This is a genomic window from Rhizobium sp. 01N447_2 (assembly GCF_056399245.1).
Genome location: NZ_JBFTQY010000024.1, coordinates 1 through 57,671, shown reverse-complemented (window position 1 = coordinate 57,671; position 57,671 = coordinate 1). Strand labels below are relative to the sequence as shown.

The 57,671-nt window shown below is 62.4% G+C and carries 49 protein-coding genes (1 of these 49 running past the window's edge); 19 read left to right on the top strand and 30 right to left on the bottom strand.

The features are described from left to right. The 5 genes in view from AC1ECN_RS18500 to AC1ECN_RS18480 are tightly spaced (at most 37 nt apart) and all read right to left on the bottom strand, a layout consistent with a single transcriptional unit that may run on beyond the window. On the bottom strand, positions 1-856 hold the 5' portion of the coding sequence (locus tag AC1ECN_RS18500) for an amidohydrolase family protein (RefSeq protein ID WP_027688859.1). Its footprint begins 377 nt before the window's first position; the window shows 856 of its 1,233 coding nt (coding positions 1-856); it begins with the start codon at positions 854-856; the stop codon falls past the left edge of the window. Between the two features lie 9 nt (positions 857-865). Beyond that, positions 866-2,215, bottom strand: coding sequence for an 8-oxoguanine deaminase (locus tag AC1ECN_RS18495; protein WP_130705816.1), 1,350 nt, complete (start codon positions 2,213-2,215; stop codon positions 866-868). Positions 2,216-2,252: 37 nt separating this feature from the next. Then, positions 2,253-3,449, bottom strand: a complete 1,197-nt coding sequence (locus AC1ECN_RS18490) for an amidohydrolase (RefSeq protein WP_130705817.1) — start codon at positions 3,447-3,449, stop codon at positions 2,253-2,255. 18 nt (positions 3,450-3,467) lie between these two features. Continuing rightward, the gene (locus AC1ECN_RS18485; protein ID WP_477953760.1) at positions 3,468-4,505 is read right to left on the bottom strand and encodes a questin oxidase family protein; all 1,038 of its coding nucleotides are present in this window, start codon (positions 4,503-4,505) and stop codon (positions 3,468-3,470) included. Continuing rightward, positions 4,502-5,950, bottom strand: a complete 1,449-nt coding sequence (locus tag AC1ECN_RS18480) for an NAD(P)-binding domain-containing protein (protein WP_477953759.1) — start codon at positions 5,948-5,950, stop codon at positions 4,502-4,504. Before AC1ECN_RS18480 ends, AC1ECN_RS18485 begins: the two co-directional genes overlap by 4 nt. Positions 5,951-6,169: 219 nt before the next feature. On the opposite strand from AC1ECN_RS18480, the gene AC1ECN_RS18475 reads away from it, so the two are divergent. The 3 genes from AC1ECN_RS18475 (at position 6,170) to AC1ECN_RS18465 (ending at position 9,365) form a co-directional block, all read left to right on the top strand. Then, positions 6,170-7,456, top strand: coding sequence for an ABC transporter substrate-binding protein (locus AC1ECN_RS18475; RefSeq protein ID WP_477953757.1), 1,287 nt, complete (start codon positions 6,170-6,172; stop codon positions 7,454-7,456). 152 nt (positions 7,457-7,608) lie between these two features. After that, complete coding sequence (locus tag AC1ECN_RS18470; RefSeq protein WP_024322519.1) at positions 7,609-8,550, top strand: carbohydrate ABC transporter permease; 942 nt, start codon at positions 7,609-7,611, stop codon at positions 8,548-8,550. Beyond that, on the top strand, positions 8,547-9,365 hold the full coding sequence (locus AC1ECN_RS18465; protein WP_024322520.1) for a carbohydrate ABC transporter permease: 819 nt from the start codon (positions 8,547-8,549) through the stop codon (positions 9,363-9,365). Before AC1ECN_RS18470 ends, AC1ECN_RS18465 begins: the two co-directional genes overlap by 4 nt. Before the next feature lie 12 nt (positions 9,366-9,377). On the opposite strand, the gene AC1ECN_RS18460 is transcribed toward AC1ECN_RS18465, so the two are convergent. Together AC1ECN_RS18460 and AC1ECN_RS18455 are read right to left on the bottom strand one after the other, a co-directional pair. Further along, a complete protein-coding gene (locus AC1ECN_RS18460; RefSeq protein ID WP_477953754.1) occupies positions 9,378-10,526 on the bottom strand; it encodes an ABC transporter ATP-binding protein in 1,149 nt (382 codons plus the stop codon). A gap of 46 nt (positions 10,527-10,572) precedes the next feature. Beyond that, positions 10,573-11,358, bottom strand: coding sequence for an SDR family NAD(P)-dependent oxidoreductase (locus AC1ECN_RS18455; protein WP_477953752.1), 786 nt, complete (start codon positions 11,356-11,358; stop codon positions 10,573-10,575). Between the two features lie 164 nt (positions 11,359-11,522). Between AC1ECN_RS18455 and AC1ECN_RS18450 the strand changes: the two genes are divergently transcribed. From AC1ECN_RS18450 to rsgA, 6 genes are all read left to right on the top strand, one after another. Further along, entirely contained in the window at positions 11,523-12,374 is an 852-nt protein-coding gene (locus AC1ECN_RS18450; protein ID WP_130674271.1) for a DeoR/GlpR family DNA-binding transcription regulator, read from the top strand. 70 nt (positions 12,375-12,444) lie between these two features. Next, positions 12,445-13,245 carry a BtpA/SgcQ family protein gene (locus AC1ECN_RS18445; protein WP_018071844.1) on the top strand — a complete coding sequence of 267 codons (801 nt, stop codon included), beginning with the start codon at positions 12,445-12,447 and terminating at the stop codon, positions 13,243-13,245. A gap of 15 nt (positions 13,246-13,260) precedes the next feature. After that, positions 13,261-14,742 carry an FGGY-family carbohydrate kinase gene (locus AC1ECN_RS18440; RefSeq protein ID WP_477953750.1) on the top strand — a complete coding sequence of 494 codons (1,482 nt, stop codon included), beginning with the start codon at positions 13,261-13,263 and terminating at the stop codon, positions 14,740-14,742. A 74-nt stretch (positions 14,743-14,816) separates the two neighbouring features. Continuing rightward, complete coding sequence (locus tag AC1ECN_RS18435) at positions 14,817-16,376, top strand: gamma-glutamyltransferase family protein (RefSeq protein ID WP_477953776.1); 1,560 nt, start codon at positions 14,817-14,819, stop codon at positions 16,374-16,376. A 404-nt stretch (positions 16,377-16,780) separates the two neighbouring features. Then, positions 16,781-16,957, top strand: coding sequence for a hypothetical protein (locus AC1ECN_RS18430; protein ID WP_018071841.1), 177 nt, complete (start codon positions 16,781-16,783; stop codon positions 16,955-16,957). Between the two features lie 35 nt (positions 16,958-16,992). After that, positions 16,993-18,045 (top strand): ribosome small subunit-dependent GTPase A, encoded by a 1,053-nt coding sequence (rsgA, locus tag AC1ECN_RS18425; RefSeq protein ID WP_477953748.1) that lies wholly within the window; start codon positions 16,993-16,995, stop codon positions 18,043-18,045. An 86-nt stretch (positions 18,046-18,131) separates the two neighbouring features. Here the strand turns inward: rsgA and AC1ECN_RS18420 are convergent, their stop codons facing one another. From AC1ECN_RS18420 to AC1ECN_RS18385, 8 genes are all read right to left on the bottom strand, one after another. Continuing rightward, positions 18,132-18,380, bottom strand: coding sequence for a hypothetical protein (locus AC1ECN_RS18420; RefSeq protein WP_075225136.1), 249 nt, complete (start codon positions 18,378-18,380; stop codon positions 18,132-18,134). 630 nt (positions 18,381-19,010) lie between these two features. Next, on the bottom strand, positions 19,011-20,408 hold the full coding sequence (lpdA, locus tag AC1ECN_RS18415; protein WP_027688869.1) for a dihydrolipoyl dehydrogenase: 1,398 nt from the start codon (positions 20,406-20,408) through the stop codon (positions 19,011-19,013). Between the two features lie 5 nt (positions 20,409-20,413). Beyond that, positions 20,414-21,664 (bottom strand): dihydrolipoamide acetyltransferase family protein, encoded by a 1,251-nt coding sequence (locus tag AC1ECN_RS18410; protein WP_027688870.1) that lies wholly within the window; start codon positions 21,662-21,664, stop codon positions 20,414-20,416. Positions 21,665-21,667: 3 nt separating this feature from the next. Further along, positions 21,668-22,681, bottom strand: a complete 1,014-nt coding sequence (locus tag AC1ECN_RS18405; RefSeq protein WP_018071836.1) for an alpha-ketoacid dehydrogenase subunit beta — start codon at positions 22,679-22,681, stop codon at positions 21,668-21,670. A gap of 1 nt (position 22,682) precedes the next feature. Beyond that, positions 22,683-23,915 carry a thiamine pyrophosphate-dependent enzyme gene (locus AC1ECN_RS18400; RefSeq protein ID WP_477953745.1) on the bottom strand — a complete coding sequence of 411 codons (1,233 nt, stop codon included), beginning with the start codon at positions 23,913-23,915 and terminating at the stop codon, positions 22,683-22,685. Positions 23,916-23,980: 65 nt separating this feature from the next. Then, positions 23,981-25,108, bottom strand: a complete 1,128-nt coding sequence (locus tag AC1ECN_RS18395) for an acyl-CoA dehydrogenase family protein (protein ID WP_130657596.1) — start codon at positions 25,106-25,108, stop codon at positions 23,981-23,983. 16 nt (positions 25,109-25,124) lie between these two features. Continuing rightward, complete coding sequence (locus tag AC1ECN_RS18390) at positions 25,125-26,312, bottom strand: acetyl-CoA C-acyltransferase (protein WP_477953743.1); 1,188 nt, start codon at positions 26,310-26,312, stop codon at positions 25,125-25,127. Positions 26,313-26,335: 23 nt separating this feature from the next. Next, positions 26,336-27,103, bottom strand: a complete 768-nt coding sequence (locus AC1ECN_RS18385; protein ID WP_130683556.1) for a 3-hydroxyacyl-CoA dehydrogenase — start codon at positions 27,101-27,103, stop codon at positions 26,336-26,338. Between the two features lie 82 nt (positions 27,104-27,185). Here AC1ECN_RS18385 and AC1ECN_RS18380 point away from each other — a divergent pair, with 82 nt between their 5' ends. Next, complete coding sequence (locus tag AC1ECN_RS18380) at positions 27,186-28,271, top strand: AraC family transcriptional regulator (protein ID WP_130683554.1); 1,086 nt, start codon at positions 27,186-27,188, stop codon at positions 28,269-28,271. On the opposite strand, the gene AC1ECN_RS18375 is transcribed toward AC1ECN_RS18380, so the two are convergent. After that, complete coding sequence (locus AC1ECN_RS18375; protein ID WP_130683552.1) at positions 28,245-28,664, bottom strand: hypothetical protein; 420 nt, start codon at positions 28,662-28,664, stop codon at positions 28,245-28,247. The genes AC1ECN_RS18380 and AC1ECN_RS18375 overlap by 27 nt on opposite strands. Continuing rightward, positions 28,654-28,914, bottom strand: a complete 261-nt coding sequence (locus tag AC1ECN_RS18370; protein WP_024322537.1) for a type II toxin-antitoxin system Phd/YefM family antitoxin — start codon at positions 28,912-28,914, stop codon at positions 28,654-28,656. Before AC1ECN_RS18370 ends, AC1ECN_RS18375 begins: the two co-directional genes overlap by 11 nt. A 168-nt stretch (positions 28,915-29,082) precedes the next feature. On the opposite strand from AC1ECN_RS18370, the gene AC1ECN_RS18365 reads away from it, so the two are divergent. From AC1ECN_RS18365 to AC1ECN_RS18345, 5 genes are read left to right on the top strand one after another with little or no spacing between them, the layout of a single operon-like run. Continuing rightward, positions 29,083-30,228 carry an isovaleryl-CoA dehydrogenase gene (locus AC1ECN_RS18365; RefSeq protein ID WP_075225131.1) on the top strand — a complete coding sequence of 382 codons (1,146 nt, stop codon included), beginning with the start codon at positions 29,083-29,085 and terminating at the stop codon, positions 30,226-30,228. Then, positions 30,225-31,835, top strand: a complete 1,611-nt coding sequence (locus tag AC1ECN_RS18360) for a carboxyl transferase domain-containing protein (protein ID WP_075225130.1) — start codon at positions 30,225-30,227, stop codon at positions 31,833-31,835. The genes AC1ECN_RS18365 and AC1ECN_RS18360 overlap by 4 nt, the downstream gene beginning before the upstream one ends. A gap of 8 nt (positions 31,836-31,843) precedes the next feature. Then, complete coding sequence (locus AC1ECN_RS18355; protein WP_477953740.1) at positions 31,844-33,709, top strand: acetyl/propionyl/methylcrotonyl-CoA carboxylase subunit alpha; 1,866 nt, start codon at positions 31,844-31,846, stop codon at positions 33,707-33,709. Beyond that, positions 33,709-34,161, top strand: a complete 453-nt coding sequence (locus AC1ECN_RS18350) for a MaoC family dehydratase (RefSeq protein WP_018071825.1) — start codon at positions 33,709-33,711, stop codon at positions 34,159-34,161. The genes AC1ECN_RS18355 and AC1ECN_RS18350 overlap by 1 nt, the downstream gene beginning before the upstream one ends. Beyond that, complete coding sequence (locus AC1ECN_RS18345) at positions 34,158-34,994, top strand: HpcH/HpaI aldolase/citrate lyase family protein (protein WP_130690418.1); 837 nt, start codon at positions 34,158-34,160, stop codon at positions 34,992-34,994. Before AC1ECN_RS18350 ends, AC1ECN_RS18345 begins: the two co-directional genes overlap by 4 nt. 34 nt (positions 34,995-35,028) lie before the next feature. On the opposite strand, the gene AC1ECN_RS18340 is transcribed toward AC1ECN_RS18345, so the two are convergent. From AC1ECN_RS18340 to AC1ECN_RS18330, 3 genes are all read right to left on the bottom strand, one after another. Beyond that, a complete protein-coding gene (locus AC1ECN_RS18340; RefSeq protein ID WP_075225127.1) occupies positions 35,029-36,480 on the bottom strand; it encodes an efflux transporter outer membrane subunit in 1,452 nt (483 codons plus the stop codon). Between the two features lie 102 nt (positions 36,481-36,582). After that, positions 36,583-37,872: a HAMP domain-containing sensor histidine kinase gene (locus AC1ECN_RS18335; protein ID WP_075225126.1), complete on the bottom strand. Its 1,290-nt coding sequence runs from the start codon at positions 37,870-37,872 to the stop codon at positions 36,583-36,585. Between the two features lie 2 nt (positions 37,873-37,874). After that, a complete protein-coding gene (locus tag AC1ECN_RS18330) occupies positions 37,875-38,561 on the bottom strand; it encodes a response regulator (RefSeq protein WP_018071821.1) in 687 nt (228 codons plus the stop codon). 208 nt (positions 38,562-38,769) lie between these two features. On the opposite strand from AC1ECN_RS18330, the gene AC1ECN_RS18325 reads away from it, so the two are divergent. The 4 genes from AC1ECN_RS18325 (at position 38,770) to AC1ECN_RS18310 (ending at position 45,084) form a co-directional block, all read left to right on the top strand. Then, positions 38,770-39,870: an efflux RND transporter periplasmic adaptor subunit gene (locus tag AC1ECN_RS18325; RefSeq protein ID WP_477953737.1), complete on the top strand. Its 1,101-nt coding sequence runs from the start codon at positions 38,770-38,772 to the stop codon at positions 39,868-39,870. Then, entirely contained in the window at positions 39,870-43,016 is a 3,147-nt protein-coding gene (locus tag AC1ECN_RS18320) for an efflux RND transporter permease subunit (RefSeq protein WP_477953735.1), read from the top strand. The genes AC1ECN_RS18325 and AC1ECN_RS18320 overlap by 1 nt, the downstream gene beginning before the upstream one ends. A 320-nt stretch (positions 43,017-43,336) precedes the next feature. Next, positions 43,337-44,473, top strand: a complete 1,137-nt coding sequence (locus AC1ECN_RS18315; RefSeq protein WP_027688883.1) for a patatin-like phospholipase family protein — start codon at positions 43,337-43,339, stop codon at positions 44,471-44,473. A gap of 104 nt (positions 44,474-44,577) precedes the next feature. Beyond that, positions 44,578-45,084, top strand: a complete 507-nt coding sequence (locus AC1ECN_RS18310; RefSeq protein WP_027688884.1) for an efflux RND transporter permease subunit — start codon at positions 44,578-44,580, stop codon at positions 45,082-45,084. 93 nt (positions 45,085-45,177) lie between these two features. Here AC1ECN_RS18310 and AC1ECN_RS18305 read toward each other — a convergent pair whose 3' ends face one another. From AC1ECN_RS18305 to AC1ECN_RS18260, 10 genes are all read right to left on the bottom strand, one after another. Further along, a complete protein-coding gene (locus tag AC1ECN_RS18305; RefSeq protein ID WP_075225123.1) occupies positions 45,178-46,599 on the bottom strand; it encodes an enolase-like domain-containing protein in 1,422 nt (473 codons plus the stop codon). After that, on the bottom strand, positions 46,596-47,612 hold the full coding sequence (locus AC1ECN_RS18300) for a hydroxyacid dehydrogenase (RefSeq protein WP_130657585.1): 1,017 nt from the start codon (positions 47,610-47,612) through the stop codon (positions 46,596-46,598). Before AC1ECN_RS18300 ends, AC1ECN_RS18305 begins: the two co-directional genes overlap by 4 nt. Positions 47,613-47,616: 4 nt before the next feature. Beyond that, a complete protein-coding gene (locus AC1ECN_RS18295; protein WP_130683540.1) occupies positions 47,617-48,435 on the bottom strand; it encodes a sugar phosphate isomerase/epimerase family protein in 819 nt (272 codons plus the stop codon). A gap of 29 nt (positions 48,436-48,464) precedes the next feature. Beyond that, positions 48,465-50,330, bottom strand: coding sequence for a GH39 family glycosyl hydrolase (locus AC1ECN_RS18290; protein WP_477953731.1), 1,866 nt, complete (start codon positions 50,328-50,330; stop codon positions 48,465-48,467). Positions 50,331-50,399: 69 nt separating this feature from the next. Beyond that, entirely contained in the window at positions 50,400-51,233 is an 834-nt protein-coding gene (locus AC1ECN_RS18285) for a 5-deoxy-glucuronate isomerase (RefSeq protein ID WP_130764380.1), read from the bottom strand. After that, positions 51,233-52,291, bottom strand: coding sequence for an ABC transporter ATP-binding protein (locus AC1ECN_RS18280; protein WP_024322554.1), 1,059 nt, complete (start codon positions 52,289-52,291; stop codon positions 51,233-51,235). The genes AC1ECN_RS18285 and AC1ECN_RS18280 overlap by 1 nt, the downstream gene beginning before the upstream one ends. Further along, positions 52,291-53,340: an ABC transporter ATP-binding protein gene (locus tag AC1ECN_RS18275; protein WP_477953729.1), complete on the bottom strand. Its 1,050-nt coding sequence runs from the start codon at positions 53,338-53,340 to the stop codon at positions 52,291-52,293. The genes AC1ECN_RS18280 and AC1ECN_RS18275 overlap by 1 nt, the downstream gene beginning before the upstream one ends. Beyond that, a complete protein-coding gene (locus AC1ECN_RS18270) occupies positions 53,330-54,463 on the bottom strand; it encodes an ABC transporter permease (RefSeq protein WP_024322556.1) in 1,134 nt (377 codons plus the stop codon). Before AC1ECN_RS18270 ends, AC1ECN_RS18275 begins: the two co-directional genes overlap by 11 nt. A gap of 12 nt (positions 54,464-54,475) precedes the next feature. Then, positions 54,476-55,462, bottom strand: coding sequence for an ABC transporter permease (locus AC1ECN_RS18265; RefSeq protein WP_011654306.1), 987 nt, complete (start codon positions 55,460-55,462; stop codon positions 54,476-54,478). 102 nt (positions 55,463-55,564) lie between these two features. Continuing rightward, positions 55,565-57,490 carry an ABC transporter substrate-binding protein gene (locus tag AC1ECN_RS18260; protein ID WP_477953726.1) on the bottom strand — a complete coding sequence of 642 codons (1,926 nt, stop codon included), beginning with the start codon at positions 57,488-57,490 and terminating at the stop codon, positions 55,565-55,567. Positions 57,491-57,671 lie beyond the last annotated feature (181 nt).

The following is a 57,671-nucleotide window of genomic DNA, read 5'->3' as shown; positions in this document are numbered from 1 at the left end:
GCGGGACGAGATGGGTCGAATCACGGCCGGTCAGGAAGAGATCGGTTGCCGGTAGGACGGTCAATGCGATGCCAGCCTCGGCAAGACGGCGGCCGATCGGCTCCAGTTCTTCCGGCGGCAAAGCAGAGAGCTTGGTGACATGGCCAACGGAGACGCGCCCCTGGTACCGGCGCGCGACGGTCTCGGCGATGACGACAGGGAGATTGGAGCCTGCGGGGTCGAGGTCGAAATCGAGGTGGAAATCGACAGCAACGTCGTGGCGCATGGCGAGGTCGAAGATGCGGCGGATGTGTTCGACGGGCTCCGGATCGGTGTAGGGGCAGCCGCCCACAAGATCGGCACCCATTTTCATCGCCTGTTCCAGCATCTCCTCAGTGCCGGGGTCGTTCGTCAGGCCCTCCTGGGCGAAGGCGCAGATTTCGATGTCGAGGAGGCTGGTATAGTCGGCCTTCAATTTTCTGATCGCCTCGAAGGAGCGGAAGCCGGCGCGCGGGTCGATCTCAACGAAGGTGCGCAGGCGGGTGGTGCCGTGGAGGATCGCCTTTTCAACGACTGCGCCAGCACGGGCATAGACGTCTTCTTCGGTGAAGGCCGCCTTGGCCCTCGAGGTCTCGCTGACGGCCTCCGTGAGTGTCCCGGTGCAGAGATTGCAGCGGCTGATGATGCCGGCCTTGTCGAGGTGGATATGGGTTTCGATCAGGCCGGCGCAGGCGAATTTCCCTCCGGCATCATGGTGGGGTGCGTCGCAGACGAAGCGAGGTGCGATTGCCGCGATGCGGCCTGCCTCGAAGGCGATGTCGGTCGGTTCGGTCAAGCCGGCTATACGGGCATTACGGATGACGAAATCGATCGCCATGGGGCCTCCTCAGACCGACAGAAGAAAATTGCGGGCGACGCGGTTGTGATCGGCAATCAGCGCCTCGATATCGGCACTCTCCGGCATGCCGTCGGTGACGCGCCATTCGCCTGCGATCATGACGCGATCAGCCGTGGTGGCGCCGCAAAGCACGAGGGCTGCCAGCGGATCACCGGCACCGGAGAAACGCAATTCGTCTAGCTTGTAGAAGGCCAGATCTGCCTGGCGGCCCGGCGCGATGATCCCGATGTCGTCGCGACCTAGCAGCCTTGCCGACCCAGCGGTCCCCCAGCGGAGCGCATCGAGATGGGTAACCGCTTCGGCGCCATAGGTCAGCCGGTTCAGCATCAAGGCATGGCGCACGCTTTCCATCAGGTTGGAATTGTCGTTGGAAGCTGAGCCGTCGACCCCAAGGCCGACAGGCACTCCTGCGGCTTCCAGCTCGCAGGTGCGGCACATGCCTGATGCAAGCACCATGTTCGAGGTCGGGCAATGGCAGATGCCGACGCCGTGCCGGCCGAGTTCGACGATCTCGGCATCGTCGAAATGAATGCCGTGGGCGAGCCAGGTGCGCGCACTCAGCCAGTTGCAGCGATCAAGATATTCCACCGGCGTGCAGGCGAATTTGCTGCGGCAGAATTCTGCTTCCGCTCTGGTCTCGACCAGATGGGTGTGGAGCCGGCAATCGTAGCGTTCCGCCAGCGCCGCGGTTTCGCGCATCAGTTCCAGCGTGACGTCGAAGGGCGCGCAGGGCGCGAGCGCCACCTGCGTCATCGCCCCTTCGGAGCGGTCATGATAACGCCGGAGCACACGCTCGCTGTCGGCAAGGATCACGTCGTCGTCCTGCACGACATTGGCCGGCGAAATCACGCCTTGCTGGTCCTTGATATTGAGACTGCCCCGCGTCAGCGTGATGCGCATGCCGAGGCGGGCCGCCTCCTCGGCCTCGACATCCATCGCGTCTTCGAGGCCGGCGGCATAGAGATAGTGGTGGTCGGAGGTGGTGGTGCAGCCGGATAAGAGGAGCTCGGTCAGCGCGAGACGGACGGCAAGACGGAAGGCTTCGGGCGTCATATGCTTTGCCCAGATCGGATAGAGCGCGCGGATCCATGGCCAGAGCGATTTGTTGATCGCAGCCGGATGGGCACGCGTCAGCGTCTGGAACATATGGTGATGGGTGTTGACGAGACCGGGGATGACGACATGCCGGCCAGCGTCGAAGCGTGCATCGACGGGGATCACAGGCTGCCGTCCGGCCGCAACCAGCTCGACGATGCGGCCATTCTCGATGACGATGCCTCCTTCGGCGCCTTCTGCCATGATGGCGAGCGGCGATTGGATCCAAAGTCGGCCCTTCATCTGCGGTGCTCCCATGCGCCATACATTGATGGAAAAATCAGACGACGAGCCGGCCCCCACGGGCGATAATAGTGCCGCCGCGAAATACGATGCGATCGAGGGGACGGGCAGCGACGGCTTCTGCCAGCGACGCGGCGGGCAAAATAACAAAATCAGCAGGTGAGCCTGCCTGGAGCGGGCCGACGGAGCGGCCGAGGATTTCGGCCGGCGCTTGCGTCGCCAGGCGGAAGGCCGCTGCCAGATCCTCATCCGAACGGAAATCCTGGCGATCGCAGAGGATGCCGACACGCTCCAGCATGTCGCCATTGCCGAAAGGCGACCAGGCGTCGCGGATATTGTCGTTGGCGCAGAAGAGCCGGACACCGGCGGCGGCAAGGCGCTTGACTGGTGGCATCGGCACGGCTCCCGGCGCGCTGGTCATGATCGCCACGCCCGATCCGGCGAGGGCCGCGGCAGTGCGGCCGAAATCGGCATCGTCCAACTCGCCGAGGCAGAAGGCGTGGCTGACGACCACCTTGCCTTCGAGGCCGAGTGCTGCCGTGCGATCGGCGATCTGGCGAAGTTCGAAGGCGCCGAGTGCACCGCCGTCATGCAGATGAATATCGAGCCCGACGCCGTATTTGCCGGCGACGGAAAAGATCGCATCCAGATGGCCGGTCACGTCGTTGTCGATGCCGGCGGGATCGAGGCCGCCGACGAGATCGGCGCCGGCGGCGATCGCCGCATCGAGCAGCCCGGCCGTGCCGGGATTGCGCAGCACGCCGGATTGCGGGAAGGCAACGGTCTGGATATCGACGAGATGACCGTGGGTCTGCTTCAGCGAGAGCACGGCCTCGAGGCCTTTCAGGCCGACTTCGGTATCGATGTCGACATGGCTGCGAACGGAAAGCGTGCCGTAGGCTGCGAGCTTCTCCAACAGGGCGCCGCCGCGGGCTTCGACCGGCAGCGCCACCGTGCGCCGCAGGGATTTTTCCGCCTCGATGCGCTTGGCGACCGTGTCGCCGGGAATATGCGGTATGAAGGGCAGGCCGATCAAAGTCTTGTCGAGATGAATATGGCCATCGACGAAGGGAAGGCAGAGCAGGCCGCCGGCAGCATCGAAACGCGGCACTGCGGGGTCGATGCCGGCGGCCGCATTCGGGCCGATCGCGGCGATCCGGTCATTGTTCAGAATAAGCGAGACGATCTCGCCGGCTTCGGTCCTGGCGTTTTCGACTACGAGGCTCAGCGTCATCAATTCTTCCATCATCCGCTATGCAATCAGCCCGACCCGGCGCGCCGCGACGACGCGATAGAGCGGATCCTTCCACACCTCTTCCTCCTGCAGGGCGGAAAAAACCAGGCTGACATCGTGTTCGTCGTCCGAAGCAATCGCGGCGCGCTTGATCTCCGTCCAGGCGGGCGCCTGTCGTCTGCGCACTTCTTCCAGCGCCTCGGCGGTGGGGAGTGCTGGAAAACCGATCTTCGGCACCAGCGAGGCGATCACCTGCCAGAAGGCGCGGTAGAAAGGCTCGGCATTTTCGAGGTGCGGAGAGACGAGGCGCAGCCAGTGCATACCGGTGAGGGAATGGAGTGCGGAAAAATCCATGGTTCCGGCAAAGAGAGCAAGCGAGGTCGCGGCCATACGGCGCGGTGTATCGGCATTGAAGGCAAGGCGGTCGATAACGGGGCGGAAGCCCGGAAGTGCGGCGACGGCGCGGATATTGTGCCAGAGCAGATCGGTTTCCGGCTCATAATCGCGGATGCCTTCGATAGTGCCGACATCGGCAAGGATCGTTCCTGGATCGTCCGTATCGGGCGCGGCACCAGTCGCGGATGGCAGCGGCAGATAGCACGCCGCCCAATAGCCGAGCGCAGTGCCGACCTCCTGGTCGTCCTTCTTGAGCACACCATAGGCAAGGCGCATCAGCGGATGCGTGGCGCTGCCGGCAAGGCCGTTCACCATGGCGGGCAGATAGGTGCGGATGACGGCATCGATGCCGAGCCGGCGGGTTTCGCCGATGAAGAAGGCACGGTAATCCGCCTCACGCGTGCGATCGCCGAGCGCCTCGGTCCAGGCTGCCCTGATGATCGGGGCAACCGGTGGCGGCATTGGGGGAAGTGCATGGCTCTCGCGATACTGCTCGTACCATTGTTCCAGCCGTTCCGGCGAGGCGCCGAGGCGATCGAGCGCGATCAGCACCATCGGAACGTGGTTGGCTAGCAGATAGGGAAACTCGACGCTATCCTCGCGAGCCCGCAAAAGGATGGTCTCCAATCCCGAAAATTGAACGGCGGCAGCCTGTCTCATGCCAAAACCTCCCTTGGTGTCATGACGTCCTCGTCTATGCCGGGATCGAAATGCGGTTCGTCATAGGCGGCCAATGCTGCAAGATACCGGTTGGAATCGTCGATGAACAGCGCTTTCACCAGCGCGCCGACAATGCGCGGCACGCCGTATTTGAGCCCGGTGACGCCATTGCTGATCGGGCCAAGGCTCGCCAGCGCGCCGGCATTGAACATATGGATGCGTGAAACCCAGCCGGCTTCGGCATATCTGGGCGTGAGTTCGAAACCGGGGCCGAGATAGGGATAGCCGGCAAGCAAGGCATTCTCCTCTCCCTGTGGCGGCTGGAAACAATCCTTCCAAAGCGCTGCGGCCTCGACGAGGCCGGCAAGCTCGGGCCTGAGTGCGAAATTAATCTCGTAACCGGTGCCGAGCAGGAGATGATCGGCATGATAAGTGCCGTTTGCGGTTGTCAGCTTGGCCTTGCCGCCGTCCATTACGAGCTCACGGACACCACAACCGAGCTGCATGGTGAAACCAGGGTGGCTACGGGCCCGGTCATATTGCTCCTGGGTCGGCGGCACCTTGAAATTGAAGTAGAGATGGGCGAAGCGCCAGCGCTCCAGATCCGGCAGGTCGGCGAAATGGCCGAGGAAGCCGGGAAAGTTTGTCCAGGCGAGAACCTCGGTGCGCGGCAGATCGCTTCGCGCAAACATCGTCACCTCTCGGGCGCCGGTTTCGAGCGCCGCCACCGCCCAGTCGAAGCTCGACGTGCCGCCGCCAAGGATCGCGACATCCCTGCCCTTTAGGAAATCAATCGCTATCGGTTCGTTGCTATGTGTCCAGGTGGATTTCGGCAGCGCCTTGACCATTGTGGGTATACGCGGGCCGCCGCAGCCGTCGATGCCGGTCGCCATCACCAGCTGGCGGCAGGTGATCCCGCGGCTGGTGCCGTCAGCCTTTGACAGCGTGAGAGCAAGTCCGCCTTCCGCCTGACTGATCGAGGAAAGCGTCGTGCTGTTTTCGACGTCGATCCCGACGGTCCTTCGAAACCAGACGAGATAGGCCATCCAGTCCTGGCGGCTGATCTTGTCGAGCGCTTCCCAGGCGTCGGCGCCATTCAGCGCCTCGTACCAGGAACGCAGCGTCAGGCTCGGGATGCCGAGATCCGGGCCTGAGAGATATTTCGGCGAACGCAGGGTCTGCATGCGGGCACAGGTGATCCAGGGGCCCTCGCGGCCCTCGTCGCTCTGATCGATCACATGAACGGACCTGATGCCGCGCCGCTTCAGGGCAAAGGCGATCGACAGGCCGGAGAGGCCAGCACCGCAGATCACGACGGAATGCAGGTCGTCGCGGTCCTCATTGCCGAGGTTCGGCCAGTCGGCGCAGAGGGCTTCTATGCGCACCATTTCATCATGGGCGCGACGTTCCAGCTCTCTCAGGCGCTCGTCCGGCGTGGTCTTCATGAATGTGCAGCTCGTGCGCGGTGGACAGGACAGTATAGACGCGCAGGGAAGGATCAACTCCCTGCTATTTTTTATGCAACGCGCACAAAATATGGACATTTCTGCGCGAATATGTTCTAATTTGTGATTTTTAATGTTTGTGCTTTTTTGTCAAGTGCGCTTGAGTGCGATTTTGTTTGATGTATAGTGCCTCAAGCCAATCAAAAAAGGGGAGCAAATATGAAATCGCTCAACAGTCTCACACGGAAATTGGCGATCGCGGGCCTCGTCTCGGTCGCATTTGTGGGCTCCGCCATCGGCGCCGACAAGAAATATGAGGGCATCACGCTCACGCTTGCCTCGCAGAACGACCAGTTCGCCGCCGTTCTGGCTGCCATCGCCCCTAAGTTCACCGAGGAGACGGGCGCCAACGTCAAGGTCGACATTCTCGACTATGGCTCGCTGCTGACCAAGACCACGACCGATTTCGTCGGCGGCACCGGCGGCTATGACCTGGTGACGATGGATATCGTCTGGGCGGGCCAATATGCCGAAAACAAATACACCGTCGATCTCACCGAGTGGATGAAGCGCGACGCCGCCGAACTGAAGCTCGACGACATCTATCCGACGCTTCTCAACGCGCTTGGCCACTGGGGAGACAAGCAGGTCGCCTTTCCCTTTGCCGGTTATGCCAACGTGCTTGCCTATCGCAAGGATCYCTTCGACGCCGCCGGCCTGAAGGCGCCGACGACGATGGAGGAAATGGTCGATGCCGCCTACAAGCTGACCGACCCCAGCAAGAAGATCTACGGCTTCGTCGCCAACGGCCAGAAAGGCCCGGCGGTCGCCCAGGACTGGATGCAGTACAATACCGAGATGGGCGGTTCGATCCTCGGCTCCGACGGCAAGCCGGCGCTGAATTCCGAAGCCAATATCAAGAGCCTGACCGTCTATAAGGACCTCTTCATGAAAGCGGCACCTCCCGGCGCCGTTAATTATGACTGGGGCGGACGCGAGGAAAGCTTCCGCCAGGGCATTGCCGCGACCATGCAGACATGGTCGGTCGGCGCGCCCGGCTATTATGATCCGTCGATTTCCAAGATCGTCGACAAGGTGGCGATCACGACGGCGCCCCGCGGCGCTGGCCTTCCGAAGGTCTATGGGATCGGCGGCTGGGGCATGGCGATCAACGCCGGCATCAAGGACACGCAGAAGGAAGCCGCCTGGGCCTTCATCAAGTGGCTGGTCAGTCCGCCGGTGCACAAGGAATTCAACATGATGGGCGCCGGCAGCTTCCTGCGCAAGAGCGAGATGACCGATCCCGATCTGCTGAAGAAGTTCCCCTTCCTGCCTGTCATCGCCGAAACCTTCGAGCATGGTGACGGCGAATATCGTCCGCGCATCCCGCAATATCCAGAGATTCAGGACCTGCTCGGCACCGCCGTCAACGACGTGCTCGTTGGCAATGCCGATCCCAAGAAGGCGCTCGACGCAGCTCAGGAAGCCGCTGCAAAGCTCTTCTGAGAACAAAACGGTTCCTCCCAGGGGCCGCGGCCTATGTCGCGGCCCTGCCATTTCGAGACCATTGATCCGATGCGCCTCGGGCTTCATGATCGGGTGAGCCCCGGGCTCGATCCCCGGGACGCGCATCGAACCAGGAACCCGATGGACATGACGTGACCCTATCCCTCACTTCCGCGCTGAAGCCCTCCCCGGCCTTGAGCGTTTCCTATCTCGAGCGCAGGCGGTTGTTCTTCATCCTGATGACACTGCCGGCCGTCATCTACGTGCTCGTCATCGGCGTCTGGCCGCTGGCGCAGGGCATCTGGTTCAGCCTCTACGAATATAATCTGCTGAAGCCGGCGCGGACGCATTTCGTCGGCCTCGGCAACTATATCGACCTTCTCTCCGACCCGGTGACACGTGGGGCCTTCGTCAATACCGTCATCTTCACCGTCGGCGCTGTGACCGTCGAACTGCTGCTCGGCTTTGCCATTGCGCTGGCGCTCTGGCGCGATGACCGCTTCAACCGGATCTGTCTCGCGCTGATCCTGATACCGGTGACGATCACGCCGCTGGTGGTCGGACTGATCTTCCGGGCGCTGCTGCTCTCCGATTACGGGCTTGTCGGCTATTATCTCGCCGAGTTCGGGCTTTCCGATCCGCGTGGGCTTTTTGCCAATCCGAGTTCGGCGCTGGCGACCCTTATCTTCGTGGACATATGGGAATGGACGCCGCTGGTGGCGCTGATCCTGCTGGCTGGCCTGAAAGCGCTGCCGGGCGATATTCTCGAGGCATCGGAAGTGGACGGGGCAACGGCGCTGCAGCGGCTGAGGATCATCGTCATTCCGCTGATGCTGCCTTCGATCCTGCTGGCGCTGACGCTGCGCACCATCGATGCCTTCCGTATTTTCGACAGCGTTTACGTGACGACGGGCGGCGGGCCGGGCAACGCGACCAACACGCTGATGCTGCATGCGGTGAAGCAGGGTCTGGAATTCTTCAATATCGGCCGCGCCTCGGCGATCTCCAACCTGACACTGATCTGCATCGCCGTAATCGCGGCAGGCTTCATCCTGTTGATCCGCAAGGCGGACAGAAAGGCGAACGGGCGATGAGCACACGCACCTTGAGCCGCATCGGCGAGCGCGCCTTCATCCTTGTCATGCTCGCCTTTTTCCTGCTGCCCTTCCTGTGGCTGGCATCGACCGCCTACAAGCCGTCGCGCGACATCTTCTCGATCCCGCCAAAACTGACTTTTACACCAACCCTCGAGCAGTTCGCGACGGTCTTCCGCCTGTTCGACGTCTGGAGCCTCGTATCGTCAAGCCTGCTGATCGCGGGCGGTTCGGTGATCCTGTCGCTGCTTCTCGGCGTGCCGGCAGGCTATGCGCTGGCACGCTCGACCAGCCGCTATGCCATTGCCGTTGCCTACTTCTTCATGGCGATCCGCATGGTGCCGGCGGTGGCGGCGCTGATCCCCTTCTATCTGATGATGCGCGATATCGGGCTGCTCGGCAGCTGGGTCTCCGTCGTGCTCATCAACGCGATGCTGAATTCGGCCTTCGTCACCTGGATGATGTTTTCCTATTTCCGCAGCCTGCCGAAGGAGCTGGAAGAGGCAGCGCTGACAGACGGCTGCACGCTGTTCGGCTCCTTCTGGCGCGTGGCGCTGCCGGCGGTGCGCTCAGGGGTCGTCGCCTCCACGCTGTTCTGCCTGATGTTTTCCTGGAACGACTTCCTCTATCCGATGTTCCTCACCCGGCTCGATTCCAAGCCGATCTCGGTGGCGCTGCTTTCAGCCTATGGAACGAAGGACATCACCTGGGGCACACTCGGCGCACTGGCGCATTTTTCGACGATCCCGATCGTACTGATCGTGCTTTTCCTCAACCGTTATTTCGTCCAGGGCCTGACGAAGGGCATTCACTAAAGAGACACCACGTCAGGCGCGAATGGCCGCCTCGGTGGCGGCATCGAACACGTGGATGCGGGCGGGATCGGCGGCAAGTGACAAGCGCTCGCCGATCTTGACGCGGCGGGCAGCGTCGATGATGACACGCAGGCGCGGGGCGGACAGCGTCACATCGTCCTCTTCGGCCGAAAGCGACTTCAACCGGTCGGCAGCCTCGACATCGACGTGAACGAGCAGGTTGGCGCCAAGATCCTCGACGAAGGCAACGGTTCCAGTGAGACCGCCTGCGTCGACCGGCTGGAATGCTTCCGGTCGGATGCCGAGCACAACGGCACGCCCGGCGGCGGCGGCGATGCGCGGCCGCTCGGCGAGCACCTCGCCCGAGAAAAGGATGGAGGCCTGGCCGAAGCGAGCCTCGGGGCCGTTCTCCGTCGCGAAGAGATCGGTCGCCAGCAGGTTCATCGCCGGCGAGCCCATGAAGYCKGCGACGAAGAGATTGGCCGGCTGATCATAGAGGTTGCGCGGCGTGCCGAGCTGCTGCAGGACRCCGCTTTTCATGACGGCGACGCGATCACCCATGGTCATGGCTTCGACCTGGTCGTGGGTGACATAGACCGTGGTGATGCCCGACATCTTCTGCATGCGGGCGATTTCGGCACGCATCTGGCCACGCAGGCGAGCATCGAGGTTGGAGAGCGGCTCGTCCATCAGGAAGGCCTGAGGGCTGCGGGCGAGTGCCCGGCCCATGGCAACGCGCTGGCGCTGGCCGCCGGAGAGTTGGGCGGGCTTGCGGGCGAGATAGTCCTCGAGCTCCAGGAGCTTTGCCGTCTCCTGCACCTTGCGGGCGATGTCGGCCTTGTCGAGGCCGCGGACGCGAAGGCCGAAGCCGATATTCTCGGCCACCGTCAGATGCGGGTAAAGCGCGTAGGACTGGAAGACCATGGCAATATCGCGATCGCGCGGGGCAAGGTCGTTGACGATGGCGCCGTTGATCGTCAGGCGGCCATCGGTGATCTCCTCCAGGCCGGCGATCATACGCAGCGCCGTCGACTTGCCGCAGCCGGAGGGGCCGACGAGGACCAGGAATTCGCTGTCGCGGATGGTCATGTCCAGATTGCGGATTGCCGCATAGCCATCACCGTAGCTCTTGCTGATCTGGTCGAAGACGATTTCAGCCATGCTCTTTCCTTGCTGAACGGGAGGCCTGTTGCAAGTCCTGGACGGGTCAGGTCGTGTAGACGCCGCCGGTGACGTTGACGCCCTGCCCGGTCATGAAGCGGGCCGAATTCGAGCAGAGGAAAACGACGACGTCGGCCACGTCTTCAGGCGTTTCCAGCCGGCCGAGCGGCGTCTGGGCGATATAATCCGCAACGACGCGTTCGGGCGTGACGCCGCGCAGGCTCGCTTCCCAGGCGATCTCGCGTTCCTGCATGCCGGTCTTGACGAAACCGGGGCAGACGGCGTTGACGCGAACGCCTGAAGCTGCGAGCTCGCGGGCGAGCGCCTGCGTCCAGCCGAGCACGGCAAACTTGCTGGCGGAATAATGAGCCAGCAACGGTGCGCCGATCTTTGCGGCGAGCGAGGCGGTGTTGACGATGACGCCGGTGCCGGTGCTCGTGAAACGGCGAGCGGCAATCTGGTTGGTCAGGAAGATGCCGCGAATGTTGACGTCGAAATTATAGTCCCACTCCTCATCGGTCAGTTCCAGCGCATGCTGCATCGTGGAGACGCCGGCATTGGCGCAGAGGATCTCGTAACCGCCCGTCTTCTCGACCACCTCGGAAAAGGTCGCCTCGACGGAGGCGCGCTTGCGAACGTCGATCGCATAGGCAGTGGCGCCGCTGCCGATCTCGGCCGCCGTCTGTTCGGCGGCCGCCAGGTTGATGTCGCAGATCGCCACCTGGATCGACTGGCGGGAGAGCGCGGTCGCGATCGCGCGCCCTATCCCAGTCGCCCCGCCGGTTACGATCGCACGCTTGCCGGATAGTTCTGGAAAGCTCGGAGACTGCATGTTCGCCCTCATCGACTGGAAACATCACCGATCRTATAACAACAAAATCATACACAACAAGAAAAATTTATGTTTGAATTTGTTCGAGTCATTCGATACATAGGGAGCAACAATCAGACAATCGTAGCCACGAGTTGCGACGGCGGGAGGATGAGAACGGTATCATGGACGCGGAACAGCAGATGGTCGCCGCAGCGGAAAAACCGAAGGTTCTGGCCCAGGTGCGGCATGCGCGCATCCTGGAGACACTGGCCCGCAAAGGTGCGGTCTCCGTCAGCGATGTCGCCTCCCAGCTTGCCGTTTCCGAAATGACCGTCCGCCGCGACCTGATCGAACTCGAAAAGGATGGCAGGCTGGTGCGCACCCATGGCGGCGCGGTGCGCAGCGGCAAGGCCTTCGAGCCGATCGCCAACGAGTCTGTCGACCGCGAGGAGCCGACTTTCGAATCCCGGCTGACGCGCAATGCCGCCGCGAAGCGGACCATCGCGATGGCGGCGGCAGGCGTTGCCGCCGGAGCACGCACCCTGGCACTCGACGTCGGCACCACGACCTATCTGCTGTCCGGCCTGCTGCTCAACCAGCCGCATACGAAGATCTTCACCAATGGCGTGCGCAACGCCATGCAGCTCGGCACCGGCTTTGGCGAGGTCTACCTGCCTGGCGGGCGCATGCGTGGCGAGGAAATGGCGATCAGCAGCCAATCGGCCGTTTCGCAATTCGAGGAACTCTGGTTCGACATCGCCTTCGTTGGCGTGTCCGGGATTACGGCGCAGGGAATTTACGACTATTCCTTCGAGGACACCGACATGAAGCGGGTCTATCTGCGCCGCGCCACGCAGAAGGTGGTGCTTTGCGATTCCACCAAGTTCAAGCGTATGTCGCTGGTGCATATCGCGCCGCTGCAGCAATTCGACATGCTGATCACCGATGCCATGCCGCCGGCCGATCTTGCCGATGCGCTCGCCGCCGCTGGCGTCGATGTGCGCATCGCGCCCGAGGAGCAGCCGCTGCTTTGATTTGCCCTTTCCCGCATCCGTCCCCCGGCGGATGACTGTTCCACTCGATTTCGCTTCAGGGAGTTCCCGCATGGTCTTCGACTTTTTTGGCGTCAAGAAGAAGGCGGTCATCGCCATGGCGCATATCGGAGCCCTGCCCGGCTCGCCCGCCTATGACGCCGCCGCCGGTGTGAACAAGCTCGTCGACGACGTGCTTTCCGACATCGAGAAGCTGCAGGCGGGCGGCGTCGACGCCATCATGTTCGGCAATGAGAACGACCGGCCCTACGTCTTCCAGGCGCCGCCGGAAGGGCTGGCGGCGATGACGTCGATCGTCGAGCGGGTGAAGCCGCATCTGACCGTGCCGTTCGGCGTCAACTATCTCTGGGATCCCTCGGCAAGCGTTGCGATCGGCGCGGTGACGGGCGCGAGCTTCGTTCGCGAGATCTTCACCGGCGTCTTCGCCTCCGACATGGGCATCTGGCAGCCGGATTGCGCCAAGGCGGCACGGCTGCGACATAGCCTCGGCCGCGACGAGATGAAGATGCTCTTCAACATCAACGCGGAATTTGCCCATTCGCTGGACCAGCGACCGATCGAACTCAGGGCGAAGAGCGCCGTGTTCTCGTCGCTCGCCGACGCCATCCTGGTGTCGGGACCGCTGACCGGACAGGCGGTCGATCAATCGGACCTCAGGCGCGTTTGCGAGACGGTCAAGGATGTCCCTGTCTTTGCCAATACCGGCGTCAACAAGGACAATGTGCGCGACATATTGAGCGTTGCCAGCGGCGTCATCATCGGCACGCATTTCAAGGTGGACGGCAATACCTGGAACCCGGTCGACGGCGACCGGGTAAAGCGCTTCATGGAGATCGTCGAGGCGCTGCGCTGAACGAGAGGAACCGCCATGTCCATCACGCTCGGCCTCGATATCGGCACCACCTCCACCATCGGCATCTTGATCGAACTGCCGAACCGCGTGCTCGGCCTCACCTCACGGCCGTCGACGCTTCATTCACCGCAGCACGGCTGGGCCGAGGAAGACCCGGCGCAATGGTGGTCGAATGTCTGTGAGATCACCAGCGAACTGATTGCAACGAGCGGGATCGAGGCTAGGCAAATCTCGGCCGTCGGCGTGACCGGCATGCTGCCGGCCGTCGTGCTGCTTGATGACGCCGGCGACGTGCTGAGGCCCAGCATCCAGCAGAGCGACGGGCGCTGCGGCAAGGAGGTCGAGGAACTTAGGGCCGAATGGAATGAAGCGGATTTTCTCGCCAGGGCAGGAAACGGCATCAACCAGCAGCTGGTGACGGCGAAGCTGCGCTGGATCGCCCGGCATGAGCCCGCGGTCTTCGAGCGCCTCGCCACGGTCATGGGCTCCTATGATTTCATCAACTGGAAGCTGACCGGCGAAAAGGCCATCGAGCAGAACTGGGCGCTGGAAGCGGGCTTCGTCGATATCAATACCGACAGGCTCGATGACGAACTGATCGGGCTTGCCAGAGTGCGGCGGGACGCCATTCCGAGGAAGGCCGCTTCGCATGAGGTGCTTGGCCACGTGACCGATGAGGCGGCCAAGGCGACGGGGCTCGCACCCGGAACGCCTGTTATCGGCGGGGCAGCCGACATGATCGCCTCGGCCTTCGGCGCAGGGATCACCAAGGCGGGCGACGTGCTGCTGAAATTCGGGGGTGCCGTCGATATCCTGACGGCAACGGATGTCGCGCGGCCCGATCCTCGCATGTTTCTCGATTATCATCTGGTTCCGGGGCTTTACATGCCGAACGGCTGCATGTCGACCGGCGGCTCGGGGCTCAACTGGTTCATCAGCACCTTCGCCGGACGCGAGGAGATCGCGGCAAAGGCGGAGGGAATATCCGCGCACCACTATCTCGATCGGCTGGCGGCGGCATGCGCGCCCGGCGCGGACGGGCTGACGATCCTGCCTTACTTCCTCGGCGAGAAGACGCCGATCCATGATGCCGGTGCGCGCGGCGTGATCGACGGGCTGACGCTGTCGCATCATATCGGCCATCTCTGGCGGGCGATGCTGGAAGCCTACGCCTATGCACTGCGCCATCATATCGACGTGCTGAACGACATAGGCCATCCGACAACGCGTTTCATCGTTTCCGACGGAGGATCGCAGAGCCGTATCTGGATGCAGATCGTTTCCGACGTGCTGCAGCAGCCACTGCAGGGTCTCACCGGCCATCCCGGCTCCTGCCTCGGTGTCGCCTGGGCCGCGGCGATCGGTGCGGGATTGACCGAGGATTGGTCCGGCGTGACGGCCTTTGTCGGCCAAGGTGACAGAATCCTCCCCAATCCCGACAATGTAGCGGTTTATGATCGGGGTTATCGGACCTATCGTGCGCTTTACAGGCCATAGACCGAGCGGGATTTGATAGCGTGACGACACCGGCAGAACGGGATTCCACGAGACAGGCAGCCGGGCGCGGCGGCATGATAACAAGCCCGCATGCGCTGGCGAGCGAGGCAGGTGCGGCGATCCTGCGAGCCGGCGGCAATGCGCTTGAGGCTGCGATCGCCATCGGCAGCACGATTGCCGTCGTCTACCCGCATTTCTGCGGTCTTGGCGGCGATTCCGTCTGGATCGTTGCCGATCGCAGCGGGCGGAAAACATGTTTTCTCGGCATCGGGCAAGCGGCGCGCAAATTGCCGGATTTCAATGGCAGCATTCCGCTGCGCGGACCGCTTTCGGCGCTCACCTCGGCCTGCGCCGTCGATGCCTGGCGGCACGCCCATGACTATTCCGCACGGCACTGGCGCGGAAAGATCGATTTCCCAGTCTTGCTAGCCGATGCGATCCGTCATGCCGAAGAGGGATTTCCTGTTACGCGCTCGCAGAGCTTCTGGCTTGCCTTCAGGCAGGCGGAGGCAGCCGGCTGGCCGGGTTTTGCCGCACTTTTCATGCCGGATGGCGCGGCGCCGAAAACGGGCAGCCTGTTCCGGCAGGAGAATTTGGCGTTATCGCTTTTACTGATTGCCCGTGATGGGCCGCGTTCATTCTACGAAGGCGAACTCGGCACGAGGATTGCGGCGGGCCTGCAGGCCGTGGGCTCTCCGCTGACCAGCGACGATCTCAAGGCAACCCGAACGCGCGAAGTGCCACCCGTCAGCCTCTCGTATCGCGGCTTCGAGCTGCTTGCGCCGCCGCCGCCGACACAGGGTCTGTCGACACTGGCGATCATGGGCATTCTCGCCCATTTCGATCTTGCCAGCCAAAAGGCCGGCAGCGCCGATCATCTCCATCTCTGCGTCGAAGCCGTCAAACGCGCGTTCCTCGAGCGCGCCGGCATTGCCGATCCCGATGTCGTGCCGCAGCCGGTGGAGGAATGGCTGAGCACGCAGCATCTTGCGCAGGCGGCAGCCACCATTGATCCGGCACGAGCGCTCGAATGGCCGGCGCCCTTTCGCAGTGGCGACACCGTGTTCTTCGCCGCAACCGACGCAGAGGGCGGCAGCGTCAGCGTCTTGCAGAGCACCTATTTCGACTGGGGCAGCGGCGTGGTGGTCGGCGATACCGGTATTCTCTGGCAGAACCGCGGGGCGGCCTTTTCGTCCGATCCCAAGCATGTCAATGCCATCGCACCCGGCAAGCGGCCTTTCTATACATTGAATCCCGGCCTCGGCCTGCGCAACGGCAGGCCCGCCCTGCTCTACGGCACGCAAGGCGCCGACGGCCAGCCGCAGACGCTGGCAATGCTGCTGACCCGGCTGATCGACTTCGACGAGGAACCAGCAGCAGCGCTGGCCGGTCCACGCTTTCTTCTCGGCAAGACCTTTTCCGACAGCCGTGACAGCCTCAAGCTGGAAAGCGATGCCGGCGAAGCTGTACTTGCCGAACTGGCCGCACGAGGCCACGCACTGTCACCGATCGAGGCGCAGAGCCCGCTTGCAGGGCAGGCAGGTGTGATCGTTATCGACGAGGACGGCATGGCGACCGGCGCACATGATCCACGTGGCGACGGACTGGCGATCGGGATCTCTTCCGGGGCATGAGTTATAGGGTTGCGCGCCGGCGAGACGCCTTCAAACGCACAGAAGCGGGAAAAAGCTAATAATTGATGAGACGGGCCGCTGAAGACCCTTCCGAAGCCTGGACTCCTCGCAGGTCGGCGACGTTCTCCGCATTGGGTATCATTCCGCTACGGATTCGAAAGTTGCCGAGCGGCGATGGCCGTGACCTCTGCCTGGCGTCGAATTACATTTGAAAATCAGTATGAAGAGCTTTGCCTATAATGGGTTAACCTTCGGCTCAGAATTACAGCTATGTGCCTGTCGGTCTTGAGCGGGATCGAACCGGCGTTGGCTAATCGTGAAGCACCTGATAGGTCATAGACCGCTGGGTATGAGGTCTTTGCACCCTTCAGAGACAACCCTCGGACCGGACTGGAGAGCTTTTGATGGGCTGGAAAACACCGAAGATCGAATACGTGAATGGCTATAAGATCGTTGAAGTTGAAGGGCCTAGCTTCAAAGTCTACGATGGCGACCGTCAGCTCGGGGACGATTTCCCATACCCCGGCGAAGCTGCTGCTTACGCAACCTCGTTGCCAAAACGGGATCATCCACGCAGCTAGGCGAGAAGCCGCGGAAGATCATTCAAAAACCCTTTATGGCAGCCTTACTGAAAGTGGAACAAGATTTGACCAGCTCCCAACTTTCTTCACCGCTGGAACTGCTTGGGTGGTCTGAATTCTTCGCTGACCAGGTCCAGCCCAGCGAAGCGGACTTGATCCCCCGACGCATCGCTTCAGTTCACCGGGCGCGCATCGAGGCAATCGATGTCACCGGGCCGGTCGGACTCGAATTTCCATCCAGTACCAGTACTGGTGACTACGCGGTCGGCGACTGGGTTCTTGCCGATGCACTGACTGACATGCTTATCAGACGTCTCGACCGAAAAAGCGTCTTTCAACGACGCCCGGAAGGCGGGCGTGGCCAGCAACTTGTTGCCGCCAACGTCGACACCCTGTTGATCGTGACCTCGTGCAATGCCGATTTTAATCTTGCTCGGCTGGAACGTTACCTGATCATGGCCAACCAGGCCGGGAGCAATCCGGTGATTGTGCTGACGAAGGCTGACACCGCGGAAGATGCCGGCATATTCCAGGCGCAAGCCGAAGCTTTACAGCGCGATCTGCCTGTCATTGCCTTGAATGGGCGCTCCGCGGACGCCGTTTCCCTGTTGAGGCCCTGGTGCGGCGTTGGCCAGACGGTTGCGTTGGTGGGATCTTCTGGTGTCGGAAAATCAACGCTGGTGAACACCATGACCGGGCCTGAATCTGACACAAAGCAAAAGACAGGCACCATCCGCGAATATGACGCGCAGGGCCGACACACGACCACGGCGCGATCCCTGCATGCAATTTCAGGCGGCGGCTGGGTCATCGATACGCCGGGAATAAGAACGCTTTACGTGAGCGATGTTGCCGACGGTATAGACACCCTCTTTGCTGAAATAACCGAATTGGCGCCGCTTTGCCGCTTTCGCGATTGCACCCATGCCCATGAACCTGGGTGCGCGGTCCAGGCAGCTGTCGCAAGCGGTACCCTGGTTGCCGATCGCCTAGAACGCTGGCGGAACCTGCTTGCCGAAAACCGCGACCGAACACCGGTCGTGAGCGGACCCCGCGGCAACAAGATCGTTCGCAAGAAGAAATACTGAACGTGTTGAACGTTTGCGACGGTGCTCATCGGCGTCAGCCATGATCCGCCACCTGAATTGGCTGGGCTGGGGGATAGCGTGAGCGCTCAATGATTGGGATTGCGATCACGAAGAAGACCCTGCAAGCGGCCGCTCCCGCTTGTGAGGGATATGTCTTTGAACAACCGCGATATGAGGCGCGGTCGCAATCCTTGCCTCTCATCGATGAGGAGGAATGACATCCTCTTTATCTCGATCGTGATCACGCCTGCATTGTCATGGCGACGATAACTCCCCGAATCGATCGCATGGAATCCATTTTCCACCGCCCAAGCGGCTATCATATCCGCGTTCATCAAGGTCCTGCTTTAGGAGATGCGGACGTGCTGTCTCTAGCAGTCCCGCTCGCGCAAATCGCTTCGCAGTCCTACGGATACCGCAACTGAATCGCTCTAATCCAGCCAAATCCGTCCAAGATTACAGTTCCCGCTTAGGTGTTGCGAGAAAGACTCGAAGCAATCGTTGTCAAGCGCTCGACTCAGCCGGGGTCCCGCCTGTTTGGTGCTCTTGATGGGATAAGAACTCTTGGCCCACCCAGTAAATTGAGAGGTGAAACGAGCCAATTTCTCATGACCGTTATCAAGACGCAGATTCCCAGAAGCCTGCTTCCTGAAACCGCTATGATCTGTCACGAAGCTCGTTCCCGTGCATTCCCCGCATCTGCGATTTCAGCGGCCATGCCGACATCCCGAGGTCGATGACGCGCCGCAGCACGCGGCCGCTCGCGCCTGCCTGTGGCAGGTTCATTGCCGCCTGCAAAACGCCGAGAAAATGCCACGCCAAGCCATCGATATCCGCCGCTGATGGCAACTCGCCATTGCCACACAGACTTCCTTGCTGCGACTGGCAAGGAAGCCGGAAAGAGAGGCGCTGCTATCATCCCGGAGCGCCTCACCGTTCGGATGGCCACGGTCCCAGGCTTCGGCTCAGATATGCAGAGCGCTTCCCAAAGCTTTCAGCGCCGCCTCCATGACCGCTTCGCTGCGGGTCGGATGCGCGTGGATGGTGCCGGCGATGTCTTCCAGACGTGCACCCATCTCGATGGCCAGCGCAAAAGCCGCCGAAAGCTCGGAGACCCCGGCTCCAACCGCCTGCAGGCCAAGCACGAGATTGGTGTCGGCACGGGCCACAACGCGCACGAAGCCTTCTTCGGACAGCATCGTCATTGCCCGTCCGTTGGCGCTGAACGGAAACTGGCCGATGCGGATTTCATAGCCTTGCGCCCTCGCGTCCACAGCCGACAGGCCGGCGCTGACGATCTCCGGGTCGGTGAAGCAGATGGCGGGGATGCATCGCTTGTCCCAGGCGCGCTTCTTCCCGGCGATGATTTCCGCCACCATCTCGCCTTGCGCCATGGCCCGATGGGCAAGCATCGGCTCGCCGGTCACATCGCCGATCGCATAGATGCCGCGCATCGAGGTGCGGCAACGGTCGTCGATCCTCAGATAAGGCCCGGCACGATCGAGATCGAGCTCTTCGAGACCGGATCCTGCGGTTCTTGGGCGGCGACCGACGGTGACGAGGATACGGTCGGCCGGCAGGGTCTCACGCCGGCCATCAGCCGTTTCGACGATCAGAGCCTCGCCATTGTCGGCAAGGCCGATCGCCTTCGCACCTGTCAACAGCCGGATACCGCCTTCAGTCAGCTTGCGCATGACAGGCCGCACCAGTTCGGCATCATATTGCGGCAGCACCTGCGGCGTCGCCTCGACAACCGTCACATCGGACCCCATCTTGGCAAAGGCGGTCCCGAGCTCCAGCCCGATATAACCGCCGCCGATCACGACGAGTTTTTTCGGCAGCTGCGTCAGCGACAGCGCCTCTGTCGAGGAAATCACGCGGCCGCCGAAAGGCAGGTTCGCAAGCTCCACCGGATCCGAACCGGTGGCGATCACCACGGTCTCGGCGCGGATGATCTGCTGGCCGGTTTCCGTCTCTACCTCCACCGTCTTGCCGTCGCGGAAGTGGGCCCGGCCGTGGACGATCTTGACGCGCGCCTTTTGCAGCAGCCCCGAAACACCGCTCGTCAAGCGGCCGACGATCCCGTCCTTCCAGGCAATCGTCCTGCCGAGATCGATCGACGCGCCTTCGACGCGGATGCCCATCGGGTTTTTGCCGGCAAGCATCTTTTGCGTCGCATCGAATTCCTCGGCCGCATGGATCAGCGCCTTGGAGGGAATGCAGCCGACCGTCAGGCAGGTGCCACCCGGCTTGCCGGCCTCGACGATGACGGTATCGATGCCGAGCTGCCCGGCGCGAATGGCGCAGACATAACCGCCCGGACCGGCGCCGATGACGAGGAGCTTGCAGACGATCTCTTTCATGGATCTCAGCCTTCGATAAAAATGAGCGCAGGCGTTTCGATGAGCGTGCGGATGCGTTGCACGAAGTTTGCCGCATCCCAGCCGTCGATGATGCGGTGATCGAAGCTGGAGGAGAGGTTCATCATCTTGCGCGGCACGAACTGCGCGCCGTCCCAGACCGGTCGTGTGGCGATCTTGTTGACGCCAATGATCGCCACCTCGGGATGATTGATGATGGGTGTCGAGACGATGCCGCCGAGCGCGCCGAGCGAACTGATGGTGATGGTGGAGCCGGACAGCTCATCACGTGTCGCAGTACCCGATCGCGCCGCTTCCGCCAGCCGGTTCATCTCGGCGGCGCAATCCCAGATGCCGCGGGCTTCGGCATGCCGCACGACCGGAACGGTCAGACCGGCCGGCGTCTGCGTGGCGATGCCGACATGCACGGCACTATAGCGCGTGATGATGCCGGCATCGTCGTCGAAAGTGGCGTTGACGTCAGGCTGCTCGGAGATGGCCTTGACCAACGCCCGCATCAGGAAGGGCAGAACCGTCAGCTTCGGATGATCAGGCCTGCGATCGCCGTTCATGGTGGCGCGCAACTCCTCGAGCGCGGACATATCCACTTCCTCCACATAGGTGATGTGGGGGATGCGCGAGGCGGAAAGCACCATCTTCTCGGCAATGCGGCGGCGCAGGCCAGTCAGCTTGATCTCCTCGGTCGCCGTCTTCCTGGCAAAGCCGTTCTTTGCCGTTGCAGGCGCGGTCCCCTGGCTTAGGAATTGCTCGATATCCTCGCGCAGGATACGCCCGGCCGGTCCGGTCGCCTGCACCTGCCTGAGATCGACACCGCTTTCCCTGGCGAAGAGTCGCACCGAGGGAGCGGCAAGCGGCTTTTCGGCCGGCGGCGGCGCCGCAGGCACTGGTATCGCCGCAGGAGTTGGTGCTGCCGGAGCAGGTTTTGCAATCTCGGCCCTGGTCGCCTCAGTAATCGGCGTCTGCGAAATCCCAACAGACTGCGCCTCGCCGACATCTCCCGCCGTCTCGATCCGCACCAGCGGAGCCTTGACCGCGATACGGTCTCCGACCTCGCCGGCAAGCCAGGTGACTGTGCCATTGACGGGAGACGGAATTTCCACCGTGGCCTTGTCGGTCATGACGGCGGCGATCACCATGTCCTCGCGGACGGGATCTCCGGTCTTCACATGCCATTCTACGATCTCGGCCTCGGCGACCCCCTCCCCGACATCGGGCATCTTGATGATGAATTCGCCCATGGCTCAGGCCTCCATGACTTCGGCAAGCGCCCGCCCGACACGGCCGGGACCGGGGAAATAGTCCCACTCCTGCGCATGCGGATAGGGCGTGTCCCAGCCGGCCACGCGCACCACCGGCGCTTCGAGATGATAGAAGCAATGCTCCTGCACCAGTGCTGCGACCTCGGCGCCGAAGCCGGATGTCAAGGTTGCCTCATGCACGACGACGCAGCGTCCCGTCTTCGAGACCGATTTGACGATCGTATCGAGATCGAGCGGCAGCAGGCTTCTCAAATCGATCACCTCGGCATCGATGCCGGCATCTTCGGCCGCGGCAAGCGCCACATGTACCATCGTGCCGTAGGCAACCACCGTCACCGCCGATCCCGCGCGCCGCACCTCGGCCTTGCCGATCGGGATGGTGTAGTGGCCATCGGGCACCTCTCCGAGTTCGTGTTTCGACCAGGGCGTCACCGGCCGCTCGTGATGGCCGTCGAAGGGGCCGTTATAGAGGCGCTTCGGCTCCAGGAACATGACCGGATCGGGATCCTCGATCGCCGCGATCAGCAAGCCTTTGGCGTCATAGGGATTGGAAGGCACGATCACCTTCAGCCCGCAGACATGGGTAAAAAGCGCCTCCGGGCTCTGGCTGTGCGTCTGGCCGCCGAAGATACCGCCGCCTGTCGGCATGCGCACGACGATCGGGCAGGTGAAATCGCCGTTGGAACGGTAGCGAATGCGCGCCGCCTCCTGGGTCAGCTGGTCATAGGCCGGATACATGTAATCGGCGAACTGGATTTCGACACAGGGTTTCAGCCCATAGGCCGCCATGCCGATCGCCGTGCCGACGATGCCGGATTCGCTGATCGGCGTATCGAAGCAGCGCGTTCTGCCGTATTTTGCCTGCAGGCCCTGTGTGCTGCGAAAGACGCCGCCGAAATAACCGACATCCTCGCCGAAAACGACGACATTGTCGTCACGTGCCATCGAGACGTCCATGGCGCTGCGCACGGCCTCGATCATCGTCATTCTGGCCATGTCAGTACCCCGCCTTCTGTCGCTGGCGGCGGATATGCGGCGGCATCTCGGCATAGACGCCCTCGAAAATGTCGCGCACCGAAGGCCTGCCGCCGGCATGCAGCGTGCCATGCGCCTCTGCCTGGCGCTGCGCCTCGATCACCTCGTCCATGATTTCGGCTTCGGCCTGCACATGCCGTTCCTCCGACCATGCGCCCTTGATGATCAGATGTTTCTTGAGCCGCAGCACGGGATCGCCGAGCGGCCAGGCCTCCGATTCCGTCTTGGGCCGATAGGCGCTCGGATCGTCGGAAGTCGAATGCGCGCCGACGCGATAGGTCACATATTCGATCAGCGTCGGGCCGAGATTGCGCCGCGCGCGCTCCGCCGCCCAATGGGCGACGGCATGGACGGCGAGATRGTCGTTTCCGTCGACACGCAGCGCCGGAATACCGAAGCCGAGGCCCCTCGCCGCGAAAGTGCCGGAACCGCCGCGGGCGATGCCCTGGAAGGTGGAGATCGCCCACTGATTGTTGACGATGTTGAGAATAACAGGCGCCTTGTAGGTCGAGGCGAAAACGAGCGCCGAGTGGAAATCCGATTCCGCCGTCGATCCGTCGCCGATCCAGGCGGCGGCAATGCGGCTGTCGTTCTTGATCGCCGAGGCCATCGCCCAGCCGACAGCCTGCACATATTGGGTGGCGAGATTGCCCGAGATGGTGAAGAAGCCGTGCTCCTTGGAGGAATACATGATCGGCAGTTGCCGGCCGCGCAGAGGATCGCTCTCGTTCGAGTAGATCTGGTTCATCATCTCGACCATCGGATAGTCGTCGGCAATCAGCAGGCCTGCCTGGCGATAGGTCGGGAAATTCATGTCTCCCGTCTCGAGCGCCTTGCGGAAGGCGCAGCTGACGGCTTCTTCGCCGAGATGCTGCATGTAGAAGGAGGTCTTGCCCTGCCGCTGCGCCATCAGCATGCGGGCGTCGAAGGCACGCAGCTTCATCATGTTGCGAAGCCCGGTCAGCAACGCCTCATCGGAGAGCGAACCGGCCCAGGGACCGACCGCCTCGCCCTCGCGGTTCAAAACGCGGATGATGGAATAGGCGAGGTCACGAATATCTTCGGATGCGACATCCACCTCCGGCCGCGGCACGGAACCGGCCTTGGCAATCTTGACATTGGAAAAATCGGGCTGACCGCCCGGGCGAACGGCGGGTTCGGGGACGTGCAGGCTCAAACGAGCGGAATCCACCATGTTTTTTCTTTCCTCCCTTTGCCGGCCTTGCTCCCCTCCTCCGGAAGCAGGGCCGGATGTGGTGCTTAGAGATTGCGGGCGATCACCATGCGCTGCACGTCGCTCGTTCCTTCATAGATCTGGCAGATGCGCACATCGCGGTAGATGCGCTCGACCGGATAATCGGCCATGTAGCCATATCCGCCATGGATCTGGATCGCATCGGAACAGACGCGCTCGGCCATCTCGGAGGCAAAGAGCTTCGCCATCGAGGCTTCCGACAGGCAGGGCAGTCCGGCCTCCCTGAGGGAGGCGGCGTGAAAGACGAGCTGTCGCGCCGCCTCGATCCGCACCGCCATATCGGCAAGGCGGAAGGCAACGGCCTGGTGCTCAAAGATCGGCTTGCCGAAGGCCGTGCGCTCGCGGGCGTAATCGCGCGCCGCCTCGAAAGCCGCCCGCGCCATGCCGACCGCCTGCGCCGCAATGCCGATCCGCCCGCCCTCGAGATTGGCGAGCGCGATGCGGTAACCTTCGCCTTCCGCACCGAGCCTGAGTTCTGCCGGAATGCGCATGCTGTTGAAGGCGATCTGGCAGGTATCGGAGGAATGCAACCCAAGTTTTTCCTCGACCCGGATCACCTCGTAGCCCGGCGTATCCGTCGGCACGATGAAGGCGGTGATGCCCTTCTTGCCGACGTCGGGATCGGTGACGGCAAAAACGATGATGACGTCGCCGTTCTTGCCAGAGGTGATGAATTGCTTGGAGCCGTCGAGCACATAATGATCGCCGTCACGCCGCGCTCGGGTCTTCAGGTTGGAGGCATCGGAACCAGCCTGCGGCTCGGTCAGCGCAAAGCCGCCGATCCATTCGCCACTGGCCAGTTTCGGCAGGAAGCGCTGCCGCTGCTCCTCGGTACCGAATTTCAGGATCGGCACACAGCCGACGGAGCTATGCACGCTCATGATCGTCGAACACGGTCCGTCGCCCGCGGCAATTTCCTCCAGCGCCGCCGCATAAGCAATCACACCGGTATCCGACCCGCCATAGGCTTCCGGCACCAGCATGCCGAGCAGCCCGAGTTCGCCCATTTCCTTCAGTTCCTCGCGCGGGAAGAGATGCTCCCGGTCGCGTTTGGCTGCCCCCGGGGCCAGCCGGTCGCGGGCAAAGTCGCGGGCGAGATCTGAGATCTGCTGTTGGAGGTCGGAAAGGATCATCTGTTCTCTCCCTCTCCTATTGCCGTTCGATGGCAACGGCGGTCGCCTCGCCGCCGCCGATGCAGAGCGTGGCCATGCCGCGCTTCAGGTCGTATCGCTCCAGTGCTGCAAGCAGCGTCACCAGGATGCGAGCCCCCGATGCGCCGATCGGATGGCCGAGCGCGCAGGCGCCGCCATGCACGTTCACCTTTTCATGCGGCAGGTTGAGATCGCGCATCGCCGCCATGGCGACGACGGCGAAAGCCTCGTTGATTTCGAACAGATCGACCTCCGACAGCGGCAAGCCGGTGCGATCGGACAGTTTCTGCAGCGCGCCGATCGGTGCGGTGGCGAAAAGATTGGGTGCCTGCGAATGCGTGGCATGGCCGAGGATGGTGGCGAGCGGCTTCAGGCCGCGATGCTCCGCCCCGGAACGGCGCATCAGCACTAGGGCTGCCGCGCCATCGGAGATCGAGCTGGAATTGGCGGCAGTCACCGTGCCGCCCTCGCGGAAGGCGGGCTTCAGCGTCGGGATCTTGTCGAGCTTCGCCTTGCCGGGTTGTTCATCGCGGCTCGCCACCTGCTCGGCCTTGCTCGATTTTACCGTGACCGGCACGATCTCGCTTTCGAAACAGCCTTCGGCGATCGCCTTCTGCGCCCGCGTCAGCGAGGTGATGGCGAAGTTGTCCTGCGCCTCGCGCGTGAACTGATAGGCCTCGGCGCAATCCTCCGCGAAGCTGCCCATCAAGCGCCCCTTGTCATAAGCATCCTCCAGCCCGTCGAGGAACATGTGATCCACGACACGCCCATGGCCGAGCCTGTAGCCGCCACGGGCCTTGTCAAGGAGATAGGGCGCATTGGTCATGCTTTCCATGCCACCTGCAACCGCTACAGAAGCGCTGCCGGCGGCGATCAGGTCATGCACCATCATCACGGCCTTCATGCCTGAGCCGCACATTTTGTTAACGGTGCTCGCCGCCGTGGCGAAGGGCAGACCGGCATGGATCGCCGCCTGGCGCGCCGGCGCCTGCCCCTGCCCCGCCGGCAGTACACAGCCGAAGACGACCTCCTCGATCGCCTCGGCCTCGAGGCGGCTCCGCTCAAGCGCCGCGCGGATCGCCGTCGCTCCGAGCTCCGGCGCTGTCGCCTCCTTCAGCTCTCCCTGAAAGCTACCGATCGGGGTGCGCGCTGCACCGACGATGACGATGGGATCCTGCAATGTCATGTTTCCTCCTCTGGGCAACGCGCTCAGCGCGCGCCCATCCGCAATGCGCCGTCGAGGCGGATGACCTCGCCGTTCAGCATGTTGTTTTCAAAGATATGACGCACCAGCCCGGCGAATTCCGCCGGACGGCCGAGCCGCGGCGGAAAGGGCACGCTCTTGCCGAGCGCCGCCTGAACCTCTGCTGGCATGTCAGCCATCATCGGTGTCTCGAAAATGCCGGGTGCGATCGCCACGACGCGAATGCCGTGACGGGCAAGCTCGCGGGCGATCGGCAAGGTCATCGCCGCCACCCCGCCCTTGGAGGCGGCATAGGCTGCCTGGCCGATCTGGCCGTCGAAGGCGGCAACCGAGGCCGTATTGACGATGACGCCGCGTTCGCCTTCCGCATCCGGCTCGGTCGTCTGGATCGCTGCGGCGGCCAGGCGGATCATGTTGAACGTGCCGATGAGATTGATGCCGACCGTGCGCGCAAAACTCTCCAGCCGGTGCGGTCCGTCGCGGCCGATCACCTTTTCGGCCGGCGCCACGCCCGCGCAATTCACCAAACCGCGCAGGCTGCCGAAGGCTTCGACGGCAGCGGCAACCACCGCAGCCCCCTCCTCGCCATCGGTTACATCGGCCTTGACGAAGCGGGCATCGCTTCCGAATCCCCGGGCAATCTCTTCGCCCGCTTGCATATTGAGATCGGCAATCGTCACGCGCCCGCCGGCCTCCACAAGCGCGCGCACTGTTGCCGCACCCAAGCCGGAGCCGCCGCCGGTCACGATGAAACTTGATCCACGGATCAGCATGAATGTCTTCCTCCCTGCCGACCGCGCCCCCTCCAAGCGCAACCGACGGATACGATTCTATTCGCTCCACCTATTGCAAGCGATGACAGAACTGCTCCATTATTTCGGCCAGTTTTGCCATAGCGAGGATAGAATGGCCGAGATCGAGCGACGCATGATCGCGCCAGGCTTCGTGGAGGAGGCACTCGACAGCCTGCGGCGGCTCGGCAAGCCGACGGCGCCGGTCCTTGCCCGCGTCGGCCTGGCATCCCCGGTCGATCAGCCGGTTTCGGCGGAGACCTACGGCGCGCTCTGGCTGGCGATCGCCGCCGAGCTCGACGATGAATTCTTCGGCATGGGCGCGCGGCCGATGCGCAGCGGCAGCTTCACGCTGCTCTGCCACTCTGTGCTGCATGCGCCGACGCTGGGTCAAGCGCTCCGCCGGGCGCTTCGCTTCCTCGATGTCGTGCTCGACGACCCCCGGGGACGGCTCGTCATCCGCGACGGTCTGGCCGAGATCGAACTCAGCGACGCCGGTAGCCCGCGTTCGGCCTTCGCCTACCGCACCTACTGGATCATCCTGCACGGCATCATCTGCTGGCTGGTCGGCCGGCGCATTCCGATCCGGCTCGTTGATTTCCGCTGCGCGGAACCCAAACAAGGGGCCGACTACCGGCTCTTCTTCGGCGCCCCGGTGCGTTTCTCGCAAGCCATCAGCCGGCTCGGCTTCGACAGCGCCCTGCTCGACCTGCCGGTGGCGCGCAGCGAGCAGGCGCTCAAACAGTTCCTGCGCGGCGCGCCCGCCAATATTCTGGTGCGCTACCGCTATGATGCCGGCAGCGCCGCCGCCGTCCGCCGGCGCCTGAGCCAGGCCACACCGGCTGCCTGGTCGAGCTTCACCAAGCTTGCCGCCGATATGCGCATGCCCCCGTCCACGCTCCGCCACCGCCTGCACGACGAGGGACAAAGCTATGCCGCCATCAAGGACGACATCCGCCGGGATCTCGCCGTCGAACTGCTGCTGAACACGTCGATGACTATCGGTGAGATTGCCGTGCAGCTCGGCTATTCCGAGCCGAGCGCATTCTTCCGGGCCTTCCGCAAATGGGTGGGCAAGAGCCCCGAGGGCTTTCGGCGGGACGGAGCGGAAATCGAGGGCCTGTCAGTCGAATCGGTTGACCCGCCCTGACTGGCCTCGCGCTTTCGCGAACATGGCGGCAATCTTCATCATGAACGACTTGCTGAAGCGGCGAAGAACCGCTTGATGAGGCTCGATGTACCAGGATCGCTCGACGATATCGTAATTGTATTCGTCGACGACGATCCAACTCTGTTTGAGATCACCGAGACCGGCGCGCCGGCGTTCGATATCGGGAATTTCCAGCGCAACCCTTCCCACCTCCGGCGGCTGTGTGGTGATTGCCAGAAGGACGAGATGCGTGTTTCCATCGCTCGCACTGCGGATCGCGATGACGACACAGACTGGGCGCTGTTTGCGCCCCTCGGTCTCACTACGCTGCTGTTGCCATGCCCAGAGATAGGGATAGGTTATCACCTCGCCAGGACGAAACTCATGGCTCATCGTCGTAGCCTTCACCGTGCGCCAGCCGCTCAATCGCCTCGCCGAACAATTCGGCATGCTCGTCCGGCATCTCCGAAATGTGATGGGCACGACGCGGGTCCCCGCCGCTGCGCATTCGCTGATAGTGCTCATAGCTCATCAGCACGAAACGTGGCTTGTTGTGGCGGGTAAGAATGACCGGCTCGCGGCTCGCGACATCGGTGACATCACCAATCTGTTTATTGAGATCACCTGTCGTGAACTGTCGCATGATTATCGTCTCCGGTTTAATTTCCATATATTCCATATTTTCCATATTTTCAAGAAAATGGCGCTCACGCGCCCTCGCCAAGAATTCGCGAGGTTCTTCGGCCGCATCATTCAAGGGCACTTTGACCCTGCCGCAACCCGCGCTACATATTTCAGCGGGAGGAGTGCCATGTTTGATTTTTCGCTCGGCGAAACCGCGGACGCGATCCGTGAAACGACGGCGCGGTTTGCCGCCGATCATATTGCTCCACTGGCTGTGGAGATCGACGAAAGCAACACGTTTCCACGCCAGCTCTGGCCCGAGATGGGTGCGCTCGGCCTGCATGGGATCACCGTCGAGGAAGAATTCGGTGGCGCCGGTCTCGGTTATCTCGATCATGTCGTCGCCATGGAGGAAGTTTCGCGCGCCTCGGCCTCCGTCGGCTTGAGTTACGGCGCTCATTCCAACCTCTGCGTCAACCAGATCCGCCGCTGGGCCTCGCCGGAACAAAAGCGCCGCCACCTGCCGAAGCTGATCTCCGGCGAACATGTCGGTTCGCTCGCCATGTCGGAGGTCGGCGCCGGTTCCGATGTCGTCTCCATGCGGTTGCGTGCCGAGAAGAAGGGCGACCGCTATATTCTGAACGGCACCAAGTTCTGGATCACCAACGCGCCGCATGCCGATGTGCTTGTTGTCTATGCCAAGACCGATCCCGCAGCCGGCCCGAAAGGCATTTCCGCCTTCATCATCGAAAAGGGCCTGCCTGGTTTCAGCGTCTCCAAGAAGCTCTCCAAGCTCGGCATGCGCGGCAGCGACACGGCCGAACTGGTGTTCGAGGATTGCGCCGTGCCGGCCGAGACGCTGATGGGCCGGGAGGGAGAAGGCGTGAAGATCCTGATGTCCGGCCTCGATTATGAGCGTGCCGTGCTTGCCGGCGGGCCGCTCGGCATCATGCAAGCCTGCCTCGATGTCGTGCTGCCCTATGTGCGCGATCGCAAGCAATTCGGCAAAGCGATCGGCGATTTCCAGCTGATGCAGGGCAAGATCGCCGACATGTATGTGGCGCTGAATTCGGCGCGCGCCTATGTCTATTCCGTCGCCCGCGCCTGCGATGCCGGCCGCGCGACGCGCACGGATGCTGCTGCCGCGATCCTTTTCGCCAGCGAGAACGCCGTGAAAGTGTCGCTGGAGGCGATCCAGGCGCTCGGCGGCGCCGGCTATACCAAGGAATGGCCGGTCGAACGCTTTTTGCGCGACGCCAAGCTTTACGATATCGGCGCCGGCACCAATGAGATCCGCCGCTACCTGATCGGCCGGGAGCTCATCGCATCATGACGGTGATTTCGACTGCGATCGATCGCGACAGCGACAGCTTCAAGGCCAATGCCAGCAAGAATAAAGCCCTGATCGACGAACTCCTCAATCGTTCGGCGAAAGCGCGCGAGGGCGGATCGCAAACGGCGCGCGAGCGCCATACCGGCAAAGGCAAACTCCTGCCGCGCGATCGCATCCAGCTGCTCATCGATGCCGGCAGCCCGTTCCTGGAGATCGGCACGCTGGCCGCCAACGGCATGTATGATGATGAGGCGCCCGGCGCCGGCATCATCGCCGGCATCGGCCGCGTTTCCGGCCGCGAGGTGATGATCGTCGCCAATGACGCGACGGTGAAGGGCGGCGCCTATTTCCCGATGACGGTGAAGAAACATCTGCGGGCGCAGGAGATCGCCCTGCAGAACCGCCTGCCCTGCCTCTATCTGGTCGATAGCGGCGGCGCCAATCTTCCACATCAGGCCGAAGTCTTTCCCGACCGCGACCATTTCGGCGCGATCTTCTACAACCAGGCCCAGATGTCGGCCGAGGGAATCCCACAGATCGCCTGCGTGATGGGAAGCTGTACGGCCGGCGGCGCTTATGTGCCCGCCATGTCCGACGAAACGGTCATTGTGCGCAATCAGGGCACGATCTTCCTCGCCGGCCCGCCGCTGGTGAAGGCCGCGACCGGCGAGATCATTTCAGCCGAAGAGCTCGGCGGCGCCGAAACCCATGGCCGCCGCTCCGGCGTCGTCGATCATGTCGCCGAAAACGACGAACATGCGCTGCTGCTCGTGCGTGATATCGCAGCCACTCTCAACAGCGTGAAGGCCATTGATATCGACCTGCAGAAGCCACGGCCGCCGAAACTCGATCCCGAGGATCTCTGCGGTCTGATCCCGGAGGATGTACGCTCGCCCTATGATGTGCGCGAGGTCATCGGCCGGATCGTCGATGGCTCGGAACTGCATGAGTTCAAGCCGCTCTACGGCACCACACTGGTCTGCGGCTTCGCCCGCATCTGGGGCATGCCTGTCGCCGTCATCGCCAATAACGGCGTGCTGTTTTCCGAAAGCGCACTGAAGGGCGGGCATTTCATCGAGCTTGCCTGCCAGCGCCGCATACCCTTGCTCTTTCTGCAGAACATCTCCGGCTTCATGGTCGGCGGCCGCTATGAGGCCGGCGGCATCGCCAAGGATGGGGCAAAGCTGGTGACGGCGGTTGCGACCGCGAGCGTGCCGAAGGTCACCGTCATCATCGGCGGCAGCTTCGGCGCCGGCAATTACGGCATGTGCGGCCGCGCCTATCGCCCGCGCTTTCTCTTCACCTGGCCGAACAGCCGCATCAGCGTGATGGGCGGCGAACAGGCGGCCTCGGTGCTCGCCACCATCCGGCGAGACTCCATGGAGGCGCGCGGTGAGAATTGGCCTATTGAAGAGGAGCAAGCCTTCAAGGCGCCGATCCGCGCCGGCTACGAGGCCGAGGGCAATCCCTATTATGCCACGGCTCGCCTGTGGGACGACGGCATCATCGACCCGCGCCAGACGCGGGATGTGCTCGGTCTTGCCTTTTCCGCCTGCCTGAATGCGCCGATCCCGAAAGGGCCGCGCTTCGGCCTGTTCAGGATGTGAGGCGCGGTATGATGGAAAGTCTTCTCATTGCCAACAGGGGCGAAATCGCCCGCCGCATCATCCGCTCGGCCAAGGTGCTCGGCATCCGCACCATCGCCGTCTATTCCGAGGCCGATGCCGGCCTGCCCTTCGTGAGGGAAGCGGACGAGGCGATCGCCGTCGGCCCCTCGCCGGCCCGCGAAAGCTATCTCTCTCAGACCCGCATCCTCCAGGCCGCCCGGAAAACCGGCGCTGCGGCGATCCATCCCGGCTACGGTTTCCTTTCGGAAAATGCCGGATTTGCCGAAGCGGTGGAAAAGGCCGGCATCATCTGGGTCGGCGCACCGCCCGCCGCCATCCGGGCGATGGGGCTCAAGGACGCGGCGAAGGAATTGATGCAGGCATCAGGCGTGCCCGTGACCCCCGGCTATATGGGCGCGGACCAGAGCGAAGAGAGGCTGGCGGCCGAGGCGGACACCATCGGTTATCCCGTGCTCGTCAAGGCGGTCGCCGGCGGCGGCGGCAAGGGCATGCGCCGCGTCGAGCGCGCGCAAGATTTCGCCGAACTACTCGCCTCCTGTCGCCGTGAAGCGGCCGCTTCCTTTGGCGACGACCGCGTTCTGATCGAACGCTATATCGCCAATCCGCGCCATATCGAGGTGCAGGTTTTCGCCGATACGCTCGGCAATTGCGTTCATCTGTTCGAACGCGACTGTTCGCTGCAGCGCCGTCACCAGAAGGTCATCGAGGAGGCCCCTGCCCCCGGCCTCGATGCCGCAACGCGCGCGGCAATCTGCGATGCGGCGGTGAAAGCCGCAAAAGCGGTGAATTATGTCGGCGCCGGCACCATCGAATTCATCGCCGATGCCTCGGAGGGCCTGCGCGAAGATCGCATCTGGTTCATGGAGATGAACACCCGCCTCCAGGTGGAACACCCGGTCACCGAGGCAATTACTGGCGAGGATCTGGTGCTCTGGCAGCTGAAGGTCGCTAGCGGCGAACCGCTGCCGAAAATGCAGGATGAGATCGCCATGAACGGCTGGGCGTTCGAAGCCCGGCTCTATGCCGAAAATCCCGCCGCCGGCTATCTGCCCTCGACCGGCCGGCTCGAACATCTCAGCCTGCCGCAAACCGTCCGTGTCGATAGCGGCGTGGAACAAGGGGATGACATCACCGCCTTCTATGACCCGATGATTGCCAAGATCATTGCCCATGGGTCGAACCGCGAGGCGGCACTTTCGAAGCTCGCATCCGCCTGCGCCGGCATCGAGGTCTGGCCGGTCAAATCCAATGCCGGCCTGCTTACCCGCATCACCGTCGACCCGGATTTTTGCGCAGCTCGGATCGATACCGGCTTCCTCGACCGCCATGGCGATAGCCTTGTGGCAACGAAGCCGAGCGAAATCGCAATCGACACCGCGGCCACGGTGCTTTCAAGAAATACGGATGGTGATCCCTGGTCCGCCCTTGCCGGATTCCGCATCGCCGGCGCGGATGACAAGAGGGTGCGCATCCGTATCGGCGAGCAACTCCTTTGGGGGCAGTCACGTCCGGAGCTTGAGGCAAATGCCGTCACGATCGGTGAAACCACGGTGCTTTTCGACGCCGGCAACGCCTGGCCGATCAGCCTGCCCGTGGCAAGCGAAGTCGAGGCAAGTCAGGGTGCCGGCGATGGCGCGATCCTTTCTCCCATGCCCGGCCTCGTCATTTCGGTGGATGTCGCCGAAGGCGATCGTGTCGCCAAGGGGGACCGCCTGCTGACAGTCGAAGCGATGAAAATGGAACATTCTCTGCGTGCGCCCTTCGACGGCATCGTCGAAAAGCTGCAGGTTTCCTCGGGGATCAGGGTCTCGGAAAACCAGCTGGTCGTCAGCATTGTGAAGGAGCAGGATTGATGGCCGGCCGTTATTTCGACGAGTGGACGGTCGGCGACCGCATCGCCCACGACATCCGCCGCACGGTCACCGAGACCGACAATCTGCTGTTCACGACGCTTTCCCACAATCCGCAGCCGCTGCATCTCGATGCCGATTATGCGGCCGGCACCGAATTCGGCCGGATCGTCGTCAACGGCACCTTCACCTTTGCGCTCACCGTCGGCCTCTCGGTCGGCGACACCACGCTCGGTACGCTCGTCGCCAATCTCGGCTATGACAAGGTGACGATGCCAAAGCCGGTCTTCATCGGCGATACGCTGCGGGTGGAAACGGAGGTGATGGAGCTGCGTCGCTCGAACTCCCGCCCCGATGCCGGCATCGCCACCTTCCGGCATATCACCCTGAACCAGCGCGGCGAGATCGTCTGCCAGTGCCTGCGCACGGCAATGCTGAAGGTGAAACCGTCATGAAGCTGCGCTCGCTGCTCTTTGCGCCCGGTGACCGGCCGGAGCGTTTCGAAAAAGCGCTCACCTCAGGCGCCGATGCCGTCATTCTCGACCTGGAGGATTCGGTTGCGCCCATAAACAAGCCGAAAGCGCGTGAAAGCGTGCACGAATTCGTCTTGCATCATGCCGGCGAGACCCCTCTCCTGATCCGCATCAATCCCCTGGCCTCGCCAGAATTGGAAGGCGACCTTGCCGCTTTGAGCGGCCTTCATCCTTTTGCGATCGTGCTGCCGAAGGCCGAGGGTGCCGCTTCGGTGCTGAAGCTCGCAGGCTCTCTTGCATCTGCAATTCCCATCTTGCCGATCGCAACCGAAACGCCATCCGCGATCTTCGAGATCGGCAGCTACCGGGATGTCGCGACCAGCCTCTGCGGCCTGACCTGGGGTGCTGAGGATCTGTCTGCCGCGATAGGGGCTACGACCGCGCGCAGGACGGATGGCCGCTACACGCCGCCCTACGAGCTTGCCCGCTCGCTCACGCTGTTCGCGGCCCATGCCGCCGCCGTTCCGGCAATCGACACCGTCTATCCCGATTTCCACGATCTCAACGGTCTCAGGGCCTATGTCGGCCGAGCCCGGCGCGACGGCTTTTCCGGGATGATGGCCATCCATCCGAGCCAGGTCGAAACGATCAATCACGCCTTCACGCCGGACGCATCCGAGATCGCCTGGGCAGAGAAAGTCGCCGCCGCCTTTGCCGCCAGGCCCGACGCGGGCGTCATTCAGCTTGACGGACGCATGCTGGACTTGCCGCATCTCAARCTTGCCCTCCGCATCCTGGAGATATCAGGCCGATAGCCAGCGAGCTGCACACTTGACTGTCTTCGGCCAATTAGTCTGACTTCGTCATTCGCTCGGGAGCATTCTGCCCTTCTTCCAGGTAGCCGGCGCCAATGGCGACGTAGAGATCCACATAGTCCTTGGCAACCTCCTGCACGGTGGCTGCAAGGCTTGCCTGGGCATCGGAGACCGAACGTTGAGCGTCCAGGACGTCAAGCAGCGACGAGGCGCCGTCTTTATAGCTCGTCGTTGAAAGCGCGAGCGATTCCTCAGCCGTCTGCACCTGCCTGCGCAGCGGCGCCAGTGTCTGCGTGTCGTGGCGAACCGCCGACAGCGCGTTTTCCACTTCTTCGACCCCGTTCAGCACCGCCTCTTTCCAGGCGAGATACTGGGTCTTGGCATCGGATTTTTCGATATCGACATTCGCACGCAATTTGCCGCCATCGAAGATCGGCAGGTTGAGCGTCGGTCCGAACGACCAGCTGGTCAGAGTTCCGCCACTGGCGCCCGATGATTTGACCCAGCTCGGCGAGATCGAACCGGAGAGCGAGATCGATGGATAAAGCTGGGCCTCGGCAGCACCGATATCGGCGACGGCCGCTGCCAGGTCGCGTTCTGCCTTGCGGATATCGGGACGGTTGCGGATGAGGTCGGCCGGAATGCCGGCGCGAATGTCGCCGCGGAAAACCGGCTGACCGGCGCTTTTCTGCAGTTCGCCCATCAGCGAGGCCGCCGGCATCCCGAGCAGAGTGGCAATGTGATGGGCCGATTCGGTGAAGCTCTGTTGGAGGCCAGGAATGTCGGACTTTGTCGACTGTACCAGACCCTCGGCCTGAACGACATCGAGGCGGGAGGCCGCACCTGCCTTGAGCTGCAGCTGCGTGAGTTCGTAAGTCTGTTGGCGCGAATTCAAGCTCGCCTGTGAAAGCGCGATGCGCTCCTGGTAATAGCGGGCGTCGATATAGCTCTCGACCAGGTCTTTCAGGAAGGTGAGCTTTGCATTGTCGGCCGTTGCATAGGCGGCCCCCAACGAGGCAATCGCACTCTCCTTCGAGCGACGGTATTGGCCGAAGAAGTCGAGCAGCCAGGAAAGGCTGGCCTCGCCACCTGTCGTGTTCGTGGTGCCGATGGTCGTACGCTGCGAACCCTTCTCACCGGACACGGTGTGCGATGCGCTGACATCGAGGCTCGGCAGGCCACCGGCACCGGCAACCGTGACATCGGCGGAAGCCGAATTGATGCGCTCGAGCGCCTGCAGGACATCGAGGTTCTCGCTCAGACCATGAGCCACCAGGCCGTCGAGCTGCTTGTCCCGATAGGCCGTCCACCACTGCGCCGCCACGACATCGCCGTTGCTCTTGCTCCCGCCCTCTTGGAATTTGGCAGGAAGCGGCATCTGTGGGGGAACGTGATCCGGGCCGCTGACGCAGCCCGCCAGGAGAAGCGTAAATGCCGATGCGGCGTAGCGGAGGGATGATATTCTTGTGCAGAGCGACGGAGTCACTGGCGAGCTTTCTGAACCGGGATCGTAGGTTCAGGCTTAGCGGCGCCAACGTTAATGGCGGTAAAGACACTGTAAAGTTAGGTAAAATCGCGGGGAGCCGGATCAGGCTTGGTGGTCAACCGAACCATAGGGCGTCGGTTTTCTGGGAAGCTCCATGGTGATTGCCAAACCTCCGGCATCCGGCAACGACGCATGCACACGCCCGCCATGGCGCTCGATGGCCTGCCTGGTGATTGCAAGACCCAGGCCATATCCGCCTCTCGGTACAGCCTCGTTTCCGCGTGAGAACGGCTGGAAGATCCGTTCGAGTTCGTCCCGCCTGACACCCGGCCCCTGATCGGTGACACAGATTTTGAGCCGCTCGTCCGTCGTCTCGCAAGATACTGATATGCGCGAATGCTCGGCCGTGTACTTGACGGCGTTGCGGACGACGTTTTCGAGCGCCCTGTAGATCAGTTCGCCTTCGACTTCTGCGCGGAAGACGCCCTCGACACTGGTTGTGATTGAGACCTCCCGCGCCTGGGCTTCGAATGCCGCATCGCCGAGAATTTCGTTCAGGAGCTCGATGACATCAAGAATGTGCGTTTTCAGCGGCCGGCTGGATCCCGCAGTCAACCTGGCAAGCGTCAGAACTTCGCCGACCAGTGCATCGAGCCGTTCGACCTCCCGATCCATGCGGTCCAGCATGGCGCCGAGTTTCGCCGGGCTCTGCCGCAGGACGCCGACAGCGGCTTGCAGGCGGGACAAAGGCGAACGCAGTTCGTGGGAGACATCATGGAACAACCGCTGCTGCGCATCCTGAAGCTCCTGAAGCCGAGCGGCGCTGGAATCGAAGTCATGAGCAAGCGCGGTAACCTCGTCCTTTCGGCCGGCCATCTTGTCACCGATGCGGAAGTCGAAGCGGCCATGGGCGAGCGCGCTCAAGCCATCACGCAGATGCACGACGGGACGAATGAGGTACCGGGCGAGTGCACCTGCCGATATCGTGCTCGAAATCAGGATCGCGAGCCACGGTATGAAGGGACCAATGTTGTCGAAGGTGAACGTCGCCTGGACCGGCAGGGAAATCTGATAGCAAACCCCGTCCTTCTGCACGGATCTTGTATCGACGGTCTTTGGAACCGCACAGGCATCGGCTTTCGCAGTTTTGGAGATCGTCAGACCAGACGGTAGCGTCTCTTCGCTTGTGCGCACGAAATGCGTGGCGGCATCTTCGCCATCTCTGGCGAGCACGTTTGCGGTGAGATTCAGGGCGATCGCTCGCCGCTCTTCCTCCAGTTCGCGCGCAAAAGGAACCCCCTGGAGAAAATTGACGAGCAGGAAGATCACGCCGACTGTCGCCGCCATCGTCAGCCAGATCGTCGTGAAGAATTTCCAGAAAAGTCGGGGCATGGTCAGTCCACGAGAAGTTGATAGCCCTGGCCGCGAACGGACTGGATCCAGGATTGTCCGTCCTCTCTCAGTCCGAGCTTCTGACGAACGCTGCTGATATGAACGTCGATACGGCGATCGAACGGGGTCAGCGGCTTGCCGAAGGCCCGCTTCGAAATGTCCTGCTTCGACACGAGCTGGCCGGCGCTGCGGGCGAGGACCTCGATCAGGCTGAATTCCGTGCCGGTCAGTTCCAAGCTTTCGCCGCGCCATTCGGCGATCCTGCTGCTCGGATGTATCACGAGTTTTCCCGCCCTTATCGTGTCGGTCGTTGCGCCGGCCGCCGGCTGGCCTGCCCGGCGGAGGATAGCGCGCAGTCTCGCCGCAAGTTCGCCCGGCGAGCATGGCTTCGGCACATAGTCGTCGGCGCCCAGATTGAGACCCGATATCCTGTCGACGTCATCGCCCCTTGCGGTCAGCATTAGCACCGGGACCTGGCTGAGCTTCCTGATCCTCTGCAGAACCTCGATCCCGTTCATCCGAGGCATCATGATGTCGAGCACGATAATATCGACCGTATTGCCGGCCGCCGCCGCAATGGCGGCGCGACCGTCCGTATCGGTGACGACCTCATATCCTTCTTCGACCAGATATTCCTGCAGAAGCGTCGTCAGCTCGGCATCGTCGTCGATGAGGAGAACCTTGTTCATTCACTTCGTCCGTCATTGTTCCGGGTAAGCCATACAGCACAAACACAGCCGCGCGACCGGGTTTTACCTAACTTAACACTAACTTGACCGCACTTAACGTTCACCCCGTTACTTATCCTGCCATGACATCACCGCGAGCCAGGATCGGGTTGCCTCCACATGAGCCGCAATCCTTCATCGAGTTGGCACAGCTCGGGAAAAGGCACCAATGCCTTCGACCACAAGGAATGCATCGTTGAGAAAACCGCCGAGAATATTCGCTGCCGCTCTTGTTGCGGCAGCGCTCCTGCTTCCCCTGCGCAATGCCATGGCAGATCAATCCGCCGCACCCGCCCTGACCGTCTCGCTGGTGACGCCGGCGCAACGAGACTGGCCGGAAACCGTTCCCGCAAGCGGCTGGCTGAAGCCCTGGCAGGAAGCGATCATCGCTTCCGAGACGAGCGGCCTGCGCGTAACCGAAATCCTGGCCGACGTCGGCTCCGTGGTCAAGAAGGGGCAGACCCTCGTCCGGCTGTCGCAGGACAGCGTCCAGGCCGACCTTCGCAAGCAGGAGGCGGCCGTCGTGACCGCTCAGGCAAACCTGACAAAGGCGAAGGCCAATGCGGACCGGGCTCGGCAGCTCCGCTCTTCGGGCGCCCTTTCGGATGAGAAGATTGTCGAATATTTCGCCGACGAACAGACGGCGACGGCAAGTCTTGCGTCTGAAGAGGCGGCGCTCGACAGCCAGAAGATCAAGCTCGACCAGACGACCGTCACGGCCGTCGACGACGGCCTGATAACCTCGCGATCGGCCGAACTCGGCGCGGTCGTCTCGTCGGGCACCGAATTGTTTCGCCTGGTCCGCCAGCAGCGGGTCGAATGGCAGGCCGAAGTTTCGGCCCGCTACCTCTCACGCATCTCGGAAGGATTGCGCGTCGACATCGACGGGCCGGACGGGCGTCCCATTCAGGGCAAGGTAAGGCTCGTCGGACCTTCGATCGACACCAATACAAGCCGGGCGATCGTCTATGTCGCGCTTCCCCAGGACGTTCAGCCGCGCACCGGTCTTTATGTCACCGGCGCCATCGAACTGACGACCACGCCGGCGCTGACGGTTCCGGAGACAGCGATCGTTTTCCGTGACGGGATAAACTATGTCTTCACGGCCGGCGAGGACAAGCGGGTAAGACGGGTGCGGGTCGAGACCGGCCGCCGCGCCGACGGCGAAGTCGAGATCGTCTCCGGCATAGATTTCTCGGCGAGAGCGGTGACGTCGGGCGGAGCATTTCTGTCGGACAACGATCTCGTGAAGATTGCGGGAGAAGGTTGATGAACTTTTCCGCATTTTCGATCCGCAATCCGGTACCGGCGATCCTGCTCTTTGCGATGCTTGCCGTCGGCGGTTTGCTGGCCTTCAAGCATCTGTCGGTCCAGAACTTCCCCGATATGGACCTCCCGACCATCAAAATTACCGCGACGCTCGATGGCGCCGCACCGGCGCAGCTCGAGACGGAGGTCGCCCGCACGATCGAGGACAATCTTGCCTCGCTGAGCTATCTCGACCATGTCACCACGACGATAACCGACGGCACGGTGTCAATCAGCGTCTCCTTCAAATTGGAGAAAGACAGCGAAACGGCCCTGAACGAGGTCCGCAACGCCGTGGACAGCGCAACGGCCGATCTGCCGGCGCAGATGCAAACGCCAAGCGTCACCAAAGTCACCGTACAGAGTTCGGCGCTGGTCACCTATGCCATCCGGTCTGCCGTCCTCAATGAAACCGAGCTCTCCTGGTTCATCGACAACGATCTGACCAAGGCGCTCCTGTCGGTACCGGGCGTCGGACAGGTCAATCGCATCGGCGGTGTCGACCGCGAGGTTCACGTCGACCTCGATCCGACGACGATGGCCGCGTTCGGCGTGACGGCGACCACTGTGTCGGCGCAATTGAAGTCGGTTCAGGCCGATACGTCAGGTGGCCTTGGGGAGATTGGCGGCACCCGTCAGACATTGCGCACGCTCGGTGCGGTGGCGTCGGTCGATGCTCTGAAAGAGCTCAGAATTCCCCTGGCCAACGGGCAGCAGGTTCGCCTCGACGATGTCGCATCCGTCACGGACAGCTTCGCGGAACGGTCCTCGATGGCCTATCTCGACGGCAAACCGGTGGTCGCGGTCGAGATCAAGCGCTCGAACGGATTTTCGGACAGCAGTGTCGCGGCCGACGTCGACGAGGCGATGAAACAGTTCGCAGCCAAGCATCCCAACGTGCAGATCGAGGAGGCCTACAGCACGCTCGGGCCGATCATCGATAACTACGATGGTTCGATGCACATGCTGTACGAAGGCGCGATCCTGGCGATCATCGTCGTCTGGCTCTTCCTTCGGGACTGGCGTGCGACGATCCTGTCGGCCGTGGCGCTGCCGCTGTCGGTCATACCGACCTTCCTCGTCATGTATCTGGCCGGCTTCAGCCTGAATGTCGTCACCTTGCTGGCACTGTCGCTCGTGGTCGGCATCCTTGTCGATGATGCCATCGTCGAGGTCGAGAACATCGCTCGCCACCTGCAGATGGGCAAGCGGCCGATCGACGCCGCTCTGGAGGCCGCCAACGAGATCGGACTCGCCGTCATCGCGACCACCTTCACGCTGGTCGCGGTCTTCCTGCCAACGGCCTTCATGAGCGGTATACCGGGACTTATATTCCGCCAGTTCGGTATCACTGCCGCGGTGGCGGTCCTCGTCTCGCTCGTCGTCGCACGGCTGCTGACGCCGATGATGGCCGCCTATTTCATGAAGGCCCATCCGAGCGAGGAAAAGGACGGCCGCATCATGCGCGCCTATCTTGCAATCGTGAAAGCCGCCATGAACCGCAGGAAAACCACGGTGGCCGTGACTGCCATCGTCGTCGCACTTTCGCTTGCCACCATCCCACTCCTGAAATCCGGCTTMCTGCCCGCTTCCGACGATGCGCGAGCCCAGATTACGCTCACCATGCAGCCGGGTGCTACTATCGAGCAGACGGACGCCACGACCACGAAGGCGGCCGATATCATCGGCAAGCTCCAGGACGTGACACATGTCTTTTCCTCGGTCGGTTCCGCATCCTCGGGCGGTGGCCCCGACTCCAGCACCACGAGCAGTGTCGGATTCGCCACGATCGTCGCTGTGCTGTCGCCCATCGGCGAGCGTGACCGCAAGCAGTCGGAAATCGAAAACGACATCCGGCAGGCGCTCTCGGTCCTGCCCGGTGTGCGGATCGCGGTCGGCGGCGGCGGCAACGGTACGAAGCTGGAGATCACCCTTGCCAGTGACGATGCCGATGCGCTTGACAGTGCAGGCACGGCGCTCGAAGAGCAGCTGCGCACGCTGCAGGGCATCGGCGCAGTGACATCGACCGCAGCCAGGCAGGCGCCGGAAATCCAGATCACGCCCGACTTCGCCCGCGCAGCAGCGCTCGGAGTGACCTCGAGCGCCATTGCCGAAGCCGTGCGGGTGGCGACGGATGGGGAATACTCCGCCGATCTGCCAAAGCTCAACCTGCCGCAGCGTCAGGTTCCGATCGTCGTTCGCTTCAGCCCCGAGACACGCACGAAGCTCGACGACATCAAGAACATGCGAGTGGCAGGAACGAACGGCAATGTCGATCTCGGATCGATCGCCGATATCCGGATCGGCGGCAGCCCGTCGGAGATCGACCGCATCGACCGGATGCGCAATGTTACGCTTTCCGTCGAGCTCAACGGCCGCATCCTGGGCGACGTCAACCGCGAGGCGCAGGCGCTGCCGGCGCTTCAGCATCTGCCGTCGGGCGTCACTCTCGTCGAACAGGGCGAACTTCAGCGCAGCTCAGAGCTGTTCCAAAGCTTTGGCCTTGCAATGGCGATCGGGGTGTTTTGCATCTACGCGATCCTCGTCCTGCTCTTTCACGACTTCCTGCAGCCGTTCACGCTTCTGATGGCTCTGCCACTCTCGCTCGGCGGCGCGCTGGTGCCGCTGGTGGTGACCGGAACCAGCTTCTCGATGTCGGCCGTCATCGGGCTGCTCATGCTCATGGGCGTGGTGACGAAGAACTCCATCCTTCTCATCGAATACGCGATCATGTCGCGCCGTCAGGGCATGCCCCGGTTCGATGCCCTCGTGGATGCCTGCCACAAGCGCGCACGACCGATCATCATGACCACGATCGCCATGGCATGCGGCATGCTTCCGGTTGCACTCAGCCTGACGGGCGGCGATTCCAGCTTCCGGCAGCCGATGGCAATTGTGGTGATCGGCGGCGTGATGATGTCAACGTTGCTCAGCCTCGTCGTCATCCCTGTCATCTTCACCTTCGTCGACGACCTCAACGAAGCGCTCAAGCGCCTCGTTCACCGGACCGGGCCTGACACCACCGACGCGGAACCGCAGGCATCCAACGATCGAGCAGCGATCGCCTTCAAGCCCGAGCTTTCGAAGCGAGGGCAAGGTCAGAGATGACCTCCTCTCGGCGAGCTATCGGCCAGATGGTCGCGCGCCCGATGCGGGCGACGCCCGAAGACCTTCATGGCAACCTCTTCGGTCGAATTCCTTCCCCCGGAACGAGACCGCGGGACGTGTACCCCCGCAGGCGGCCTCGCGCCGCCTGCGCGTCCTGCCACCACTACAGCGTCGAGCGTCTTTCAGACGCACAAAGGACGCTGTAACCCTTTGAATTTCTGCATAATTCCTAAAGAGAATTTCGATTTCAGGAATTATGCGCCAGGGAGGCGGTCGGATAATGGACCGTTGAAACGGCTTTGGCTTTGAAAACAGGCCCGATGCGAGTACTGATCGCCTTGCTCTCTTTCGCTTTTGTCTTACCTGGGTGCACCGAGACCATGGACAGAGCGCTCGATGCGAAGGAGGCGGAAACGGCTTCGATTGCCGGTTATGGCGAGATTCGGACATATCTGGATGCTCGGCTCGACGAAGCGCCGAAAGATATCGATTGGGAGCCGGCGACCAAGCGGGATCGCGTCGACGTGCTGATGATTTCAGGTGGCGGCGCCGGCGGCGCCTTCAGCGTCGGCGTCCTTTCCGCGTGGAGCGCAACGAAAACCCGTCCTCGGTTCGATATCGTGACTGGTGTAAGCACGGGGGCCCTGATCGCGCCTTTTGCATTTCTCGGATCGGCCTATGACGACACTCTGGTGCACCTCTACACGAGCGGCGTCGCCGAAGAGCTTGCAAGCAGCAAGCGAGCCAGCGGATTGATTGGTCCGAGCTTGCTCAAAGCCGATCCTTTGCGGCGAATGATCGAGCAATTCATCACGCCGGCAATCCTGCGGCAGGTTGCAGCCGAGCATTGCAAGGGCCGCCGCCTCCTCGTCCTGACGACCAACCTCGACACGCAGAGAGCCGTTGTTTGGAACATGGGCGCCATCGCAGCCAGTGGTCGGCCGGATGCGCTGAGGCTGTTTCAGGACATCATGGTAGCCTCGGCAAGCATACCGGGCGTTTATCCGGCGGTGATGATAAAGGCCGAATCCGGAGGACACCGCTTCGAGGAAATGCATTCGGATGGAGGTTCGGCCTCTCAGGTGCTGATGCTCCCGCAGGCGCTCCTGACGAGCTCCCATCGCCTCGGCCCGGCAAAGCGGACGGCCGTTAATTTTTACGTAATCGTCAACAATGCACTCATGCCCGAATTTGCCAAGACGCCCGACACAACGCTATCCGTGATCGCAAGAGCGTTCTCTATTTTCGTCAAATCCCAGACGCAGAGCGCGCTGACGGCGCTCTATAACTATTCAAAATTGACGGGTGCGCATTTCCACCTCGCATCGATCGACGTGCAAGTTCCCTATTCCATGCTCGATCCGTTCAACACTCAGTACATGTGCGCCGTCTACAATCTCGGATATGCAGAGCTCATGGCTGGAACCCTGTGGAGAGATAGCCCGGTTTTTCGCTGATCGACCGCAAGTCGCCGACGAATTGACGAGCGTCGGGCGTCACTCTCGTCGAACAGGGCAAACTTCAGCGCAGTTCGGAGCTGTTTCAGAGCTTCGGCCTCGCCATGGCGATCGGCGTGTTCTGCATCTATGCGATCCTCGTCCTGCTCTTTCACGACTTCCTGCAGCCGTTCACGCTTCTGATGGCTCTGCCGCTCTCGCTCGCGGAACGAGACCGCGGGACGTGTTCCCTCGCAGGCAGCCTCGCGCCGCCTGCGCGTCCTACATCTTCTCTGCCAACAGCGTACCTCGCCCGCATCGCAGAAAGAACCTTTACCAAACTTTACACTTCCTTAACCGCGCTTAACGTCCACGCGGCTATTAGAGTTCGATCTCAGTTCAATCCGGAGTGTCGTGTGTCCAAGGCACATCGCAATATTCTGCGTTGCCGCTTCGCGGAGCGGAAAATCATATTTGCCGAGATTTGGCGGTGGTTGCTGAAGCTTGATTCAAAGAATTATATCTCAATTGCTGTTTTCTTAAGTCCCGGGATCCAATCAGGCCGCGCAGAAAACGTTCGAATAGAGCGTCATGCTCTACTGGACGACATTTCAATTGGAGGAACGGGGTGATCGATGCTCCGGGTGATCAGGGCGCGTTTGCCGGACAGATCGAACAGTTAAACAGGGCAGCACGCCCTATCTCATGCTGAACATTGCCGGGCGTCATGACAATGGGGGCATCGCTTCGAAATCGGGCAAGGCGCCGCTTGCGTAGCCGACCGCCCCCAGCGAAGCGATGGCTATCCGTCCGTCGCGGATCGACAGGAGCGGTCCGTCACCACCCTGCTCGTAGAGATCAGGATGGGCCGCGGCGAAGCGCGCCTTCTCGGCCTGCGGCGCACCCTGCATGCCTGCCACATAGTGATGGCCATTGCGCTCGACATGAGAGAGGCCGAGCAAGGAGACCAGCGCCAGATCCTGCTGCACGGCAAGCCCCGCCTGGCAGGTCAGATCCTCGCCCGAGAGGAACAGTCCCGGCGCGGTTCCGGTTCTGATGCGGATCGCCTTCATGAGCGAGCGGTAAATGCCCTTGCAGGTTTTCGAGGAGACGCCGGTATAACCGAGCCGCCTGGCGGCGGCGAAGGCGCCGTCGCCGTCGTCGCTCTCATCGATCAGGAAGGGCAATTGCGCCGCCAGGTCCCCCAGCGGCGTTTCCATGGTGATCGCGCGCGAGAACGGCTGCTCGACAAAGGCAATGGCCGCGCGCAACCGCGCCAGCCGGGGGGTCGCCTCGATTTGCGCCAGCAAGGCGGCAAGCTGTTCGGCGGCGCCAAACTGTTCGTTGCCATCGACCGTCACCCGATAGTCGGGCAGGAGGTCCAGCACGGCGGCGATCCGCGTCAGGCGGTCGATATCGGCATCGATCGCGCCCGAAAGCTTGATCTTGAACCAGCGGTTGCCATAGCGGGCAATCACCGCCTCGAGGCTTTCCGGCAGGCCGTCACCGACGGGATGGACGATATCGCCCTCGCTGATCGGATCGACAAGCCCGATCGTATGCCGGGCCGAGATCGCGCCGGCAGGGCGAAGGCTGGCGAGCATCGCCGAGGCGGCGTCCGCGTCGATGTCGCCGGGCAGCATGGGACCGCCGATGCCGACGAGATTGCCCCGCACCGCATCGAAGAAGGAAATGCCTGCCAGGCGGCAATAAGCATCGAGCGCGGCGCGGGCGATGAGCGACGGACCGAAACCGGCCGCCAATGGATTTCCAGGCAGGCGCCGAACAGTCTCCATCTCGTTCAGACGGGCGGTGGCAAACAATGTCGCCGGCGCAGACGGTTCGAGCGAAGCAGCCGCAGCGGTGCGGATCGAGGTGCGCAACTGATCGACATTCTGCGCCGGCGTCAGCACCGGGTTCTTGTCGAACCATTTCGGCACCATCATCTCGGCGGCCGCGCCAAGGGCGGTTCGTCCCTCTTCATCCTCGACGCGGACCCTGAGGAAGGCTTGCGGCGCCTTTTCGAGGGTTGCCGCACCAAAGCGGAACGGCAGGCGCAGCCTGATATCGCGCTCGAAGGCGTCGATCTCGATCACTCTGATGCGCGGCGCCGTCACGGAACCTCCAATGTTACTGTCCACGATCATGCCATCCGGTCGAGCATGGCGCGCGACACTTCGTGATGGAGCGGTTCCCGGCGAAGCAGCCGGCCGATCTCGTCCACCATGGCTTGGCCTTGGGCGAAATGCGCCTCTTCAGTGTGACCGGCGGCATGCGGCGAAATGGTGACATTGGCCATTGCGGGGTCGCGGAAGGGGCTATCTGGAGGCAGCGGCTCGTCGTCAAAGACATCCAAGGCCGCCTCGAAACGGCCGGAGCGGATTTCGGCGAGCAGTGCCGTTTCGTCGACCAGTTGTGAGCGCGCCGTGTTGATGAACAGCGTGCCGGGACGCAATAGCGCCAGTTCGCGGGCGCCGATCATACGGCGCGTTTCCGGCAAGACAGGCGCATGCATCGAGATCACGTCGCTTTGAGCCAGCATATCGTCCAGCCCGGCACTGACAACGCCGAGTGCCGTGGCCTCGCTATCACTCAGAAACGGATCGACGACCAGCACGCGGCAACCGAATGGAACGAGCAGCCGCATGACCGCCCGCCCGACATATCCGGCGCCGACGATGCCGACCGTTCTGGCGCCAAGTAATCTCTGCGGCACGGCGGCGCGGACGTCGAGCCATTCGCCGCCGTCGCGCAACTGATGATGCAGCCGATGAATGCCGCGCATCGCCAGAAGCGCCTCGGCGACGACGAACTCGGCAACCGAGGCGGCAATTTTCGAGGCGGCATGGGTAACGCGAATGCCATCGTCGAACAGACGCGCCGGGACTAGTGTGCGGACGCTGCCTGCCGAATGGGCGACAAGGGCGAGTTGCGGATGGCGCTGACGCGCGGCGGGATCGAATGGGGGCGTGCCCCATCCGGTGAGACATGCCGTGGCGCCCTGCAGCAGCTGGTCGACATCGGCTGCGTCGATCGTGGCGGCGGTCGGCCAACGCACCTCGCCAAGGACGTTCAACTGGGCAATCGCCGCATCGTCCAGCATCATCCGGCGGGTCTTTTCGGTCAGCAGTACGGCGATAACGGGAGCCTGTTCAATCATGGTTCTACTCTTTCGCTGCGGCGACCAGGCGCCTGAGATGGGCAAGATCGGCGCGGACCTTGTCGAGCGCCTGCTCTCGGGAGACGCGGTATTGGGAATGCATCGAGAGCACGCCGGCAAATCCGGTTGCCACCAGATGCGAAACGATTTCGTTCCAGGGCACCATGCCTTCATCGAGCCCATACCAGTCCGAATGCCAGGCGCGTTGGCCGTGGGATCCGTAAGCGCCGGGAAACCAGCCGCTGTTCTTGACGCCCATGCAGCAGAACCACGGATCGAGAATATCGAGGGTCAGACGCCAGTCTTCGCTTCCCTCGCGAATGATCTGGTTGGCCGGATCGGGATAGGCGCCAATCCGGATCGGATCGCGCCCGGCCAGCATTTGCACGGCCAGCGCGCCCGAACTGTGCAGGGTGCCGCCGTGAAGCTGGAGGGTGAGCGTGATGCCGAAGCGTTCGGCCAGGCGCTCGAAGCCGTCGAGATCGTGCCGCGCCTCATCGACCTGGGCCTGCCAGCGCCGCGACGGGTCGTAGCGCCAGAAGCCAAGCCGGACCTGCCCGATGCCAGCCTCGCCGCAACAACTAAGAAGCCGGGATGCGGCATCGTCGGGCCGGGTGGAATCGATGGTCGCTATCGGTGTGCGCAGGCCGGCCGCGGCAAAGAGCTTTACGGCATTGGCAATCTCCTCCGGCCTGTCTGGGGAAACGGCATGGCCATCGCGAATAAGGAGATCGGCACAGTCGAATCCCAAACCGGCCGTGATCCCGGCCGCCTTCTCGAGCGGCAGGCCCTCCAGGGTCTTGGTGAAATAGGCAATATCCATGGATCAGATCCAAAAGAGGAAAGCGTCGTTCATGAGCGGCAGACACAAAGTTCGCTGCGGCGACCGAATGCATCGCGGGCGCACACCCCATAACGCACGCCCTGTGGCGGCGACATGTGCAGGAATGCCGTCGAGATCAGCGGCGCTGAACTGACCTTTTCAAAAGCCGCGCCATCGGTGCTGACCAGGACATCGTAGAAGATGGCCGGGCTGGCATCGCCGGCAGCCCAGAAGAGCATGCGCTCTTCCCGGCCGCCAAGACCAAGGTAGCGTTCGACGACAAGGCGGCTCGGTGCCGCCGGGGGCGCGCCGATATCGGGAACGACAAGCACCTGCGTCAGCGACGGCAATGGCACATCCAGATCGACGCTGATCCGGCCTTCGTCGCAGTCGACGACGCTGATCGGATGCAGCAAAGCGGGCTCCTGCGCCCGGCGCAGGTCGGCAAACTGCGCCTCGGTCGGTGCGGGCGGCGCGCCGACCGGCTCGAAGAGCCCACGCGGATTGCTTTCGTCGCGCTGGGCCTCCCAGACCTCCATCGGATTGGTGAATTCCTCGTCGATGCGCAGCAGGCAAAGCGCGTGGCGGCCGGGAACCAGGCCGCTCACCTCGAGGCGGACGGCGGTCCGGCCCGAACGGTTGATGGCATCGACGCTATGGATGAGGCTGATGGAAACACCGCCGCCCGGCAGCCGCGTCGGCAGGATCGCCAGGCCATCCTGGTCGGGCGCAAGCGGCGGTTCGGCCGTCACCTTGCAAACGGTATCGCCAAGCGTTGCCAGCAGTTCCATCGATGTGAGGCCGGGCTTCTTGATGATGTCGAAGGGCGGCKCCCTGTCGACGTCCGTGACCAGCATATCCAGATTGGTCTTGTGCTCCCATTGCGCCTTGGTGAAATTGCGCGAACCGAAATAGGCAAAGATCGTGCGCTGGCTCCAGCCGCCGATAAAGGCGTGGTCATTGCTCAGAAAGGTGAAATTCGCCGCTTTCGGGGCGATGATGCGCCGGTCGTGTTGTTCGATGATGCGGGCGATGATGCCGGCGTAATAGGCTTTGCCGTGCCAGCTATGGTGATCGCTCCAGCCGAGCTGCGGATCGCATTCATCGTTGATGATGGGCAGGCCCGCCAGACGCGGGTGATGCTCCTTGAGATAGTCGACGACGAGAAGCGTGCGGTCGACGATACCGTTGGTTTTCGGGGTCAGGTCTTCCTTGCTGCCGTTGACGCCCTTTTCGTGGATCGAGATGTAATCGAGGCGCGGCGGGCCGTCACCGCTGAGGCAACTCGTGCCGCTGTCACAATGGGCCATGAGGGCGCGAAAGATCGGCGACAGCGTGCGGGCGGTGCCAGGCCCGCCCATCGGCAGGCTGGGATCGATGGCATCGAGCCCGGCGACGCAGGCGTCATAGTAGTTGGTGTAACCCTTGATCCCGTAGGTCCACCAGCCGGAATCGGCCTCGTTCGTCGTTTCGAAATACCATGTGCGCAGTTCGTCCATGCCGTAACGCGCGCCATAGCGGTCGACCGTCGCCGTCACCAGATCCCGCCAGCGCCTGACCTGATCCATGTCTTCATAGTCGGTGAACAGGCCGGATGGGTTGCCCATCAGCTCGAAGAACGGCTTCAGCCGGTGTTCGATCATCACGTCGAGCGCGCGATCGAGCAGCGACCAGTCGTAGCCGGCCTCGCCCTTCGCGCTCAGCAGATTGTAGAGATAATGCACACGCAGGAACTTGATGCCCTCATTCGGCAGGCCACCGATATAGGCAAGCATCTGCCGCATCTCGGGCTCGAGCAGCAGCTCGGCCGGCGAAAAGCCGGTGCCGCGCCAGAACCGATTGAACGGGCGTACCGCTTCACCGGCATCAACGTTTATTCGCGTACGTTCACGCATGGGTCGTCTCTCCTTGGGCGGAAGTTTGGCAGTGCGCCGCAATGCCGGCGCACGAGACCAGGAGCCGGATTATTTGAACTTGTCGCGCATCGCATCGATGCCGGGGATGGTATTGGTCAGATGCTGATGGGCGGGATCGAAGCGCTGGATCAGCCCCCGGCGATGCTTGCCGACGAGAATGGTAAAGATATAGCCCCGGTGCCCCGGCGAGGTGACCGTCGGGTGGTAACCTCGATCGACCAGGACAGTGTCGCCGTTGCGGGTCATGAGGATCTTGACCGGACCGTCTTCGTCATAGGTGATCTGGCTGCCGAAACCGGTCTCGGGCTGGAAGCGGTAGTGATAGAGTTCTTCGTGCCGGGTCTCGACATCGCCGTCTTCGGTATCGTGCTTGTGGGGGGGATAGCCGGACCAGCAGCCTTCGCCGGCATAGAGTTCGCTCACCAGCAGGTTGCCGCAGCGTCCGTTCTGCCGTTGGCCGAGCAGATGGACGATCCGCCGCTGGCTATGCGTGTCCGACGAACCGACATTGACCGCATCGACCTCATCCGGCGTCACCCGAAACGGGGCGTAGCGCGTGTCGCAGAGGCCACCGGCGATGGCGACTTCCGCCGCCGCGCCACGAGCCGATATCCGGACATTGGCGCCGACGGGCGCGTAAACCGAGTCCGCATCGCCTCCCCAGATATCGGCTCGTCGGCCCACCGCTTCGAACATGATGCCATCCACTTCGATATCCACCTGACCCGACAGCACGACGTAGAGGCTTTCGTGCGCGGGTAGCCGCCGGATGTCCTGCTCGTTGGAGGCGAGCGTGACGAGATCGAAGTAGATGAGATCGAGCGTCGTGGAGGAGGTATCCACAATCGGACGCTGCTCGGAGCGTGGAATGAATTCGGGCATCAATTGAACTCCGGAACGTTACGGTCGGCAAAGGGAATAAGCGTCAGGGATTCGGCGTAATGACAGGCCACTGCGTGCCCATCGGCGGTGACGGTGCGCAACGCCGGCACCTCCTGCTTGCAAAGCTCGGTGGCGTAGCGGCAGCGCGGATGAAATGCGCAGCCGGGAGGCGGATGGGCGGGATCGGCAACCTCACCCGCCAGCCGGATGCGCTGGCCGTGGCGGCGCATCCGCGGATCGGCGATCGGCACGGCCGAGAGCAGCGCTTCGGTGTAGGGGTGGAGCGGACGCGAGAAGATCTGCTCCGTCGGCGCCTTTTCGACGACCCGGCCGACATACATGACGGCGATATTGTCCGAGATGTGCCGGACGACCGAGAGGTCGTGAGCAACGAAGAGATAGGTCAGACCGAACTGTTCCTGCAGGTCCTGCAGCAGGTTGATGGTTTGTGCCTGCACGCTGACATCGAGCGCCGAAACGGCCTCATCGGCGATCACCAGCCGCGGATTGGACGCCAGCGCCCGGGCGATGCCGATGCGCTGGCGCTCGCCGCCGGAAAACGCATGGGGATAGCGGTGCATGTATTCAGGCCGCAGGCCGACGCTCTGCATGAGGTCGGCGACCCGGTGCTCGAGTTCCCGGCCCTTGGCGATGCCGTTGACACCAAGCACCTCGCCGATGATGTCGATGACCGGAAGGCGCGGATTGAGCGAAGATTGCGGATCCTGAAACACGATGCGCAGGTCGCGATGGATTTCGTCGAGCGCAGAACCCGACAACGCCGCGAGATCGACCGTGCCGCCGCTGCGGCTGCGATAGCGGATTTCGCCGCTGGTCGGCTGATAGATGCGCAAGACCGTGCGGGCAAGCGTGGACTTGCCGCAACCGGACTCCCCGACAATACCGAGTGTTTCGCCATCCTCGACACGAAGCGAAACGCCGTCGACTGCCTTGACGTGTCCGACCACACGCCGGAACGCGCCCTTGCGAATGGGGAAATGCATCCTGAGATCGTTCAGTTCGAGCAGCGGGCTTGGTTGCGTCATGGGATCGACCATCATTGTCTTCCTTCGTAAAGCAGACAGCTGGCGACATGCCCGTCGCCGATGGCGACGGGCTGCGGATCATTTTGGTCACACAGGCCCGCCCTTGCCTCTTTGCATCGGGGATGAAAGCTGCAGCCCTGGGGCCGGTTGAAGCGCGAGGGCACCATGCCATCGATGATCGCAAGCCGTTCGGTGGGTTGCCCATGCATGCGCGGCACCGATTGCAGCAGAGCCTTGGTGTAGGGATGAACAGGTGCGTGGAAGATCATGTCGACATTGCCTGCCTCCACGACCCGGCCGACATACATGACGACGACCTCGTCGGCGATTTCGGCCACCACACCGAGATCATGGGTCACGAACAGCACCGAGAGCCCGAATTCGGCCTGCAGCGAGGCCAGGAGATCGAGGATATTGGCCTGGGTGGTCACATCGAGCGCCGTCGTCGGTTCGTCGGCGATCAGCAGCTTGGGGCGGCAGGCGAGCGCCAAGGCGATGCAGACGCGCTGGCGCATGCCGCCGGAAAACTGGAAGGCATAGTTTTCCATGCGCTCGGCCGGCCGCGGGATGCCGACCAGAGCCAATGTCTCGATGGCATGTTCGCGCGCCTCCTTCTTTCCCATCTTCAGATGCAGGCGGATCACTTCGACCATCTGGTTGCCGATCGTATGGACGGGGGAAAGGGCCGCCATCGGCTCCTGGCTGATCAGTCCGATCTGGGCACCGCGGATTGCCCGCATGTCGTGGCCGCGCGGATCGAGCGCCGCCAGGTCGACGAAGGGTGCTGACGGATCCGGCCGGTAGCGGATTGCTCCCGAGACGATCCGCCCTCCCCGCGGAACCTGGTTGAGGATCGAGCGGCCGGTGATGCTCTTGCCCGAACCGGATTCGCCGACGACGCAGACCGTCTTGCCGCGCGGGATGGAAAAGGAGACGCCGTCGACCGCCTTGATGGTGCCCGCACCACCGAAGAAATGGGTCCTGAGGTCGTCGACCTCGATCAGCGGGTCGCGATCCCCGTGCCGGCCGTCGGCTGCGGCAAAATTGGGATCAGTATTCATAGGGATCTGCAGCATCGCGTAGTCCATCACCGAGGAAATTGAGGGCGAGCACGGTGACGATCACCGCGAGACCGGGAAGAAACAGCCAGGGTGCGCTCGAGACGGCGAGAATGTTCTGCGCCTCCTGGAGCAGCACGCCCCAGCTCACCACCGGCGGGCGCAGGCCGATGCCGAGGAAGGAGAGCGCGGTTTCTGCGAGAATCATCGTCGGGATGGCGAGCGTCACCGAGGCGATGATATGGCTCATGAAGGATGGAACCATGTGCCGCCAGATGATGCGCATCTGCGAGCAGCCGTCGAGACGGGCGGCGATGACGAAGTCTTCCGTCTTGAGCGACAGAAAGCGGCCGCGCACCACCCGCGCCAGGTCGGTCCAACCGATCAGCGACAGGATGATCGTGATCCAGAGATAGACCAGAATCGGATCGGCGCTGATCGGAACGGCAGCCGCAAGGCCCATCCACAACGGGATGGTCGGGATAGAGTTGATGAGTTCGATGGAGCGCTGGATCACATCGTCTACCCAGCCACCGTAGAGCCCCGAGATGCCGCCCAGGATGATGCCGAGGATGAGGCTGATTGCGACCCCGATCAGTCCGACGGACATAGAAACGCGCGTGCCGTGGACCGTCCGGCTGAAGACGTCGCGACCGAGGCGATCGGCGCCGAACAGGTAGAATGGTTTGCCCATCTCGATCGGGCCGATCAGGTGCCGGTCGAAATTAAACAGCCCCCAGAGCCGGTAGGGTTCGCCCTTGACGAAGAAGCCGAGGGGGATGACGACGGCCGGATCGGGCACGTAATTGCGGCTGAGCGCGATCGGGTCAACCTTCATCGAATAACCGTTGACGTAGAGCGGATGAAACTGCCCGGCCGCGTCGTAGCCGGCGAACTTGATCTGCTGCGGCGGCGCATAGGTGTAGCGGGAATCGTAGGTCTGCGATGAGACCGGGGCGAGAACCTCGGCAAACAGGGCAACCAGGTAGATCAAAAAGATGACGACGCCCGCCGCCACCGCCAGGCGATGGCGACGGAAGCGCCGCCAGATGAGCTTCCACTGCCCGGCGACCGCGTCGGAATTCTGGATCAGTTCAGGTGATAGCGCGATGGCTTGATCGGTCATTGATATGGTCCTTCAGCCGTTGCGAATGCGTGGATCGAGCCAGGCGAGCAGCAGATCCGAAATCAGTGTGCCGATCAGCGTCAGCATGCTCATCAGCAGGATGAACGTGCCGGCCAGATACATGTCCTGAGCAAAGAGGGCGTTGAGCAGCAGTGGCCCGGTGATCGGCAGGCTGAGAACGATGGAGACCACCACCGAGCCGGAGACGAGGTGCGGCAGCACCCAGCCGACGGTCGAGACGAACGGGTTGAGTGCTACCCGCACCGGATATTTCAACAACAGCCGGATTTCGCTCAAGCCCCGGGCGCGGGCCATGTCGACATAGGGCTTGTTGAGCTCGTCGAGCAGGTTGGCGCGCATGATCCGGATCAGCGCTGCAGTGGCGCCGGTGCCGAGAACGACGACCGGGATCCACATATGCGAAATGAGATCACCGAGCTTGGCCCAGCTCCAGACCGCATTGATATAGGCGGGTGAAAACAGCCCGCCGGTACTTTGGCCGAAATACTGTGCCGAAACATACATCAGCACCAGCGCCAGCAGGAAGTTCGGGATGGCAAGGCCGAGAAAACCGAAGAAGGTGGCGACGTAATCCCCCACCGAATATTGCCGCACGGCCGAATAGATGCCGATCGGAAAGGCCACCGCCCAGACGAAGAGCAGCGTAGTGACCGAGACCACCATCGTCAGGCCCATGCGGGCCCAGATCAGCTCGCTGACCGGCTTGTTCCAATCGAGGGACTGGCCGAAATCGCCGCGCAGCAGGATACCGCTGATCCATTTCCAGTATTGGACCGCCCAGGGCTGATCGAGGCCATAGCGTTCACGCAGGCCGGCGATGACGCCGGGATCGATCGTTTCGTTCTGCGAGGCAAGACGCGCGGTCATCGCGGTCAGGAAGTCGCCGGGCGGCAACTGGATGATGATGAAGGTCACGACGGAGATCGCGAACATCATCGGGATCATGTAAAGCAGACGTCTGATGATGAAGCCGGCCATGGTCAAGCTCCTTCAAACGGCGATCGCCGATCGGATGATTGGGACTGGGCTGGTGTTGATGGGGTGGCGCCCGTCGACGCCATCCCTGTCGGTCGCGTGCCGTTACTGCTGGTAGTAGAAGGTCTCCGGTTTGGCCGGTCCCGGTGTCATGTAGAACGATGTGCTCGGAATGACCTTCGGGACATTGCGCATATTGGTCTTGACGATGCCGACGCGGTCCGGCTCCAGGTTGGTGCCGATGACGTAGAATTCGTCACGGGTGATCGCCAGCAGCTCCTTCATCGCCGCCAACTGCTTTTCGAGCGTCGGCGCTTCCTGCACCTGCCGGTAGAGATCCATCTGCTTCTTGGCCGCGGGGCTCGGTTCTTCAGCGTTCGGATCCTTGGGGTTCTGGTAATAGAGGCCCCAGGCCGTCGCGAAGCTCGATTCATATTCGTGCGGGAAATACCATTTGGGATCGAGCAGGCCGAGGAAGTCGTAGCCACCGCCGCCAACCCATCCAAGGCCGTCATTCTCATTGTTCTGCAGGCGGGAGAAGATCAGCGAACGTTCGGCCGGGCGGGGCTGCATGTCGATGCCGACGGCCCGCCAGTAGCGCTGGATCRTCTCGAGGGCGTCCACCTGGATCGGGCTTCCGGTCAAGGCGTCGATCGCAAAGGTGATCCGCTTGCCGTCCTGACCGAGGCGGTAGCCTTCGGCGTCATGTTTGGTAAGGCCGGCCTTGTCGAGATACTGATTGGCGAGATCGACATTATATTCCAGATACTGCGTCGCCATCTTCTCGTCGTAGAGCGCGGTGCCTTCACGCGGCGCTGCCTGATAAGGCTTGGCCTGTCCGGCATAGATCAGCTGGTTGAGCTCTTCGCGGTTGATGGCGTAGCTGAGGCCGATGCGGAAATCCTTGTTGGAAAAGACAGCGCGCAAGGCCGGATTCTTGTGGGTCTGGTTGAGGGTGATCAGCAGGGCGTTCGACCACGCCGGCCGGGCGATGAACAGGCCGTAGCCGCCTTTCTCCTGGTTCTGCACGATCACCGTACGGGCGTCCGTCGTCTCGATGAAGCGGTTCTGCATGTCGATTTCGCCGCTGATCGCCTTCAGGATGATTGCCTGGGTGTCCTGCATCACATCGATGGTGATACGATCGAAGTAAGGCAGCTGGTTTCCTGCGGTATCCACTTTGGCATAGTATGGATTGCGCTCGGCGACGACCTGGGTGGTGCCGTTATAGGGCGCGGTCAACACCCAGGCATCGAGCGTTGGACGGCCGAGATCGCGCCAACGGCCGGGAAAGCCGATCTTGTTGTTGAAGAGCTGCACCCAGTCGGTTGCACCGGCTGCCTTCACCAGGGCGTCGACGCCGTCGGGATTGAAATCCTTGTGGAATTGCTTGAGGTAGTGCGCCGGTGCGGCCGCCAGAATATCGGAGCCGCGAACGGTCGCCATATTCATCAGGAACAGGCCGTTTGGCGCGGCAAACTTGAAGACGACCTTGTCGTCGGCGAGCTTTTCGACCTTGACGGTCTCTCCGCCTGCGGTCAGCCAGTCGGGTGCTGCAGGCGTGATCTTGGTGTTGCGCAGCACGTTCTCGTTCCACCACACCAGATCGTCCGCGGTAAAGGGCTCGCCGTCCGACCAGCGTGTGCCTTCCCGCAAGGTGAACGTATATTCGGTGGCATTGTCATTAACCTCGACGCTCTTGGCGATATCGGGGATCACCTCGGTCCATTCCGGATTCCAGCGAACCAGTCTCGTATATCCGATCGAACGCTCGATCTCGCTGTCGCCACCACCAAAGGTGGCCGTGCGCCAGGTACCGCCATAGGTACCGACCGATTCAAGTGGTGTGAGCACCAGCGGCTCCTTGGGCAAGCGCTTTTCGACCGGCGGCAGCTTGCCGGCATCGACCAGCGCCTTTAATTCCGGCGACTCCTCAAAGCCGAATGCGGCACCGGCCCAGCCGGCACCCATGAGGATCGCCGCGGCAACGGTCGAGACAACCTGCCGTCTTAAGATTCTGACGTGTTGCATTCCTTCCTCCCAATATTCCGCTCTAGGTTATCGTTAACGTATTCTCCTTTTTCTCTAACGTTATCGTTACCGTTAAATCCTGTCAAAGAGATTCTCAACGCCTTACACTGGCCCGATCATCCTTGGCTTTCCTGGAAATTATGTTAGTTATCGTTATCGTGACTACCTGCACCTTCTAAAG

Excerpts from the sequence above, each read along its gene's own strand:
- AC1ECN_RS18310 (WP_027688884.1), top strand. The coding sequence starts at position 44,578 with ATGGCGATCGGCGTGTTCTGCATCTATGCGATCCTCGTCCTGCTCTTT.
- AC1ECN_RS18485 (WP_477953760.1), bottom strand. The coding sequence starts at position 4,505 with ATGAGACAGGCTGCCGCCGTTCAATTTTCGGGATTGGAGACCATCCTT.
- AC1ECN_RS18265 (WP_011654306.1), bottom strand. The coding sequence starts at position 55,462 with ATGGCCGGCTTCATCATCAGACGTCTGCTTTACATGATCCCGATGATG.
- AC1ECN_RS18365 (WP_075225131.1), top strand. The coding sequence starts at position 29,083 with ATGTTTGATTTTTCGCTCGGCGAAACCGCGGACGCGATCCGTGAAACG.
- AC1ECN_RS18360 (WP_075225130.1), top strand. The coding sequence starts at position 30,225 with ATGACGGTGATTTCGACTGCGATCGATCGCGACAGCGACAGCTTCAAG.
- AC1ECN_RS18325 (WP_477953737.1), top strand. The coding sequence starts at position 38,770 with ATGCCTTCGACCACAAGGAATGCATCGTTGAGAAAACCGCCGAGAATA.
- AC1ECN_RS18480 (WP_477953759.1), bottom strand. The coding sequence starts at position 5,950 with ATGAAGACCACGCCGGACGAGCGCCTGAGAGAGCTGGAACGTCGCGCC.
- AC1ECN_RS18330 (WP_018071821.1), bottom strand. The coding sequence starts at position 38,561 with ATGAACAAGGTTCTCCTCATCGACGACGATGCCGAGCTGACGACGCTT.
- AC1ECN_RS18435 (WP_477953776.1), top strand. The coding sequence starts at position 14,817 with ATGATAACAAGCCCGCATGCGCTGGCGAGCGAGGCAGGTGCGGCGATC.
- AC1ECN_RS18295 (WP_130683540.1), bottom strand. The coding sequence starts at position 48,435 with ATGGATATTGCCTATTTCACCAAGACCCTGGAGGGCCTGCCGCTCGAG.
- AC1ECN_RS18285 (WP_130764380.1), bottom strand. The coding sequence starts at position 51,233 with ATGCCCGAATTCATTCCACGCTCCGAGCAGCGTCCGATTGTGGATACC.
- AC1ECN_RS18300 (WP_130657585.1), bottom strand. The coding sequence starts at position 47,612 with ATGATTGAACAGGCTCCCGTTATCGCCGTACTGCTGACCGAAAAGACC.
- AC1ECN_RS18410 (WP_027688870.1), bottom strand. The coding sequence starts at position 21,664 with ATGGGCGAATTCATCATCAAGATGCCCGATGTCGGGGAGGGGGTCGCC.
- AC1ECN_RS18305 (WP_075225123.1), bottom strand. The coding sequence starts at position 46,599 with ATGATCGTGGACAGTAACATTGGAGGTTCCGTGACGGCGCCGCGCATC.
- AC1ECN_RS18495 (WP_130705816.1), bottom strand. The coding sequence starts at position 2,215 with ATGAAGGGCCGACTTTGGATCCAATCGCCGCTCGCCATCATGGCAGAA.
- AC1ECN_RS18445 (WP_018071844.1), top strand. The coding sequence starts at position 12,445 with ATGGTCTTCGACTTTTTTGGCGTCAAGAAGAAGGCGGTCATCGCCATG.
- AC1ECN_RS18350 (WP_018071825.1), top strand. The coding sequence starts at position 33,709 with ATGGCCGGCCGTTATTTCGACGAGTGGACGGTCGGCGACCGCATCGCC.
- AC1ECN_RS18375 (WP_130683552.1), bottom strand. The coding sequence starts at position 28,664 with ATGAGCCATGAGTTTCGTCCTGGCGAGGTGATAACCTATCCCTATCTC.
- AC1ECN_RS18490 (WP_130705817.1), bottom strand. The coding sequence starts at position 3,449 with ATGACGCTGAGCCTCGTAGTCGAAAACGCCAGGACCGAAGCCGGCGAG.
- AC1ECN_RS18315 (WP_027688883.1), top strand. The coding sequence starts at position 43,337 with ATGCGAGTACTGATCGCCTTGCTCTCTTTCGCTTTTGTCTTACCTGGG.
- AC1ECN_RS18280 (WP_024322554.1), bottom strand. The coding sequence starts at position 52,291 with ATGGTCGATCCCATGACGCAACCAAGCCCGCTGCTCGAACTGAACGAT.
- AC1ECN_RS18420 (WP_075225136.1), bottom strand. The coding sequence starts at position 18,380 with ATGAACGCGGATATGATAGCCGCTTGGGCGGTGGAAAATGGATTCCAT.
- AC1ECN_RS18430 (WP_018071841.1), top strand. The coding sequence starts at position 16,781 with ATGGGCTGGAAAACACCGAAGATCGAATACGTGAATGGCTATAAGATC.
- AC1ECN_RS18335 (WP_075225126.1), bottom strand. The coding sequence starts at position 37,872 with ATGCCCCGACTTTTCTGGAAATTCTTCACGACGATCTGGCTGACGATG.
- AC1ECN_RS18380 (WP_130683554.1), top strand. The coding sequence starts at position 27,186 with ATGACAGAACTGCTCCATTATTTCGGCCAGTTTTGCCATAGCGAGGAT.
- AC1ECN_RS18275 (WP_477953729.1), bottom strand. The coding sequence starts at position 53,340 with ATGAATACTGATCCCAATTTTGCCGCAGCCGACGGCCGGCACGGGGAT.
- AC1ECN_RS18270 (WP_024322556.1), bottom strand. The coding sequence starts at position 54,463 with ATGACCGATCAAGCCATCGCGCTATCACCTGAACTGATCCAGAATTCC.
- AC1ECN_RS18355 (WP_477953740.1), top strand. The coding sequence starts at position 31,844 with ATGATGGAAAGTCTTCTCATTGCCAACAGGGGCGAAATCGCCCGCCGC.
- AC1ECN_RS18385 (WP_130683556.1), bottom strand. The coding sequence starts at position 27,103 with ATGCTGATCCGTGGATCAAGTTTCATCGTGACCGGCGGCGGCTCCGGC.
- AC1ECN_RS18440 (WP_477953750.1), top strand. The coding sequence starts at position 13,261 with ATGTCCATCACGCTCGGCCTCGATATCGGCACCACCTCCACCATCGGC.
- rsgA (WP_477953748.1), top strand. The coding sequence starts at position 16,993 with ATGGCAGCCTTACTGAAAGTGGAACAAGATTTGACCAGCTCCCAACTT.
- AC1ECN_RS18450 (WP_130674271.1), top strand. The coding sequence starts at position 11,523 with ATGGACGCGGAACAGCAGATGGTCGCCGCAGCGGAAAAACCGAAGGTT.
- AC1ECN_RS18395 (WP_130657596.1), bottom strand. The coding sequence starts at position 25,108 with ATGATCCTTTCCGACCTCCAACAGCAGATCTCAGATCTCGCCCGCGAC.
- lpdA (WP_027688869.1), bottom strand. The coding sequence starts at position 20,408 with ATGAAAGAGATCGTCTGCAAGCTCCTCGTCATCGGCGCCGGTCCGGGC.
- AC1ECN_RS18370 (WP_024322537.1), bottom strand. The coding sequence starts at position 28,914 with ATGCGACAGTTCACGACAGGTGATCTCAATAAACAGATTGGTGATGTC.
- AC1ECN_RS18390 (WP_477953743.1), bottom strand. The coding sequence starts at position 26,312 with ATGACATTGCAGGATCCCATCGTCATCGTCGGTGCAGCGCGCACCCCG.
- AC1ECN_RS18455 (WP_477953752.1), bottom strand. The coding sequence starts at position 11,358 with ATGCAGTCTCCGAGCTTTCCAGAACTATCCGGCAAGCGTGCGATCGTA.
- AC1ECN_RS18405 (WP_018071836.1), bottom strand. The coding sequence starts at position 22,681 with ATGGCCAGAATGACGATGATCGAGGCCGTGCGCAGCGCCATGGACGTC.
- AC1ECN_RS18465 (WP_024322520.1), top strand. The coding sequence starts at position 8,547 with ATGAGCACACGCACCTTGAGCCGCATCGGCGAGCGCGCCTTCATCCTT.